The sequence below is a fragment of the Schaedlerella sp. genome, from assembly GCF_056796775.1.
This window is the reverse complement of record NZ_JBQIKP010000032.1, coordinates 1-56781: the sequence shown is the minus strand read 5'-3', so window position 1 is coordinate 56781 and position 56781 is coordinate 1. Positions and strand designations below refer to the sequence as shown.

61 protein-coding genes, 1 tRNA gene, 1 other RNA gene and 3 pseudogenes are annotated in these 56781 nt (G+C 46.6%); 52 read left to right on the top strand and 14 right to left on the bottom strand.

What is annotated here, in order from left to right; all coding sequences use genetic code 11:
- Positions 1–318, bottom strand: a 318-nt coding sequence (locus tag ACTOY7_RS14455) for a helix-turn-helix domain-containing protein (protein WP_482672704.1), incomplete at its 3' end; no start/stop codon positions are given.
- A 507-nt stretch (positions 319–825) separates the two neighbouring features.
- On the opposite strand from ACTOY7_RS14455, the gene ACTOY7_RS14450 reads away from it, so the two are divergent.
- From ACTOY7_RS14450 to ACTOY7_RS14395, 12 genes and pseudogenes are all read left to right on the top strand, one after another.
- Positions 826–1581: a DUF6070 family protein gene (locus tag ACTOY7_RS14450; RefSeq protein WP_482672705.1), complete on the top strand. Its 756-nt coding sequence runs from the start codon at positions 826–828 to the stop codon at positions 1579–1581.
- A gap of 257 nt (positions 1582–1838) precedes the next feature.
- Positions 1839–2117 (top strand): hypothetical protein, encoded by a 279-nt coding sequence (locus tag ACTOY7_RS14445; protein WP_482672703.1) that lies wholly within the window; start codon positions 1839–1841, stop codon positions 2115–2117.
- 22 nt (positions 2118–2139) lie between these two features.
- A complete protein-coding gene (locus ACTOY7_RS14440) occupies positions 2140–3042 on the top strand; it encodes a LysR family transcriptional regulator (RefSeq protein WP_160284887.1) in 903 nt (300 codons plus the stop codon).
- Positions 3043–3136: 94 nt separating this feature from the next.
- Positions 3137–3361 (top strand): LysE family translocator, encoded by a 225-nt coding sequence (locus ACTOY7_RS14435; RefSeq protein WP_482672702.1) that lies wholly within the window; start codon positions 3137–3139, stop codon positions 3359–3361.
- Entirely contained in the window at positions 3361–3723 is a 363-nt protein-coding gene (locus ACTOY7_RS14430; protein ID WP_482672701.1) for a LysE family translocator, read from the top strand. The genes ACTOY7_RS14435 and ACTOY7_RS14430 overlap by 1 nt, the downstream gene beginning before the upstream one ends.
- A 58-nt stretch (positions 3724–3781) precedes the next feature.
- Positions 3782–5050: an O-acetylhomoserine aminocarboxypropyltransferase/cysteine synthase family protein gene (locus tag ACTOY7_RS14425; RefSeq protein WP_482672471.1), complete on the top strand. Its 1269-nt coding sequence runs from the start codon at positions 3782–3784 to the stop codon at positions 5048–5050.
- Between the two features lie 17 nt (positions 5051–5067).
- A complete protein-coding gene (locus ACTOY7_RS14420; RefSeq protein ID WP_160284884.1) occupies positions 5068–5754 on the top strand; it encodes a B3/B4 domain-containing protein in 687 nt (228 codons plus the stop codon).
- The gene (locus tag ACTOY7_RS14415) at positions 5727–6302 is read left to right on the top strand and encodes a GNAT family N-acetyltransferase (protein ID WP_482672470.1); all 576 of its coding nucleotides are present in this window, start codon (positions 5727–5729) and stop codon (positions 6300–6302) included. Before ACTOY7_RS14420 ends, ACTOY7_RS14415 begins: the two co-directional genes overlap by 28 nt.
- A 92-nt stretch (positions 6303–6394) precedes the next feature.
- Positions 6395–6535 (top strand): annotated as a pseudogene (locus ACTOY7_RS14410) (aminotransferase DegT); the annotation flags it as partial.
- Positions 6536–6564: 29 nt separating this feature from the next.
- Positions 6565–7656: a 3-phosphoserine/phosphohydroxythreonine transaminase gene (serC, locus tag ACTOY7_RS14405; RefSeq protein WP_482672227.1), complete on the top strand. Its 1092-nt coding sequence runs from the start codon at positions 6565–6567 to the stop codon at positions 7654–7656.
- Positions 7657–7745: 89 nt separating this feature from the next.
- A complete protein-coding gene (locus ACTOY7_RS14400) occupies positions 7746–8048 on the top strand; it encodes a hypothetical protein (protein ID WP_482672700.1) in 303 nt (100 codons plus the stop codon).
- Positions 8045–8764 (top strand): ABC transporter permease, encoded by a 720-nt coding sequence (locus ACTOY7_RS14395; protein WP_482672225.1) that lies wholly within the window; start codon positions 8045–8047, stop codon positions 8762–8764. Before ACTOY7_RS14400 ends, ACTOY7_RS14395 begins: the two co-directional genes overlap by 4 nt.
- A gap of 20 nt (positions 8765–8784) precedes the next feature.
- On the opposite strand, the gene ACTOY7_RS14390 is transcribed toward ACTOY7_RS14395, so the two are convergent.
- On the bottom strand, positions 8785–9102 hold the full coding sequence (locus tag ACTOY7_RS14390; RefSeq protein WP_482672224.1) for a hypothetical protein: 318 nt from the start codon (positions 9100–9102) through the stop codon (positions 8785–8787).
- A 123-nt stretch (positions 9103–9225) separates the two neighbouring features.
- Between ACTOY7_RS14390 and ACTOY7_RS14385 the strand changes: the two are divergent.
- Positions 9226–9324 (top strand): annotated as a pseudogene (locus ACTOY7_RS14385) (DUF3795 domain-containing protein); the annotation flags it as partial.
- A gap of 66 nt (positions 9325–9390) precedes the next feature.
- On the top strand, positions 9391–9687 hold the full coding sequence (locus ACTOY7_RS14380) for a DUF3795 domain-containing protein (protein ID WP_482672223.1): 297 nt from the start codon (positions 9391–9393) through the stop codon (positions 9685–9687).
- Positions 9688–9775: 88 nt separating this feature from the next.
- Here the strand turns inward: ACTOY7_RS14380 and ACTOY7_RS14375 are convergent, their stop codons facing one another.
- The 4 genes from ACTOY7_RS14375 to ACTOY7_RS14360 form a co-directional block, all read right to left on the bottom strand.
- A complete protein-coding gene (locus tag ACTOY7_RS14375) occupies positions 9776–9997 on the bottom strand; it encodes a VOC family protein (RefSeq protein ID WP_482672472.1) in 222 nt (73 codons plus the stop codon).
- A gap of 332 nt (positions 9998–10329) precedes the next feature.
- Positions 10330–11316 carry an alpha/beta fold hydrolase gene (locus ACTOY7_RS14370; RefSeq protein WP_482672221.1) on the bottom strand — a complete coding sequence of 329 codons (987 nt, stop codon included), beginning with the start codon at positions 11314–11316 and terminating at the stop codon, positions 10330–10332.
- Positions 11317–11398: 82 nt separating this feature from the next.
- Positions 11399–12748: an MFS transporter gene (locus ACTOY7_RS14365; protein WP_160283322.1), complete on the bottom strand. Its 1350-nt coding sequence runs from the start codon at positions 12746–12748 to the stop codon at positions 11399–11401.
- A gap of 28 nt (positions 12749–12776) precedes the next feature.
- A complete protein-coding gene (locus ACTOY7_RS14360; protein WP_482671920.1) occupies positions 12777–13442 on the bottom strand; it encodes a TetR/AcrR family transcriptional regulator in 666 nt (221 codons plus the stop codon).
- Between the two features lie 371 nt (positions 13443–13813).
- Here ACTOY7_RS14360 and ACTOY7_RS14355 point away from each other — a divergent pair, with 371 nt between their 5' ends.
- The 4 genes from ACTOY7_RS14355 to ACTOY7_RS14340 are packed head-to-tail and all read left to right on the top strand — an operon-like array spanning position 13814 to position 17589.
- Positions 13814–14929, top strand: coding sequence for a helix-turn-helix domain-containing protein (locus tag ACTOY7_RS14355; RefSeq protein WP_482671919.1), 1116 nt, complete (start codon positions 13814–13816; stop codon positions 14927–14929).
- 13 nt (positions 14930–14942) lie between these two features.
- The gene (locus tag ACTOY7_RS14350) at positions 14943–15263 is read left to right on the top strand and encodes a hypothetical protein (RefSeq protein ID WP_482671918.1); all 321 of its coding nucleotides are present in this window, start codon (positions 14943–14945) and stop codon (positions 15261–15263) included.
- Between the two features lie 15 nt (positions 15264–15278).
- The gene (locus ACTOY7_RS14345) at positions 15279–16004 is read left to right on the top strand and encodes an ABC transporter ATP-binding protein (protein ID WP_482671917.1); all 726 of its coding nucleotides are present in this window, start codon (positions 15279–15281) and stop codon (positions 16002–16004) included.
- Complete coding sequence (locus ACTOY7_RS14340; protein ID WP_482672220.1) at positions 15985–17589, top strand: hypothetical protein; 1605 nt, start codon at positions 15985–15987, stop codon at positions 17587–17589. Before ACTOY7_RS14345 ends, ACTOY7_RS14340 begins: the two co-directional genes overlap by 20 nt.
- Positions 17590–18440: 851 nt before the next feature.
- Here ACTOY7_RS14340 and ACTOY7_RS14335 read toward each other — a convergent pair.
- The 4 genes from ACTOY7_RS14335 to ACTOY7_RS14320 all read right to left on the bottom strand — a co-directional run bounded on the left by ACTOY7_RS14335 (position 18441) and on the right by ACTOY7_RS14320 (position 23577).
- Positions 18441–21008 carry an ABC transporter permease gene (locus ACTOY7_RS14335; protein WP_482672219.1) on the bottom strand — a complete coding sequence of 856 codons (2568 nt, stop codon included), beginning with the start codon at positions 21006–21008 and terminating at the stop codon, positions 18441–18443.
- Between the two features lie 14 nt (positions 21009–21022).
- Positions 21023–21688, bottom strand: a complete 666-nt coding sequence (locus ACTOY7_RS14330) for an ABC transporter ATP-binding protein (protein ID WP_482671273.1) — start codon at positions 21686–21688, stop codon at positions 21023–21025.
- A gap of 168 nt (positions 21689–21856) precedes the next feature.
- Complete coding sequence (locus tag ACTOY7_RS14325) at positions 21857–22897, bottom strand: sensor histidine kinase (RefSeq protein ID WP_482671272.1); 1041 nt, start codon at positions 22895–22897, stop codon at positions 21857–21859.
- A complete protein-coding gene (locus tag ACTOY7_RS14320) occupies positions 22894–23577 on the bottom strand; it encodes a response regulator transcription factor (protein WP_394684350.1) in 684 nt (227 codons plus the stop codon). The genes ACTOY7_RS14325 and ACTOY7_RS14320 overlap by 4 nt, the downstream gene beginning before the upstream one ends.
- 236 nt (positions 23578–23813) lie before the next feature.
- On the opposite strand from ACTOY7_RS14320, the gene ACTOY7_RS14315 reads away from it, so the two are divergent.
- The 13 genes from ACTOY7_RS14315 to ACTOY7_RS14255 all read left to right on the top strand — a co-directional run bounded on the left by ACTOY7_RS14315 (position 23814) and on the right by ACTOY7_RS14255 (position 36270).
- Positions 23814–23987: a hypothetical protein gene (locus ACTOY7_RS14315; protein ID WP_394684349.1), complete on the top strand. Its 174-nt coding sequence runs from the start codon at positions 23814–23816 to the stop codon at positions 23985–23987.
- A 144-nt stretch (positions 23988–24131) separates the two neighbouring features.
- Complete coding sequence (locus ACTOY7_RS14310; RefSeq protein WP_394684348.1) at positions 24132–24938, top strand: glucosaminidase domain-containing protein; 807 nt, start codon at positions 24132–24134, stop codon at positions 24936–24938.
- A 600-nt stretch (positions 24939–25538) separates the two neighbouring features.
- Positions 25539–28190 carry a valine--tRNA ligase gene (locus tag ACTOY7_RS14305; RefSeq protein WP_160283334.1) on the top strand — a complete coding sequence of 884 codons (2652 nt, stop codon included), beginning with the start codon at positions 25539–25541 and terminating at the stop codon, positions 28188–28190.
- Between the two features lie 158 nt (positions 28191–28348).
- Positions 28349–30562 (top strand): LTA synthase family protein, encoded by a 2214-nt coding sequence (locus ACTOY7_RS14300; protein WP_482671271.1) that lies wholly within the window; start codon positions 28349–28351, stop codon positions 30560–30562.
- A gap of 5 nt (positions 30563–30567) precedes the next feature.
- Complete coding sequence (locus tag ACTOY7_RS14295) at positions 30568–31860, top strand: bifunctional folylpolyglutamate synthase/dihydrofolate synthase (protein ID WP_160283336.1); 1293 nt, start codon at positions 30568–30570, stop codon at positions 31858–31860.
- Positions 31854–31988: a hypothetical protein gene (locus ACTOY7_RS14290; RefSeq protein ID WP_016296429.1), complete on the top strand. Its 135-nt coding sequence runs from the start codon at positions 31854–31856 to the stop codon at positions 31986–31988. Before ACTOY7_RS14295 ends, ACTOY7_RS14290 begins: the two co-directional genes overlap by 7 nt.
- A 30-nt stretch (positions 31989–32018) precedes the next feature.
- Positions 32019–33383 (top strand): tetratricopeptide repeat protein, encoded by a 1365-nt coding sequence (locus tag ACTOY7_RS14285; protein ID WP_160283337.1) that lies wholly within the window; start codon positions 32019–32021, stop codon positions 33381–33383.
- 134 nt (positions 33384–33517) lie between these two features.
- Positions 33518–33832 carry an STAS domain-containing protein gene (locus tag ACTOY7_RS14280; RefSeq protein WP_160283338.1) on the top strand — a complete coding sequence of 105 codons (315 nt, stop codon included), beginning with the start codon at positions 33518–33520 and terminating at the stop codon, positions 33830–33832.
- Positions 33829–34284, top strand: a complete 456-nt coding sequence (gene spoIIAB / locus ACTOY7_RS14275) for an anti-sigma F factor (protein ID WP_160283339.1) — start codon at positions 33829–33831, stop codon at positions 34282–34284. The genes ACTOY7_RS14280 and spoIIAB overlap by 4 nt, the downstream gene beginning before the upstream one ends.
- Complete coding sequence (sigF, locus tag ACTOY7_RS14270; protein WP_160283340.1) at positions 34263–34982, top strand: RNA polymerase sporulation sigma factor SigF; 720 nt, start codon at positions 34263–34265, stop codon at positions 34980–34982. Before spoIIAB ends, sigF begins: the two co-directional genes overlap by 22 nt.
- A gap of 95 nt (positions 34983–35077) precedes the next feature.
- Positions 35078–35239 carry a hypothetical protein gene (locus tag ACTOY7_RS14265; RefSeq protein WP_300884985.1) on the top strand — a complete coding sequence of 54 codons (162 nt, stop codon included), beginning with the start codon at positions 35078–35080 and terminating at the stop codon, positions 35237–35239.
- Positions 35229–35894, top strand: coding sequence for a stage V sporulation protein AA (locus ACTOY7_RS14260; RefSeq protein WP_160283341.1), 666 nt, complete (start codon positions 35229–35231; stop codon positions 35892–35894). The genes ACTOY7_RS14265 and ACTOY7_RS14260 overlap by 11 nt, the downstream gene beginning before the upstream one ends.
- A complete protein-coding gene (locus ACTOY7_RS14255) occupies positions 35854–36270 on the top strand; it encodes a stage V sporulation protein AB (RefSeq protein ID WP_160283342.1) in 417 nt (138 codons plus the stop codon). Before ACTOY7_RS14260 ends, ACTOY7_RS14255 begins: the two co-directional genes overlap by 41 nt.
- Before the next feature lie 238 nt (positions 36271–36508).
- Here the strand turns inward: ACTOY7_RS14255 and ACTOY7_RS14250 are convergent, their stop codons facing one another.
- A complete protein-coding gene (locus ACTOY7_RS14250) occupies positions 36509–36967 on the bottom strand; it encodes a SpoVA/SpoVAEb family sporulation membrane protein (protein WP_160283343.1) in 459 nt (152 codons plus the stop codon).
- A gap of 321 nt (positions 36968–37288) precedes the next feature.
- On the opposite strand from ACTOY7_RS14250, the gene ACTOY7_RS14245 reads away from it, so the two are divergent.
- From ACTOY7_RS14245 to ACTOY7_RS14205, 9 genes are all read left to right on the top strand, one after another.
- On the top strand, positions 37289–38302 hold the full coding sequence (locus tag ACTOY7_RS14245; RefSeq protein ID WP_160283344.1) for a stage V sporulation protein AD: 1014 nt from the start codon (positions 37289–37291) through the stop codon (positions 38300–38302).
- Positions 38303–38408: 106 nt separating this feature from the next.
- Complete coding sequence (locus ACTOY7_RS14240) at positions 38409–38765, top strand: SpoVA/SpoVAEb family sporulation membrane protein (RefSeq protein ID WP_160283345.1); 357 nt, start codon at positions 38409–38411, stop codon at positions 38763–38765.
- Positions 38766–39006: 241 nt separating this feature from the next.
- Positions 39007–40641: a Na/Pi cotransporter family protein gene (locus tag ACTOY7_RS14235; protein WP_160283346.1), complete on the top strand. Its 1635-nt coding sequence runs from the start codon at positions 39007–39009 to the stop codon at positions 40639–40641.
- Positions 40642–40658: 17 nt separating this feature from the next.
- Positions 40659–41333 (top strand): response regulator transcription factor, encoded by a 675-nt coding sequence (locus tag ACTOY7_RS14230; RefSeq protein ID WP_160283347.1) that lies wholly within the window; start codon positions 40659–40661, stop codon positions 41331–41333.
- An 8-nt stretch (positions 41334–41341) separates the two neighbouring features.
- Entirely contained in the window at positions 41342–42601 is a 1260-nt protein-coding gene (locus ACTOY7_RS14225; protein ID WP_300884987.1) for a sensor histidine kinase, read from the top strand.
- The gene (locus ACTOY7_RS14220; protein ID WP_300884988.1) at positions 42579–42761 is read left to right on the top strand and encodes a hypothetical protein; all 183 of its coding nucleotides are present in this window, start codon (positions 42579–42581) and stop codon (positions 42759–42761) included. Before ACTOY7_RS14225 ends, ACTOY7_RS14220 begins: the two co-directional genes overlap by 23 nt.
- Before the next feature lie 472 nt (positions 42762–43233).
- On the top strand, positions 43234–43905 hold the full coding sequence (locus ACTOY7_RS14215) for a polyphosphate polymerase domain-containing protein (protein ID WP_160283350.1): 672 nt from the start codon (positions 43234–43236) through the stop codon (positions 43903–43905).
- Between the two features lie 25 nt (positions 43906–43930).
- Positions 43931–44602, top strand: a complete 672-nt coding sequence (locus ACTOY7_RS14210; protein ID WP_482671270.1) for a DUF4956 domain-containing protein — start codon at positions 43931–43933, stop codon at positions 44600–44602.
- 91 nt (positions 44603–44693) lie between these two features.
- The gene (locus ACTOY7_RS14205; RefSeq protein WP_482671269.1) at positions 44694–46550 is read left to right on the top strand and encodes a CotH kinase family protein; all 1857 of its coding nucleotides are present in this window, start codon (positions 44694–44696) and stop codon (positions 46548–46550) included.
- 158 nt (positions 46551–46708) lie between these two features.
- On the opposite strand, the gene ACTOY7_RS14200 is transcribed toward ACTOY7_RS14205, so the two are convergent.
- Together ACTOY7_RS14200 and ACTOY7_RS14195 are read right to left on the bottom strand one after the other, a co-directional pair.
- Entirely contained in the window at positions 46709–47953 is a 1245-nt protein-coding gene (locus tag ACTOY7_RS14200; RefSeq protein WP_482671268.1) for an MFS transporter, read from the bottom strand.
- Positions 47954–47981: 28 nt separating this feature from the next.
- Positions 47982–48803 carry a zinc dependent phospholipase C family protein gene (locus tag ACTOY7_RS14195; RefSeq protein WP_482672218.1) on the bottom strand — a complete coding sequence of 274 codons (822 nt, stop codon included), beginning with the start codon at positions 48801–48803 and terminating at the stop codon, positions 47982–47984.
- Positions 48804–49327: 524 nt separating this feature from the next.
- Here ACTOY7_RS14195 and ssrA point away from each other — a divergent pair.
- The 9 genes and pseudogenes from ssrA (at position 49328) to ACTOY7_RS14150 (ending at position 53586) form a co-directional block, all read left to right on the top strand.
- Positions 49328–49672, top strand: a transfer-messenger RNA (tmRNA) gene (gene ssrA / locus ACTOY7_RS14190).
- A 101-nt stretch (positions 49673–49773) separates the two neighbouring features.
- Positions 49774–49847: transfer RNA gene (locus tag ACTOY7_RS14185), tRNA-Val, on the top strand.
- 272 nt (positions 49848–50119) lie between these two features.
- Positions 50120–50662 (top strand): Uma2 family endonuclease, encoded by a 543-nt coding sequence (locus ACTOY7_RS14180; protein ID WP_160284792.1) that lies wholly within the window; start codon positions 50120–50122, stop codon positions 50660–50662.
- A gap of 208 nt (positions 50663–50870) precedes the next feature.
- Entirely contained in the window at positions 50871–51092 is a 222-nt protein-coding gene (locus tag ACTOY7_RS14175) for a hypothetical protein (protein WP_044990136.1), read from the top strand.
- Positions 51093–51094: 2 nt separating this feature from the next.
- Positions 51095–51368: pseudogene (locus ACTOY7_RS14170) on the top strand (type II toxin-antitoxin system YafQ family toxin).
- Positions 51369–51391: 23 nt separating this feature from the next.
- Positions 51392–51592: a hypothetical protein gene (locus ACTOY7_RS14165; protein ID WP_482672217.1), complete on the top strand. Its 201-nt coding sequence runs from the start codon at positions 51392–51394 to the stop codon at positions 51590–51592.
- A gap of 225 nt (positions 51593–51817) precedes the next feature.
- Positions 51818–52435, top strand: coding sequence for a hypothetical protein (locus ACTOY7_RS14160; RefSeq protein WP_482672216.1), 618 nt, complete (start codon positions 51818–51820; stop codon positions 52433–52435).
- Positions 52436–52573: 138 nt separating this feature from the next.
- Positions 52574–53377, top strand: coding sequence for a PD-(D/E)XK nuclease family transposase (locus ACTOY7_RS14155; RefSeq protein ID WP_482672215.1), 804 nt, complete (start codon positions 52574–52576; stop codon positions 53375–53377).
- A gap of 26 nt (positions 53378–53403) precedes the next feature.
- Positions 53404–53586 carry a hypothetical protein gene (locus ACTOY7_RS14150; RefSeq protein WP_482672214.1) on the top strand — a complete coding sequence of 61 codons (183 nt, stop codon included), beginning with the start codon at positions 53404–53406 and terminating at the stop codon, positions 53584–53586.
- 190 nt (positions 53587–53776) lie between these two features.
- Here ACTOY7_RS14150 and ACTOY7_RS14145 read toward each other — a convergent pair whose 3' ends face one another.
- Positions 53777–54028, bottom strand: a complete 252-nt coding sequence (locus ACTOY7_RS14145; protein ID WP_482672213.1) for a helix-turn-helix domain-containing protein — start codon at positions 54026–54028, stop codon at positions 53777–53779.
- Positions 54029–54217: 189 nt separating this feature from the next.
- On the opposite strand from ACTOY7_RS14145, the gene ACTOY7_RS14140 reads away from it, so the two are divergent.
- From ACTOY7_RS14140 to ACTOY7_RS14130, 3 genes are all read left to right on the top strand, one after another.
- Complete coding sequence (locus tag ACTOY7_RS14140) at positions 54218–54985, top strand: DUF5688 family protein (RefSeq protein WP_482672212.1); 768 nt, start codon at positions 54218–54220, stop codon at positions 54983–54985.
- Positions 54986–55119: 134 nt separating this feature from the next.
- Positions 55120–55533, top strand: coding sequence for an IS200/IS605 family transposase (tnpA, locus tag ACTOY7_RS14135; RefSeq protein ID WP_482672211.1), 414 nt, complete (start codon positions 55120–55122; stop codon positions 55531–55533).
- A 288-nt stretch (positions 55534–55821) separates the two neighbouring features.
- The gene (locus tag ACTOY7_RS14130) at positions 55822–56718 is read left to right on the top strand and encodes a tyrosine-type recombinase/integrase (RefSeq protein WP_482672699.1); all 897 of its coding nucleotides are present in this window, start codon (positions 55822–55824) and stop codon (positions 56716–56718) included.
- Positions 56719–56781 lie beyond the last annotated feature (63 nt).

The following is a 56781-nucleotide window of genomic DNA, read 5'->3' as shown; positions in this document are numbered from 1 at the left end:
CATATAAAACCCTTTTCCAAAATCGCAGTATTTCCGGCTTATAGGGGCAATGGAACCACAAATTCCTGATTTTGATCCATGATAAAGAGTTATAATTTCGTTAGTTCTAATAATACGGTTTCCTTCAAATTGAGAAAAATCAATATTGTTATCAGCACACAAATTTTTAATTGCATTTACTGCGATCTTTGATGGCTCACAACGTCCTTTTTCCCAACGGTTGACGGTTGCAAAACTTACACCTAACACATCAGCTAATTCACTTTGGTTTAAATTTAGATAGGAGCGAATTTCCTTTATGATTTCGGAGCTTTTCATAGTGGCCTCCTTGAATTGCGATATAACATTTGAATGATTTGATTATAACATATGATATACTGAGATACAATATAGAGTTTCCGATGAAACAAAGAAAAACCGCTACATATTATTTTCTGATAGATGCACAATAATGCTTGTGCCGGCTGTTTCCAGTACGGTTTCGGGCGGAAATGAAGCCGTATGATTTCTGCCGGCAAAAAACTCTTTATCAGATTGGTTCCGTTAAAAAGGCGTTTACTACACTCGGCATGCGGATTCTTGAGAATGATGGCCAGATATCCCTTTAAGATTTAAAATTTACAAAAACCGCCCTTCATTTTGCAAAATAAGGGCGGTTTGTTATAGTCAGGCATAAAACTTCATATGTTCTACCAGACAGATAGGAAATGAAAAGCATATTGTAGGAAAGGAGAGCGATGGAGGAAATGAAATGGACTATAAAGAAATATGGTATATGCTTTCTACTGGCGCTATCCCTGACGGTTATTGGATGCATAGGTCACAATATACGAGCCCTTTACGGATGGAACATTTTCTTCCAGAACGTTTGTCTGTCGGCAGGGGATACTGCAAACCTACTATATTGGGATTGGATGGAAGAAAAACGGGATACCGGTTATAGAATCAGCCAGAACTAATGATATTGCAGAGATCCGATTGACAGAAAAGGGATATTTGATTTATACAAATGCAGTAATCGTTGCACATGGCAATTTGAAGGAGTATTACAGGGTCAAACCGCTGCCGGAAACATGCAGAGAATTTACCCGAAAATATGTATCAGGCCTTAGCTATGTAAGTTATAATGTGTTGATTACTGACTGGGACAGCAGAAATGTGGAAGAAATTATAAGACCATGCATGTTTGAGGATATTTATCGAATCCATACAGGGGAGATATTTGTTCCGGACGGTGAGGGAATTTCGTCAGAACTTTATGAATCCATTATGATGACGTATTTCCCGGTAACAGCAGAGCAATTAAGGGAACAATGCAAATATGATGCTGATACGGATACATATAAATATGAAATGAGTATTTCGCAGCCATTGCCGCCGTTTCCCGAAGTAGTGGACTATATAGAAAATGGGGATGGAACGCTTACATTGTTTGTGGATGGCGTATGGCCGGATTATAATTCAGATTATGCCTTTACAAATCAGATTGTGGTCAGACCGTTAGGGAATGGGGCTTTTCGTTATTTATCCAATACCATTCAAAAGCAGGAGATGGATATTCCAGTTGTGGGAAATCGGTGAGAAGGAGAGAAGGGCTGCAAGTTTATCGTGTATATAAATTTTGCTTGACTTGAAATCTTACAAATGTAATACTATAAGTCATACAACAAGAAAAGGTGAGAAATATTATGGAAAATAGTACACAGAGAAAAAGAAGGTGCCGAAAGGGTGTCATTGTAAAAAACATTCTTTTTGCAGCTGTAAGTATTCCTCTTATCCTGTTGCTTTACTTCAGTTGTGAAAAGGAATTTTTAAATGAGAAGAAATTTTCAGAGGAGATGCAAAGAGAGCAGGAAGAAGAAAGCCAGGAAAAGATGAATGAGATCTCTTACGAGGAAGAAATAGAAGAGGTGGTAAGTGTTCTGAAAAGCGATGAACAGGAACAGCTTCAACAGACTGCAAAATTAGCCGCAGAAGAATGTGCAGATTTATATAAGGATATCAAAGTATTGGATACAACTTTTTATCAATTAGAGCAGAGGACGAAAGAACAAAGACGGGAGGTGGTCAGCCGGATCGGCGGACTTGTATTTGTTCTGTTTCCTTTATATAATTAAGAGCATGATTGGAGGAATGGATATGACATTACAGCAATTAAAATATATGATAACAGTAGCGGAAAAAGGTTCTATCACAGAGGCGGCAAAAGAATTGTTCATTTCACAGCCAAGTCTTTCCGGGGCGATCAAAGAGGTGGAGAATGAAGCCGGAATCACCATTTTTAACCGCTGCCGGGCGGGCGTTGCATTGACTACGGAAGGTATGGAGTTTTTGGGATATGCACGTCAGGTAGTGCAGCAGATGGAGCTTCTGGAATCCCGGTACATAGATAATCAGCCGGAAAAGCAGAGGTTTTGTATCTCCACACAGCATTATACATTTGCTGCCAATGCTTTTGTGGAACTGGTGCAGCAGTTCGGCCAGGAAAGATATGAGTTTATTTTGAATGAGACACAGACCTATCAGATCATTATGGATGTCAGGAACCGCTTTAGTGACCTTGGGGTACTCTATCTTAGTAAGGCAAATGAAAATGTATTGATGAAAGTTTTTGAAGAGTACAATCTGAATTTTCATGAACTGTTTACGGCGACTCCGCATGTGTTTCTGCGGAAAGGCCATCCGCTGGCGGATCGGGAGAAGGTCAGCCTGGAAGATCTGAAACCATATCCAAGGCTGAACTTTGTGCAGGGGGCTTATGAATCTTCTAATTTTGCAGAGGAATTATTCAGTAATGAGATCGCGGAAAAGAGCATCCGAATCAGCGACCGTGCCGCTATCGTGAATTTTATGATCGGACTGGATGGCTATACCATTTCAAGCGGTATTTTCCCCAGATATCTCCATGGGGATTCCATCATTTCTATTCCTTTGGAGGGGGATGAGACCATGCGGATCGGATATATCCTGAATAAAGATAGGGAATTATCCCGGCTGGGTGAGATCTATGTAGAAGCACTGAAACAGTATCAAAAAGATTGAAACATAGGTTCAGCCTATGTTTTAGCATAAGTAATCAGTATTACCTATCATATGGCATTCCGCTGTACAATCGTAAGTGGAAGGAGGCGTTATCATGCCAGGCTATGTGATAGGTAATTTTTTTGTTTATTCTGTGATCAATGCGTTCACGCCGGGGCCGGGTAATATCCTGGCTTTAAATACCGTGACGAATTATGGATGGAAGAAAGGGGCTCCCCTCTTTTTCGGTATATTCTCCGGGTATTATGTGGTGCAGATGATCTGTGCGGTATTTGTCTATGGGGTGAGTACGCTGTTGCCGGAGGTGCTGGGGGGGTAATGAAGTATGTGGGAGCTGCTTATATCCTCTGGCTGGCAGTCCATATAGCTGTCAGCCGGCCGGATGGAGATGGCGGAGAGAGATCGGCCTCTTTTTTAAAAGGGTTTATGCTGCAGTTTGTGAATGTGAAGATCTATCTTTTTGGGATCACGGCATTGACCGGATATGTGACGAACTACAGTACGGCTCTGCCGGTATTGGTTTTCTTTGAATTTGTGATAGCGACGATCGGAACGGTTGCTACATCTGCGTGGATCGGTACAGGGCTGGCAATCCAGAAGGTTTACCTGCGGCATTACCGCCTGATCAACATCATTCTTGCTGTCACTTTATTGGAATGTGTATACAGCATATTGAAATAAAGGCTTGTGGATATGGAGATGCCTTTCAGAAATTTAGATAGATATGGAGGAGATTTTTATGAGAGATGAAACAAAATGCCTGCACGCCGGTTATACACCCAAGAATACGGAGCCAAGGGTGGTGCCGATTGTGCAGAGTACGACTTATGTTTATGATTCCACGGAGGATGTGGCGGCGGTTTTTGATGACCCGATGAAGTCGCTGATCTATTCCCGGTTTGGAAATCCTACGGTGATGGCGGTTGAGGACAAGATTGCGGAACTGGAGGGTGGAGTTGGGGCTATGTGTACCACATCTGGTCAGGCGGCTGTGCTGCTGTCGCTGCTTAATATCTGTGATGCGGGCGACAGCTTTATTAGCCTGACTGAAATATACGGCGGTTCCGTGAACCTGTTTTCTTATACGCTGAAAAGGCTGGGGATTGAGTGCATCTATATTGACAAGAACGCATCGGATGAGGAGATCGATCAGGCATTTAAGCCAAACACAAAGGCGGTATTTGGGGAAACACTTGCAAATCCTGCGCTGACGGTTTTAGATATTGAGCGTTTTGCAAATATTGCACACCGCCATACAGTTCCGCTGATTGTGGACAATACGTTTGCTACTCCGGTGCTGTGTAAGCCTTTTGAATATGGGGCGGACATTATTGTCCATTCCACGTCAAAATATATGGACGGTCATGCAGTGCAGATTGGCGGGGCGATTGTGGACAGCGGAAAGTTTGACTGGACGTGTGAGAAATTTCCGGGGCTGACGGAGCCGGATGAATCTTATCATGGCATTTCTTATAAGGATACCTATGGAAAGAGAGCGTATATCGTTAAGGCGAGGATGCAGCTTATGAGGGATTTTGGTGTTTATCCGGCGGCACATTCCGCATTCCTTCTGAACCTTGGGCTGGAGACACTGGCAGTGCGGATGAAGCAGTATTGTGAAAATGCGCTGGCTGTTGCCAGGTATCTTGAAAAGTCAGGATATGTGGAACATGTGAATTATCCGGGACTGGAAAGCGATGAGGATTACAGTCTGGCAAAGAAGTATCTGAAAGGGTGCAGCGGTGTTATTTCTTTTGTGATCAAGGGTGGGAAAGAGAATGCAATGAGGTTTATGAATACCCTGCAGCTTGCGTCCAATGAGGTTCATGTTGCGGATATCCGTACTTGTGTACTGCATCCGGCCAGTGAGACGCACCGGCAGCTTACCGAGGAACAGCTGGAGGCGGCAGGGATTGACGGCGGGATGGTGCGGCTGTCTGTTGGTCTGGAACATGTAGAGGATATTATTGAGGATTTGGAAAGGGCGTTTTCCGGTCTGGAGATATGAGGGAAGTGAATGCGACTATGAAATATCAGATAGAAAAGGCGGTTGCCGACATTGGCGTAAAAGTGGTTTTTGGGTCTGTTGAAGGTGTGGATAATACCGGGAGGAATCCTGAATGGGAGGCAGAACGTAAGGTAAGGCTGGAAAATTTACAGAAGCGCTTTGATGGATTGGATATTCATGGGGATGAAGTTTTTGAAGGATATCATATCCTGCATGACAAATCCGGCGTTAAGCGAAGAAAAAATATCCCATCCAGTGAAAATCTGATAAAAATGCTGTTGAAGCATGGGGATATGCCGTTTATCAATCAGGTAGTGGATATTTATAATGTGATTTCTATGGAGAGCGGGCTTTGTGTGGCGGCGCATAATCTGGATAAGGTTGACGGAAATCTGACGGTTCGGTTTTCTGACGGTACGGAAAAGTATATTCCGCTGGGACAGAAACAGCCGGTTCCGATGAACCCGCATGAATACTGTTATTGTGATGATTCCAATGAGGTTTTATGTCGGCTGGAGATCCGGCAGGACAATAAAACAAAGGTGGATGAAAATGTGAGGGATATTCTATATATCATTGAAGGGAATGAGGCGACAGAGGAAGAGTTTCTATTAGAAGTTATGCGGGAGATTATAGATACCACAATGAAATATTGTGGAGGGGACGGGAAGGTTTTTTGTCCGGATATATTATCTTCAATTTAAGGAAAGATGACTTAAACAAAAGTATGAAAATTAGAGAAGCAGAATTGAGAGATTTGGATGAACTGATGAAGTTTTACAAAAAGATGTGTGAATTTTTAGGAAGGAAAAGTTTTTTGCCGAATGGAAACAAAGGTGGATTTCCTTCCAGGAAAATGGTGGAGGATGCGATCCAACAGCATGACCAGTTTATCGGTGAGGAAGATGGCCGGATCATGGCGGCTTATATAATGGATCATGAATGCGATCAGATATATGATACAGTACAATGGCAGATAAAAGCGGACAGAAATGAAATAATGATACTTCATGCCCTGCGTGTCCTTCCGGAATATGCAGGGAGAGGTTACTCAAAAAAACTGGTAGAGCATGCAATCCAGAGAGCAAAAGCGCAGAGGCAAAGGGCGATCCGCCTGGATTGTATCGAAGGAAATGATGTTCCCCAGAAAATGTATATGTCTTTTGGGTTTCATTATATAGACACTGTTGAGATCACCTATGCTGATGTAGGTGTTCCCAGGAAGTTTCTTGTTTTTGAATTATTGCTTTAAACGCTGCCTAAGAAATAGAGATATTAAAATTATTATCAGAAGTTATATAGGGGATTATAGTTATCTTAGAAAAGTGTTATGGAGAAAAATATGATTTTATCCAGGTTGAAAAAGGGTTGAGCGTAAGTGAGGATATTTTTAACCGGGGACTTTGTCTGCCGAGCGATATCAAAAATACAGAGGAAGATATGCAGCGCATCATACAGATTGTGCGGCGACAATTTGGAGTATAAAAGTAAAATGTTTACAGGAGGTAATTTCAATGCGGGATATTTATAATTTTTCTGCTGGCCCGGCGGTTTTGCCGGAGCCGGTTTTGCAGGAAGCAGCTGATGAAATGATGGATTATAAGGGAAGCGGTATGTCTGTTATGGAAATTAGCCACCGTTCTTCTCTGTTCCAGTCCATTATAGATGAAACGGAATATGACCTGCGGGCATTGATGAATATTCCGGACGATTATGAGGTATTGTTCCTGCAGGGCGGAACTTCCCTGCAGTTTGCTATGATACCGATGAATTTTATGAGAAATAAAAAAGCAGATTACATTCTGACGGGGTACTGGGCAAAAAAGGCTTATGAGGAAGCTAAATTGTATGGAAAGATCAATGTGGCGGCTTCTTCGGAAGGGGATAACTTTTCTTATATTCCGGATTGCGGGGATTTGGATATTCTGCCTGATTCTGACTATGTTTATATGTGCGAGAATAATACCATTTATGGCACAAAGTTTAAAACGTGTCCTGATAGTAAAGGGAAGGTACTGGTCAATGATGTGTCCTCTTGTTTTTTGTCTGAACCGATGAATGTGTCGGACTATGGGATGGTATTTGGAGGTATTCAGAAAAATCTGGGGCCTGCGGGGCTGGTGATTGCAATTATCCGCAAAGACCTGATCACGGAAAATGTCCTGCCATGGACTCCGACCATGCTTCGCTATAAGACCCATGCAGATAAGCGTTCACTGTATAATACGCCGCCAACCTATAATATCTACATTGTAGGAAAGGTAATCAAATGGATTCAGGCATTAGGCGGCCTGGAAAAAATGGAAGAAATCAATGAGAAAAAGGCTTACGTTCTATATGATTATCTTGATAAGAGTAAGTTATTTGAGGGGTTGGCAAGGAGGGGCAGCCGTTCTCTGATGAATGTGACATTTCGTGCAAAGTCAAATGAAATGAATGCAGAATTTATCAAGGCGGCAGGACAAAATGGGATTGTCAGCATCGGAGGACACCGTGCGATTGGTGGTATGCGGGCGAGTCTGTATAATGCGATGCCGATTGAAGGGGTAAAATATTTGGTGGACTTTATGGGGGATTTTGAGGAGAAGAAATTGTCGGGCTATTGATGGTCGTTTAAAAGCAAAAGTCAGTGGAAGGCAGGCTGTCACTGCATGATCAGATCCGAAAACTTAAGTCACAAGGGAAAACCATTGTTTTGGCAAGCCATGATATGGCAGAGGTAGAAGCTTTAAGCGACCGTATTGCGATTCTGAATGATGGAAATATTGTGTTTTGCGGTACAGCTTTGGAACTGACCGAGAAAGTCGGAAAAAAATATATTGTCCATATCAAAACACAGCAGGGAAATAATACGTTTGAAACGGACAATATAGAAGATACCTTGCTTTCGCAGCTCGGAGAGTTAAAGCACAAGGGAATCGGAGTATTAGATATTAAAGTTGACAGAGGCACGCTGGAACAGCATTTTATTGAAATGGCAAGGAGGACAGAAGAATGAGTGGTTTTTTATATGGTGTGGCGTTGCAGTGGAAATTGGATATAAGAAGCAAATCTTTGTTAGTTACCTGCTATATCGTTCCGCTTATTTTCTTTCTTCTCTTGGGAGGTATCTTTACCTCTGTTATACCTGAAATGAGAAGCGCCTTGATACAATCCATGATTGTGATGGGCGTATCAATGGGGGCGTTTATCGGATTGCCGTCGTCGCTGGTTGAAACTTATGGAAGTAATATCAAAAAGGTTTATCAAGCAAATGGGGTGCCTTTATACTTAGGACTTATCACAATGTTTCTTTCAGCCTTTGTCCATTTGATGATGGCCTGTATCATTATACTGCTGCTTGCCCCGATACTGTTTGAAGCAGCTTTACCGGTACATTTTCCAGAGTTTTTTCTTGCTCTTGCCATATATATTATTGTATCGCTGAGTATTGGAATCATATTAGGGCTGATTGTAAAAAATCAGGCGAAACTGACGATGATAGCACAGCTTGTGTTTTTACCCTCTATCATGCTTTCCGGGATTATGTTTCCCGCTCATATGCTGCCGGATTTTCTTAAAACCATAGGACGCCTTTTCCCTGCTTCCTGGGGATACCGACTGATGTTGGATCATGGATTTCAACTTGAAAATATATGGTATTTGATCCTTGTATTTTGTGCGGCAGTAATCGTTTGCGGCGTACTTTTAAAGAACAAAAATCTAAATAGTTAAAGAATAGGCAATCGGACATCTTATTCGCCAAATAGAACAGGCGGCAGGAAAAACCTCCTTATCACGCCGCCTGTAATAGCTAATTTGTTATGCCCCGTAATAATGCTGAATGGCATGAGCAACATATGCAGAACAGCCTGCGCCAAACTGGCTATCAGTTGTTTCAGCAAGTCCGCAACAGCCTGTTCGTTTGTAAAACCTGATGATAAATGCTCTTTGTATTTTTCTATGCTCCCCCAATTTTTCACTTGTTCATCAATATGCTCTTTCGACATAGATTCCAAAGTATGGTTTACGATTCTCTGTACATCTTCGTTAGTAAATGCTTCAAAACTCATAGTATTAACTCCTTCCTGGATGGAAAAGGAGATCCTATATGATATGAAATTCTTATATTGTGGGAGTTGAGATTGGTGAAAGAATAGGAAGGATTTAACCGAGAAAAGAATAAATACTGCCCTGGCTACGGCGGTGGTGAAGGAAATCAGTCATGTAAAATCGCAAAGTGCAGTATGGAGCATGACGGTGTTCAATATTGTTTCCAATGCAGTGAATACCCTTGTGAAAAATACGATTATATTGATGAGTTTGATTCTTTCATAACACACCGGAGCCGAAGAGCCGATATGGAAAAGGCAAGGCGATTCGGGATAGAAGCTTATAATGTGGAGCAGACGGAAAAGGCTAAAATACTGGACATTCTTCTGTCCGGTTTTAATGACGGCCGAAAAAAGACGCTCTTTTGTGCAGCCGTCAACCGTTTGGAACTGCAAGAGCTGCAAACAGTACTCAGTGAAATTGAGCGTCAATCTGATATGGAAACACTGACGCTCAAAGAAAAAAGTGCTTTTGTTGCTGGACTACTACAGGATACAGCGGCAACGAAAAATATCGACTTAAAGCTCCGTAAGAAAAAGAGATAATTGCTTTTTCTTTGCAATCGGACAATAAATTAAAAAATCTATAAGAATGATGTATAAAACGGAAACAAATAAGCGTATAGAAGCAAAATCAGTGCTCTGTCTGTTCTGTCATAATGACCCATCGAAAGCCGAATTTATCTATAAAACTGACACTGCAGGAACTGTATGTAGTGCTGTGTACCGGATAAATGATCTCGCTTCCGTCCTGCATAATTTCAAAGACTCGCATAACATCCTCTTTTGTTTCCAGTGTGATAGTCAGTGAAAGGGCAGTGCTTGGTTTAAAAGGGATATCCAGATTATCCGCCATCATGATCCGTTGATTTCCGATAAGGAGTTCCGCATGATAGATATATTCTTTCTGTTCTTCTGACAGTTCTCTATGAAAATCTTCCCATTTTGCATCGCTGTACCGAAGCAGACAGTTGATTTCTGCGTCGAATGCTTTTGGTAAAGGTATACTGCTTCTTCACATTTCCCATCAAAATTGAAATTCGGTGTAATAATTGCCATATTCGTATTCCTCCAATATGATTTTGCTGACAGATTCTATTTACAGCTATTTTATCAAAGAGAAATTAGAAATGCCATGTAAAAACCGCCCCTCATTCTGCAAAAACGGGACGGCTTGTTTGCTTTGTTCTATGATAAGATCTTTTGCCAATAGGATTCTAATATTTTATTATCGGAATTGAAGATTTCGTGTTTACTCCCTTTTACCCGGATAAGCTTTGCGTCTATATTTTTCCTCCTGCATAATTTCTTCACAAATCGTTCCTGTTCCCTTTTGGAAACATATGTTTCGTATTCTGCCTGGAAAATACGGGTAGGACAGGAAATCTGGCGCCATGCTTTCTTTTGGAGAGTATGGTTTAACCGATGCGTCTGCCAAAGCCATCCATAGGAGGCTGCGTTCATCTGGAATAAGGGCTCTTTGCTGCGTTTATCCTGATAATATAGGAACCGGCATTCGGAAGCGGACGCGCTGTCGGCATATTGCTCCTTTCCATCATAGGGATGGTTTCCCGGCAGATAGTGTTCTTCCCTGCCTGCTATGCAGAAAGTCTTTGCGGCGAGATATGCCAGCGGCCAGGGAATGGGGGCGCTGTTTGGGCGTATCATTGGGGAAGAGAGGATCAGCCTGGAATAGATCCGGGGCTCTTGTGCCGCTGCGCAGGCCGCAATCCCGCCGCCCATAGAATGGCCGTACAGGCGTATGGGAAGCTCCGGGAATTCCTGTGCCGCAAGGCGGCTTACAAACAGCAGGTCATCTACATATCTTTGATAATCATCAATATGTACCAGAGAGAGGTCCCCGGTATCCCTGCACAGCCTGTAGCTGCGGCCGTGTCCGCAATGTTCCGGCATGAAGACATGGTATCCCCCGCGAAGAAAATAATAGATATTTTCCAGATGCTTGTCGGCTGTTTCCGTATAGCCGTGGGACAGGATGACAATGCCCTGAGGCTGGTCTGCAAGGCAGCGCAGATAGAAGATCTTTTTCCCTTGTTCCCGCTCACAGTATCTTTCCGTTTTCCTCTCTGCAAGATAAGGCAGAACGGCCGACTCCATTATTTCCGCATATCCTTCTGCGGGTATGATTAGATTGTGAATGGTTCTTCTGTCCATGTAAGGGTTCTCCTTTCATTTCCATGGCGGGTCATGGCGGCCCATACAGGTTACAGCAGTCATGACCATGTATAGCAAGCTCCTACCGTAAATCCCGGCTGATTTTGTGTTCGTCATAAAACAGGAAGATAATCCCGCCTAAAAAGCAGAAACATGCCGCCGAAAACGCTGCAATGCGGTAACCCGTTCCCAAGGAATCCCCAACTGTGGAAACCGCTGTAAACAGGAGCATGGAGAGGCTCTGGCCCAGCTTAAATGCAAAAGTCCTTGCGGCATAGAACATCCCCTCACGGTTGCTCCCAGTGCGCTTCGCGTCACTCTGGGCAATATCGGCAACCACTGCCTGAGGAAGGATCCCAAAGACCGCCATAGGTAAAGAAGCCGTAACCATAAGGATCAGACCCTGTACATTTGCAGAGATTACAGAGATCTTTCCAAGAAAGCCGGTATAGAGATAAGAGAACGAAAAAATCACGAAAGCTGTTAATATCAGCTTTTTCTTGCCAAGTTTCGGCGCCAGCTTATTGATCGGAATATAAAATACCAGTGACAGAGCGGTCATACCGACAAAATAAAATGTAGTCATCGTTTCCGGAAGTTTCAGCAGGCTGGTGACGAAGAACGGAAGACCTGTCTGGAACATGGTAATGGCAATCCAGTACAGGATGTCCGACCCGACGAATTTCAGGAATTCCCGATTCCGGAATGTGGAAGCGAGGGAGGAAAACGCGGTATCCTGAGAGGGGACAGTATCCACATATTCTTTTTCACGGATCGACCATACCGGAACCTGCATACAGAAAAATGCGACGACAGCCATAACTGTGAACGTCGCGCGGATTGCGCCTACACGTCCCAATATCGGAATTAAGGCTCCCCAAATTACCGGCGCCAGATAGGCAACTGCGGTTCCGGCAATAAAAGTAAAGGAAATGACTGTGGAAATATTCAAGCGTTCCCGCTGGTTGTGCCCTAATTCCGGAATCAGGGCATTATAGGGCGTGCAGTAAGCCGTGATTGAAAGATAGTATACCATTACCATCACGAACAGGAAAACGGCATTGATCCAGCTGTTCTGATTGACCGGAGACCAGAATATAAGCACGGTAGACAGAGAAAGGGGCAGGGCGGCCCATTTTAAAAACGGGATACGCCGGCCATTTTCAGAGTTACAGCGGTCCGACAGGGATGCGATCAAGGGATCTGTGAACGCGTCAAAAAGCCGTCCGAAGGCGGTAATGCCGCCGATGACCGTAAAGATTCCGAGAATAACCAGTCCTTGAGGGATAAACAGTGTCTGCCCCTGTGCGACAGAGGCTTCATCCGGCTGATAAAAGTATACGAGCCAGTTAGAAATCAGACCTGACAATAAGGACCATCCGAACTGCCCGGCCGCGAATAGCCATATTTTACCTGTAGATAGTGATTTCACATGCATCCTCCTTGCTGTTTCTTTTCTGCTATGACCTTTTTGATTCTTTGCTGCTAAGCCCGTTAAGGAGGAGATCGCCTGCAATCTCTACCTGTAAGGCCAGGTCGACTCGTTCGTCTGATGAAAGGATGTGCCCATTGCAGGCCAGTTTCTGCATCAGACTCAGAAGTGTGTGTGTTACGGAAAAGTATACTTCATCTATGGTATATGAAAAGGACAGGCTTTTGTCCTTAAGGCCTTTTTCCAGAGCATTTGTCATATAAGGTTTCAGATTCAGGATGTATTCTTCATATTCTTCCAGCCGTTCCTTTGAAATATGATATCTTTGGACAAAGATATCGAATTCCTGGAGAAATTTTAGAAACAAGAATTCTTCCTGAAAAATCTTTGTAAAGATCTGGAAAATACATTTTATCTGCCGGATGCCGTTCAGCTTCTGATATGCTTCCTGGGACAGGGAATCCAGATACTTTCCGGCGATCATCTGCCAGTAGGCAATTCCTGCCGAGATCGCAAGCTCTGCTTTGGTTTCAAAATAACGGTAGATTGTGGCAGGGCCGACACCGGCTGTTTTGGCAATCTCCTCCACGGATGTATCTTCAATCCCTTTTTGGCAGAATAGCTTCAGGGCAGTATGGAGTATCTGCTGTGTACGCTGTTCCATCTGCTGTTTCCGAATCTTGGACTCGCCCATAAGGAACATCTCCTGTCTTTTTATTTTGTGATAGTAATACTATCACTTTTTGGGAATGATGTCAATATTTACGTCATTTATGGCGCGCATTTAGAATAGGGGAAGCTTTCAGGTTGTTCGTGCAGCGTTTATTATTTCCTTCTTAGATTTTACTATCCAGAGGCCCCTTCTTCAACAGGACGCAATTCATGGAATCGTATATCTTATGTTCCTATATTTATGGATCCATCCTGAGATTCATCGCTTACAGAAGTTTCTCTACGGTTGACTTTTTGGCGAAAAAGTGGAATGCTGCTCGATTGATAGGAAATCCTTTATTTGGTACAATGAAGAAAAGATGTAATACAAGAGATGATAAGGAGAACAATAACATGGACAGACTAAAATTATCGGACAATATTATCCGGCTCAGGCATGAGCGGAAGATCACGCAGGAGGAACTGGCGGATTTCCTGGGAGTGACCAAGGCGTCCATATCCAAGTGGGAGAATGCCCAGAGTACGCCGGATCTGATGCTTCTGCTCCAGCTTTCCGCTTTTTTTGATATGACGATAGACGAGTTAATCGGGTATAAAGCCCAGCTCTCCAGAGAACAGATCCGCCGTTTCTATGCGGAACTCGTAGGAGATTTTGAAAAACGGCCCTTCCGCGAAACGATAGAAAAAACCCGTAACCTGGCCCGACGGTACTATTCCTGCCATCCTTTCCTTCTCCAGCTTATCGTATTGTACTGGAACCATTACATGCTGGCAGAGCCAAAAGAGGAACAGGAGAGGCTTTTGGAGGAGGCGGTCTCGTGGTGCGACCATATCTTAGAGAACTGCAGCGACGTAGGCGTGTGCAGTGATGCCATGGTTTTGAAAGCGGGCTTAAGCCTCCAACTGGGGAAAGCAAAAGAAACGATTGCTATGCTGGAGCCGGTGTCAGATCCTACACGCCTTGCAGGGCAGGATGGGGGACTGTTGGTTCAGGCTTACCAGATGGCAGGGGAACCTGAGAAAGCCAGAGGTTATATCCAGGCGAGAGAATATCTGGATTTGCTGAATCTGGTGAGTGATGCCATGATATCCCTGGCTTTATATCAGGATGATTTCAAGAGATGCCAGGAGACCATATACAGGATTGGAAATGTAATAGAACAATACCGATTGGAACAGCTTCATCCGAATGTGGCGGCGCAGTTCCATTACCAGACAGCGGTAGTGTATGCTTTGAACGGAGCGGAGGAGGGGGCGCTTAAGTCTCTTTGCTCTTTTCAAAAATGTGTTGACAGACTTTTATGTGCAGAAAAGATGACGCTCCATGGGGATGAATACTTTGACCGGTTAGACGCATGGATTGAAACCCTTCCGTTGGGAGATATGGCTCCCCGGAGCAGGGAATTCATTTTCCAGAATCTGCAGGCGGCATTCGGCCATCCGGCCTTTGAGGGAATCAAAGATAACCCCGATTTTCAAAGGATACTACAGCATTTTACGAGTAAGTAAGGAGGAGAAAGTGATGCCTGATAGAAATGAAATGTTACCTTTTTTAATTCCGCTGGCGATTGTGGAGGCTGTGCTGCTGCTTTTCTTTTCCGCAGTGTCAAAAAGCAGTTCCCAGGTACTTCTAGGAACCGGCGGGGCGGCGCTGGGCGTTTATCTTATTTCTATGTTCCCGAAGCTTGACGCCTTCCTTCCGGCAAGGCTGCTGAGAGGAATGGAGCTTTTACAAAGGGCCAAAAGCCCGGAAGATTATTATGCCGGCATAACGGCGGCAGGGCTGATGGTTTTGCTGTGTATGGTACTGTCTGTCGGTTGTTTTGATTGGAAACAGTTGTAGAATGGGAGGAGAGTTATGCTTATTATCAATCATTTGACGAAACATTATAAGGGAAGCAGTAAGGGGATCTCGGATCTAAGCCTTCATGTGAGACCGGGGGATATCTATGCGTTTATTGGACACAACGGAGCCGGAAAGACAACTACGTTAAAATGTATTGCCGGTATTCACGATTATGAAACCGGTGAGATCCGGATCGGTGGGAGGAACCTTCGGGAGAATCCCCTTGCCTGCAAACAGGTGACGGCTTATATTCCGGATAATCCGGATCTGTATGAGTATCTGACAGGTATCCAGTATCTGAACTTTATTGCCGATATTTTCAAAGTTTCAGCAGAAGACAGGAAGGAAAGGATTCAAAGATACGGGGATGAATTCGAGATAACGGCGTCCCTTGGAGATCTGATTTCCTCTTATTCCCATGGCATGAAGCAGAAGCTTGCAATCATATCTGCGATGCTGCATGAACCAAAGCTGCTGATTCTGGACGAACCTTTTGTCGGGCTTGACCCGAAAGCAGCCGTTGCCCTGAAAGGTATGATGAGGAAGCTTTGTGACAGCGGGGGCGCCATATTCTTCTCCACCCACGTGCTGGAGGTGGCCGAAAAGCTCTGCAACAAGGTAGCGATGGTCAAAGACGGGCGTCTGGTTGCCTCCGGCAGTATGGAGGAGGTTGTGGAGCAGGGCAGAACCCTGGAGTCTATTTTTATGGAGGTGGTAAATGATGCCGGCACAGATTAGTTTGGAACAGATTAAGATCATGACAGGGCTGGAGCTCTGTAATCTCTTTGGCATCAATGTTTTACGGTTTTCTAAGGATACGCGTGCGAAAAAGAGGGCTGTGATGCTGTCCGTTCTCTGGGCGTTCCTGATTATGATGATGCTTTTTTACGTGGGCGGTCTTTCCTATGGCTTGGTTCGGCTTGGGGCGGAAGGTGAGGTCATTTCATGCTTGATCGCGGTTTCCAGTATCCTGATTTTTATTTTTGGAATCTTAAAGGCGGGAAGCCACATGTTCCGGATACAGGGATTTGATATGATATCCGCCCTGCCTGTAACAAAAGGCGTGATAGTAATCAGCCGGTTTCTGCGCATGTATACGGAAAATATGCTGCTGGCAGGTCTGGTACTGATTCCGGGGATCGCGGTATATGCCTGGTCGGTGAGGCCGGGGACAACATTTTATATGAATGCGTTTCTTGGAATCTGGTCCGTGCCGTTATTGCCAATGACAGGGGCGATCCTTGCGGGGGCGCTGGTTTCAGGTATTTCCGCCAGGATGAGGCATAAAAGCCTGGCGGCGTCAGCGCTGACGCTTCTGTTAGCTTTTGCGGTTATGTTTGGTTCTTCACGGCTTACGGCTATGGAAGGGATGGAAAGCATGGAGATTATAGCGGAACTGTCAGGGATGGTTTCGGCCGTGCTGGAGGACTGCTATCCGCCTGCCGTCTGGCTTGGAACGGCGATTGTAAAGGGGGAATTCGGCCGGTGCCTGATGTATACGGGAATGTTTCTGGCTGTATTTGCTGCAGCGGCGGCTATCGTATCCGCCTGTTTTCAGTCCATCTGTCGGAACCTGCATACAACGGCGGCAAAGCATGATTATCAGGTTGGAGAGCTGAAAGCGGATTCGTCGCTGGTGTCTCTGTGCAGAAAGGAATTCCGACGGTATTTTGCATCCAGTATCTATGTGTCCAATACGCTGATCGGGCCGATCCTGGGATGCGTCATATCAGGGGCGCTTCTTTTTACAGGGCCGGAGAGGATTAAGGAAATACTGCCGGTTCCGGTTGATCTGGCGGGGATCGCGCCATTCCTGCTGACAGGTACTTTTTGTATGATGACCACTGCGGCGACTTCTGTTTCTATGGAAGGGAAGAACTGGTGGCTCGTCAAAAGCCTGCCGCTGCCGACGAAAACAATCCTTGACGCGAAGATTCTGATGAATTTGATACTGGTTCTGCCTTTTTATCTTCTGTCAGAGGTTTTCCTGATCTTAGCATTAAGGCCAGGGATACAGGAAGGCTTCTGGCTGGCAGTGATTCCGGTGGTTATCCTTTTGTTTGCCTGTATATACGGGATTACCATAAACCTGCATTTCCCGGTTATGGATTGGGAGAATGAAGTAAGCGTGGTCAAGCAGAGCGCTTCAGCCATACTTGGCGGTATGGGCGGGGCTGTCCTTGCGGTTCTTGGCGGCGCGGGCGCCTGTGTGGTTCCGGGAGGATATCTTGAGGGATATGAGGCGGTTCTGTGTGCGTTGATTTTGGGGGTTGCATGGTTGTTATATCGAAAGAATAACCGCATAGATCTGCGGGGAATTTGAGGAAAACAGGATTGATATATATTTCGTCTTTGGATGTCTGTGGTCAGAAAAGGGCATAGAGTGAAAAGCCTGATAAAAAACAATGTGGTATGATTTGAGCATCAAATTAAGGAGGTTGCCGCAATGCGCGCATGGGAAACAATAAACCGAATTTTAAGGATTTAGTAACAGTGAATTTGGACCGGGCAAACAAGTATCTTTTCGGCACATGGCTGCCTCAGCGCAACTTAACAACGGAGCCATTCTCGATAGAAAAGTATTTCCAGAATGCAGAAGATATGGTATGGTATATATGGAAATATGGGTGAAACTGTTGGTGTCTGAGAATGACGGAGGTAATCAAAAATGAAAAACAAATACTTATCTTATCTTTTTACTTCCCTTGCCATTTTACTGTCAAATGTTATGTGTGCCACAGTCGCGTACAATTATTGCTGTATGCAATACGAGATTTTGTATGCGGGTTATAGTGCTCCGGCAAGCGTTGCTTTTTTATTTGGCATCCCTTATGCCATTGGAATTATAATATGCGCGATCCTGGCCTGTTTTTTTCATAAACGATATCGTAATTCTGGAAAATAGAAGATGAGGCTGGAGTATATCATTCGTTCTATAGTGTAGATAAATGAGAATAAAGGTGTTTGACTAACCGTAATGACCAATCACAGATATGTGGTTCGTAATTACGGTTTTATCCATTCTCCCTTCTGTTAAAATATATCTGTTTTATCAGCAGATTTATAATACGGATGCCTTGCGGCAGAGCGCAAGGCACCGTGAACAGTAACCTGATGTTTTCATTATCATCGGATTATTGTTCCTAAATAGTATCATTCATATTCTGCCTCCTGTCAATTAAGGCGCAGCCGCTCAATAATGCTCGCCCTGACCATCCTCCTGTATACAACGACCGGTATGGTCACCGTCAGAATGAAAAGGAACGGATATAAAACCAACATCGGCCACGCCACAAAGTGGTATGTGAAAAACCAGACACTGGCGGATATCCCCCTTACAATCACAAGGGAAAGGAATCCTCCGAAGACTACAGACGCGGCAACTGTCCCTGCCGCATAATAAAGCCCTTCATAAGAAAGCATACTTTTTAACTGTTTCCCCGTCATACCGATACTCTGTAACATGGCAAATTCCTTCCTGCGTGTAAGAATACTTGTCAGTACGGAATTTATAAAATTTGCTATTCCGATAAATCCGATCAAGACACTCAACGCACCGCCAATTGTAACGATTAAGGAAGTCAGACTGTCAAAGGACGCTTTATAGGTTCCTCTGGAATCAAAATCCATATTCGGTTCTGTATTTTCCACGTAACTGCCCAGAAACTCTTCCATCTCCGTTTCCCTGCCGTCTTTCACATTGAATGGGAAACCGACCAGATGAGGGGTATCGCAGAGCTTCCGAAAACGTTCTGTCGGCAGGTAGAATCTCGACGCGCCCGTGTGACGGGTAGTAGCCGTATTCTCATTTGTGCGGACCTTCGCCATAACCGTAAGGTCAAAACTTCTGTCTCTGGAAATATGTGTGCCATCCACATTCAGATGGTTGAAACGTATCTTGTCCCCGACATTCACCTCCGGATTGTCGATCACGTTTCCATTATCGTCACACTCAACATTAAACAGAACATAATCTCCCGACGCAAACGCCTGCCAGTCTATTGTTCCCTCTATGACCTCCATAGAATCCAACAGAAACTCATCCGCCCCGTACAAATCAACATACGGGTTCCCGTCAGTATCCTTATTATAGTTGGCAAACGCCTGACTGGAGGCGGAGAATGCTTCCTCCAGAATCCGCGAAGTGTAAAGCCGGCCGCCGTCTTCAAAACTGTCTTGCCGCCGCGCCGCTTCTATAAATGACTCCGACAGCTCATACTCGCTTCTTTCAAACCGATACTGGAAATAATCTGCAGAAGAAATCAAAAAATCCACATCCATAAATTTTGAAATATATTTGTCAATATCAAATCCTGCCGCTAATGTAAATACGGTATTGAATAGCACCAGGCTCAGCGTCATGGATACCAGAACAAGCACGGTACGTCTGCGGTTCCTGCCCAGGTTCGCCAAAGCCATTCGATGAATTTTCGCCCCTTTTGTTGACTTCTTATCCGTACTCTTCTTCCCAAAAGCTCCAGGGTCATTTTCCGTATACCGGATTGCCTCAATCGGAGACACCATTCCCGCGATTCTGGCAGGCCTGCGTACACTGATGAAAACTGTAATCAGGGCAAATACTGCCGAGCCGATAAAAATATAAGGATTGGCCGTCACCTTGATTCCCGCCTCTGATGTATAGCTGGTTCCATTCATCAGGAAAGGCACCAGCGCACGTCCGATCAAAAATCCAAACAAAAGCCCGATCGGTATACCAATCAGCGAAAGCCGCAGTACCTGGCCGGAAATCAGCCTCTTAATCTGACGTTTTGTAATCCCCAGCGTTTTAAGCTGCCCGTAAGATTGGATATCCTGTATCACAGATATTTGAAAAATATTATATATAATCAGGTACCCCGCCACAATGATGAGAAGAATCCCTGCAATTCCGGAAATAAGCATGGCAGGATTTTCAAGCAGGTTTCCTCCTGTATATGCCGGACTGATCCTCGCAATAATATAATTCGGATCTTCTGCGCTTCCTCCCATTGTGTCGCATGTATATCCTGTTTCAGAAAGGAGCTGCTGCAATTTTGCCTCTGGGTCCCCGTTTCCTTTAAACATGATATAAGCCGCGACAGAACCGGTATAATCACCGCCTACCGTATGGGTATAGCCGTCAAGTTCTGCATGACTGTTCATAAAAGCCTTTGATACAAGCAGCCTCCCTACATTGCTCAGGCTGTCTGTTTCCCAAAAACCGCACAATGTGAAATCGGTCTGGTATTCTTTCCCCTTCATCTCATAGGACAGAGAAACTGTCTCACCAATTCTGGCCGGTATCCCCAGCGCCTCCAGCGTTTTCGTATCTGCCATGATCTCCCGGTCCGCTGTTGGCTTCTGACCTTCTGTCGGTTCATATCGCGCAAAATCAAGCATCGTATCGTCCATATACCAGACTTCTGCCCGCCATTTTTCAAGTCCCGGGTTCTTGAGCTTATAGGAAATACATTTCATATAGGCAATCCTGTCAATGAGAGGGCTCCCTTTCACATCCTCATAGATACTGTCATTAATATAGCTTAATACAGCCTGACCATCGCCACCCGCTTTCCGGATATTCTGATCGTGGATGGTGTCCATCATGCCAAAGCCCAGAGTAAAAATTGCGGCAAAGAGAGTCGTCGTCAGAACAATCGCAACCACGGCAATCATATTTCTGCTCTTGTTCGCCTTAAAATACCGCCCCGATAGCCGTTTTAACACAGCCTGATTATTATTTCCGAATAGAATATCATTCATCCTCTGTCCCCTCCTTACTCCGTGATCCTGCCGTCCTCGATACGGACAATACGGTCAGCCAGCTGGGCAATCTCATTATTATGCGTAATCATCACAAGGGTCTGGTCAAACTTATAGCTTGTGGTTTTCAGAAGCCCTAAGACATCGCTGCTGGTCCGGCTGTCCAGATTTCCGGTCGGTTCATCCGCCAAGATGATTGCGGGTTTTGACACAAGCGCCCTGGCAATCGCCACCCGCTGCTGCTGTCCTCCCGAAAGATTATTCGGCATACTGTTCAGCTTGTCACCAAGCGCAAGCAGCTCCACCACATCCTCCATGAATTTCTGGTCTACAGTGTCGCCGTCCAGTTCTACCGGCAGCACAATATTCTCGTATACATTAAGAATCGGAACCAGGTTATAATTCTGAAAGACAAAACCGATATTGCGCCTGCGGAAAATCGTAAGCTGCTCGTCGTTCATTTGGGATAATTCCTTGCCTTTTACTTTGATACTGCCGGAGGTCGGATTATCCAGACCTCCCATCATATTTAACAGGGTAGACTTCCCGCTTCCGGAGGTTCCGACAATGGCCACAAATTCTCCCTGTCCGATGTTAAGGGTAATCCCGTCCAATGCTTTGGTTATATTGGGCTCTTCGCCATAATATTTTTTTAAATCTGTCGTCTGCAAAATGCTCATAGGTCCACGTCCTTTCTGATAATTAAGAAACTTCTTTCCACGTTTCTGACCATATCATAACAGTCAAACCTCTCAGAAATCTCACCGGGAACAAAGACTTTTCAACAATTTGGCTCCGAAATCTCACAATTCAGTGACATTTCGGCAGTAATGAAGAGAACAGAACGGCTAAGCATTCCTCTCTTTCAAAAGAAAAACAGAAAAGACAGAACCTTTTCCCACTTCCGATGCAACTTTCATGTAACCGCCCTGCATCGTAATAATCTCCCGCGCCAGATACAAACCGATACCAACCCCCGGGGTATCATGCACGTCATTTTCCCTGTAAAAACGTTTGAAAATCGCACCATGCAGATTTTCCGGTATTCCCTTTCCGGTATCTGCAATATTAATTTTCAGATATAATTCCTGACTTTCAACATGGATATCTATCTTTCCTCCCTCCGGCGAATATTTCACAGCATTATCCAGAATATTAAACAATGCCTCTCCTGTCCACTTCCGGTCATGATATGCCTTTAAATTGGCGGGACAATCCACAGAGACTTCCATCTGCTTTTTTTCCGCATGAAACAGGATGCTCCCAAGAGCCGACGCCAGCGTATCATAAACAGGCTGCACGTTCTTCTCCAGAGAGATGATACCTGTCTCTAATCGGGAAGTCTTTATCATTGCCTGCATCAGGAAATCCAGTTTGTCAAGCTCAGTCCCACAGTCCATCAGGAATCTGGCGCGTCTTTCCTCTGACATAGGCTCTTCAAGCATTGTTATATTTACCATCTTAAGATTTGTGATGGGCGTCTTAACTTGATGAGAGATGTCAGAAATCAATTCCTTAAGCTTAGACCTTTCCTTTGCAATGCTGTCGCAGTTTTTCAGCATTATTTCATAAAGCCTTACCAACCTGTGGTTAATCTTATAGAACAGGTTTTCCTCCAGCGCGCTCTCAGGTAGCGCTGTCTCTCCCTCTGCCATCCGGTCTAACTGCTGGCAAAGGGTATCTGAGAATAAAAGAAGCTTTTGGCGGATCAGCGCGATAAACAAAGCCACGCAGACAAGCACAAGAAAAACGTAAAGAAGGCCCAATAGAAGCACTGCGGCCTGCCCTGTCAGCAGATAAAAGCCTGTAAGCACACCGGCAGAAAGTGTACAGAAGATACCCAGGAGCGCCGCGCAGGCTTTATTTACAGAAACGTTTATTGCGTTCATTTCATCCGGCCCCCAATCCACATATATCCCATGCCATAAACAGTTTTAATATATTGAGATCCATCGCGCTCGATCTTGCTGCGGATACGGCTTATGGCAACCGTAAGGGCATGCTCATCTACAAAATTACGCTCGCAGTCCCACAGCTTTTCCAGAAGTATCTGACGGGTCAGGACAGTCTGCGGGTTCTGTATCAGCACCTTCAAAAGGCGGTATTCCATGGAAGTGAAGTTAATCGGTTCTCCTGAGAAGGCGGCCGTCATCTCTGAGAAATGAACAGACAGATTTCCGTCATCATAAGTATCCCCGCCGGTCTGCTTCTGTATCCGCGCAAGCAGAGCGGAAACCTTTTTGCGGAATACACTGATATGAAATGGTTTTGTCACATAATCATCTGCCCCTAACTCATATCCTTTTAACATATCGCTTTCCATATCATTTGCAGTCAGGAAGATTACGGCAGTATCCGGATGCTTTTCTTTCAGCTCCTGGCATAATGCAAACCCGTTTCCATCCGGGAGATTGATATCCAAAACGGCCAGTTCATAGGTCTGTTCTTCACAGCATTGCTCTGCTTCTGCTTTTGTCTTCGCCGAATCTACCTTATAACCGCCCGCAGACAAATTATAGCAAAGCGTACTATTTAAAAGATGGTCATCTTCCACTACTAAAATCCTCATATGTTCACCTTCCCTTACTATATTTTTCTCTTGATTATATCGGATTATATAATATTATCACCCAAATGTCACAGAAATCTCACATGTGCCAGTTTATTTGAAAGGGATTTCTGCAGCGCTGATTTTTCATGACTTTGAGTGTGTTTCATGCTATAATATCTGCAAGGCCTTTAGAGACGCTATCCGTTTTTTCTTGCGGCTTTTGTGTAAAATACGATGTTGAGGAGTAAAAAAACATGTACAAGCCAGTCGATAAGTCACAGCATTCCTTTCTCGATTTTAATCAGCCGATGGGGCTCCATATGAACCCGGATAACCGCTGGATCAAACATGCGGATCTCATCCCATGGCAGGCGCGCCGGAACCGGCAGCCGCTAATTAGCAAAAAAAGAGCTTTGAGTTATTTATAACCGACGCATTGAAAGCAAAACCGACACAATTAACATTTTGGAAAAAGAAGCGTCGTTTACACCTCTGTGGTTTCATAGATGGTATAATCTTGACAGAAGGATCATAAAAATGTAGAAGCAAATATTCGGGGAGAACGTTAGCATATGGATCAGAAAATAAAGACAATATGTCTCGAAGTGGGACTTGCTATTGCCCTTGTCGTAAGCTTGAGTCTTCTGGGGGCGAAGATGGGCTCTGAGCATCAGAAGAAAGAAGCAAAGCTGGAACTGGCGGAAGCCGAGAACAAAGCGGCTGCGGGAAAGCGGGACGGCGGCGTGACTGGAGGGGAGGCCGCCGAAAATGCGGAGGGCGGATCAGGAGCATCCGATCCGGATGCGGCTCCTGCGCCTGAAACGGAGGAAGTGATCGCGGACGGACAGTATCCGATCATGGGAAAAAGTCCGGTGACCGTAGAACAGATGGTTTCCTATTTTAACTCTGCTAATTTCCCCTATCCTGCTGAACAGTTGTCCAGGGGCGGCGCGGATTCTATTGAAACGTTCTGCCAGATGTATTATGAGGAAGCATCGGCGGAAGGGGTGCGGCCGGAGGTTGCCTTTGTCCAGACCATGAAGGAGACCGGATGGCTGCAGTATGCGGGAGATACCTCCATTGAACAGTTTAATTTTGCGGGACTTGGAGCCACAGGAGGCGGAGCGGCTGGCAATTCCTACCCGGATGTGCGTACCGGGATTCGGGCACAGATTCAGCATCTGAAGGCATATGCTACGGCGGACGCGCTGGTGCAGGAGTGCGTGGATGACCGGTATGAATATGTCACGAAAGGATCCGCTCCCTATGTGGAATGGCTGGGCCAGAAGGAAAATCCGGGCGGCTTGGGCTGGGCGACAGACGAAAATTACGGGTATTTTATCGTAGAGATGATTCATAGTATGAATCAGATGAAGTGATAAATATTATATCTGTTACTATCTTGATTTTATTACGCAACGCTTTTCAAAAAAGCAATATGATTATATTCTTAAGATTTTGAAAACTCCTTGACAAATAGACTTTTGCCCGCTATGATATAGTTTAGTTCATTTGGAGTTAACAATTTTGTAAAATTTCAAAGGTATTGAGAAAGAGGAGTACATAATTACTTCCCACAGAGAGGACGGCCCATCGGCTGGAAGGCGGTCCGGGTATCAGGATTATGGAACGTGACTTTTGAACCGGATATCTGAAGCGCAGGAGTGACCCGCTGTCTGCTGTGAACGCCGCCATATGCGGATGATTCGTGGCTGTCAGACTGTCGGTGATTTGCTCAGGATTTTGTGGGTAGGGTATCCCGTGGCGGTTTACGTTACAGAACCATAAGTTATGTTATGGGGCGGCATAAAAAGCGGTGCGACCGTATTTTCTTCTATGCCACATCATAAGTATAGGAATTAAGGTGGTACCGCGGAGAACAATTCGCCCTTTACATTGTAAAGGGCTTTTTTAATACCAAAAATGTGAAAAATCCGTGAAGTACCAGCTTACTGTTCATGAGTAAAAGGAGGAGAAACATGGGTAAGGAACTGGCAAAGACGTATAATCCGAAGGAGATTGAGGAAAAACTGTATGAGAAGTGGTGTGAAAACAAGTATTTCCACGCAGAGGTGGACCGGGACAAAAAACCGTTTACCACGGTCATGCCGCCTCCGAATATCACGGGAAAGCTGCATATGGGACATGCGCTGGACAATACGCTGCAGGACATCCTGATCCGGTATAAGCGGATGGAGGGCTTCAATGCCCTGTGGGTGCCGGGAACCGACCATGCGGCCATCTCTACAGAAGTAAAAGTAACGAACCAGTTAAAATCCGAGGGCATCGACAAAAAGGAATTGGGACGGGAAGGCTTTCTGGAGCGCACCTGGCAGTGGAAAGAGGAATATGCGGGAACCATCGAGAACCAGCTGAAAAAGATGGGCATCTCCTGCGACTGGGACCGGGAGCGGTTCACCATGGACGAGGGCTGTTCCAAGGCTGTCGAGGAAGTATTCATTAACCTATACGAAAAGGGATATATCTACAAGGGATCCAGGATCATCAATTGGTGTCCGGTCTGCAAGACCTCCCTGTCCGATGCCGAGGTGGAGCATGAGGAGCAGGGCGGACATTTCTGGCATATCAAGTACCCTATTGTAGGAACGGAGGATTTTCTGGAGATTGCCACGACCCGTCCGGAGACCATGCTGGGCGATACGGCTATTGCGGTACACCCGGAGGATGAGCGGTACAAGGATATCATCGGCAAGCATGTGATGCTTCCCTTGGTGAACCGGGAAATCCCCATTGTGGCAGACTACTATGTAGACAAGGAATTCGGGACCGGAGCGGTGAAGATCACGCCGGCTCATGACCCCAACGACTTTGAGGTAGGGAAGCGCCATAACCTGGAAGAGATCAACATCATGAATGACGATGCCACCATCAATGAGCGGGGCGGCAGATATGCGGGCATGGAGCGATATGAGGCGAGGAAAGCGATTGTAAAGGATCTGGAAGAGCAGGGCTTCCTGGTGAAGATCGAGCCCCACTCTCATAATGTAGGAACCCATGACCGATGCGGTACGACAGTAGAGCCGCTGATCAAGCAGCAGTGGTTCGTGAAGATGGAAGAGTTGGCGAAGCCTGCCATCGAAGCGCTGCATACAGGAGAATTGAAGTTTGTGCCGGAGAGGTTCAACAAGATCTATCTGCACTGGCTGGAAAATATCAAGGACTGGTGTATTTCACGGCAGATCTGGTGGGGACATCGGATTCCGGCGTACTACTGCGACGAATGCGGAGAATTCGTGGTGGCAAAGGAGATTCCGGAGAAATGTCCGCACTGCGGATGCGCCCATTTTACACAGGATGAAGATACACTGGATACCTGGTTTAGCTCAGCGCTGTGGCCGTTTTCTACCCTTGGCTGGCCGGAAAAGACGGAGGATCTGGATTACTTCTATCCCACGGATGTACTGGTGACAGGCTACGATATCATTTTCTTCTGGGTGATCCGGATGGTATTCTCCGGATTGGAGCATACCGGAAAATCCCCCTTCCACACCGTGCTGATCCACGGACTGGTGCGGGATTCCCAGGGGCGCAAGATGAGTAAGTCCCTGGGAAATGGAATCGATCCGCTGGAGATCATCGACCAGTACGGCGCGGATGCGCTGCGTCTTACTCTGGTAACCGGAAACGCGCCAGGCAACGATATGCGTTTTTCCAATGAAAGGGTGGAGGCAAGCCGGAACTTTGCGAATAAGGTGTGGAACGCATCCCGCTTTATTCTGATGAATATGAAAGAAAATATCGTGGACGAGCCCGGGGAGAGCCTGCTGAAACCGGCTGACAGATGGATCCTGGCAAAGGTCAACCGTCTGACGAAGGACGTGACGGAGAACATGGACAAGTTTGAGCTGGGGATCGCGGTCCAGAAGGTGTATGACTTTATCTGGGACGAATTCTGCGACTGGTATGTGGAGCTGGCAAAATACCGGATCTATCATGCCGAAGAGGATCCCGATTCTGCGAAATGTGTTCTGTGGATCTTAAAGACCGTATTGGGGCAGGCATTGAAGCTCCTGCATCCGTTCATGCCGTTTATTACGGAGGAGATCTACAGTGCGCTGGTGCCGGAGGAGGAATCCCTGATGATCTCTTCATGGCCGGAATATCGGAGGGAGTGGGAATTCCCAACGGATGAGGAAGTGATGAGCCATGTGAAGGAGATCACCCGAGGGATCCGGAACATGCGCGCGGAGATGAATGTGCCGAACAACCGCAGAACCAAGGTATTTATTGTCAGCACAGACCAGAATCTGCTGAGCGGGATTGAGGCAATCCGGGAATCTGTAAAGCCGCTGATGCTGGCAAACGATATCCTCCTTCATTCTGAGAAGAAGGATATTGCGGAAGACGCGGTGTCCATCGTAGTTCCGGGGGCAGCGGTGTATCTGCCGCTGGAAGACCTGGTGGACTTCGAGCAGGAGAAAGAACGCCTTGCGAAAGAAGAAGAAAAGCTGACAAAAGAGATCGCGAGGGCGAAGGGCATGCTGTCCAATGAGAAGTTCCTGAGTAAAGCGCCGGAGAAGAAGGTGCAGGAGGAAAAAGAAAAGCTGGAGAAGTATACCCAGATGCTTGCGCAGGTACAGGAGCGTATGGCGGGGCTGAAGAAGGCATAGAAGGACAGCGCGGCTGATCGGCCCGCGAATCAGGACAAGGGCTGCATATATATGGGAAAAGCGGACCAAAAAGACGGGATACGATAGGGCATTTATGTGAATTTGGGGTCGGATGGCTGTGTAAACGGCCATCTGACCTAAAAGGGAGAGAAGTTAGGATGAAGAAGGTTCAGATCAGGAAGCCGGATTTCAGGGGCTTCTTTCATAAGATAAAAAATTTGAAGATAGAAGACCTTAAAGCACACTGGATCGCAAGACGCAATCGCCGGGCGAGGATCCTGGAGGAACGACGCAACAGCAAATTTTCAAGGCGTATGGCGCCGGTCTATCGTTTTATGAACCGGATCTCCCTGGTATTCCATTATTTACTGGCATGCATATTAAACTTTTTTATAGAAGCGATCTCCAGGCTTTCGCTGTTCCAGGCATGGGATTATATGACGGAGACGCCGAAGGTGTTTTTGTTCAACGCCTTCTTGATTTTCGCCACCTTTTCCATCGTATACCTGGTCAGGCGGCGGGTATTTGCAAGGATCCTTCTCAGTGTATTCTGGCTGTTTTTAGGCGCCTGCAACGGGTATCTGCTGACGAAGCGGGTGACGCCCTTCAATGCCCAGGACTTAAAGGTGCTCTCGGACGCCCTCTCGCTGACCGGCAATTACTTTTCCACATTTGAACTGATCCTGCTGATCGTGGGGATCGGCGCGGTGATCCTGTGGGTTGTCTCCATGTGGAGGCGGGGCGGACAGTTTACCGGAAAAATGCACCGGATCATTGCGCTGTTCGGCGTGGGCTTCTCGGTCATTGCTTATATGGTTCTGACAGACGTGGCCATTGACCGCAGAGTGATCTCGAACTATTTTGGAAATATTGCCTTTGCATATGAAGATTATGGATTCCCTTACTGCTTTACGTCCAGTATTTTTAAGACCGGGATCTCCGAGCCGTCGGGGTACGGGGAGGAAACCATGGATGCCATCAGCAGCGGCGGGAAGATCACGAAAAGCACCACCGGACGGAAGGAAGAAGAACTGCCCAACATCATCTTTGTGCAGTTGGAATCGTATTTTGATCCCACGGAGGTGGAGTGGCTGCAGTTTTCCGAGGATCCGATCCCGAATCTGCGGAAGATGTATGAAGAGTATTCCAGCGGATATTTTAAGGTGCCGTCCGTAGGCGCGGGTACGGCCAATACGGAATTTGAAGTGCTGACCGGTATGAGCATGCGTTTCTTCGGACCGGGGGAATATCCCTATAAGACCTATGCCAAGACGAAGCCTTTGGAAAGCGCGGCTACGGCCCTGACCAGCCTTGGCTACGGAGCTGAGGCGCTGCATAACAACGGAGGAAACTTTTACAGCAGGGCGCAGGTATTCAACCACATGGGATTTGATCATTATACCAGCAAGGAATTTATGAATATCCTGCAGACGACTCCGAAGGGATGGGCTACGGATGATATCCTGATCCCGAATATCATGGATTCCATGGATACGACCAAAGGACAGGATTTTGTATTTGCCATCAGTGTACAGGGGCATGGAGACTATCCCGTAGAGAAAATGATCGAGAATCCCACCATCCAGGTCAGCGGCGTGGAGGACGAGGGCAGGAGAAATGCCTGGGAATATTATGTGAATGAAGTATACGAGATGGATGAATTTGCCGGAGACCTGGTGAAGGCCGTAGAGGAACGGGGAGAACCTTCCGTAATTGTTTTCTACGGAGACCATCTGCCCACAATGGACCTGCAGGCAAAGGATCTGAAAAGCCGGTATCTGTACAATACCAATTATGTGATCTGGGACAATATCGGTCTGAAAAAGAAGGACGGAAACTATGCGGCATACCAGATCATGGCCGAAGTGCTGGACCGTCTGGATATCCATTCGGGGACGGTGTTCAATTACCATCAGGAGCGCCGCCAGACGAAGAACTACCTGGCCGACCTGGAACTGCTGCAGTATGATATCCTGTACGGAAAGCAGTATGTCTATCAGGAGAGCGGAAAGCCGATCACATCCGGTCATATGGCGATGGGGGTTAAGGATACCACGATTACCTCTCTGGTGGAGCAGCTGGACGGCACATACAGCGTGTACGGAGAGAATTTTACCAAGCAGAGCAAGATCTATATCAACGGTGAGAAGCAGAGCAGTACGTTTTTGAATAATACAAGGATTGATCTGAAGGAATCCGTCCTGGGGGAAGAGGATGTTGTTATGGTGGCGCAGGTAGGCTCCAGCAATACCATTTTCCGGACCTCCAAGGAATACAAATACCGGGACGGACGCTTCGTGCCCCTTCCCTGCAATACCAGTACGGTGAAGGCAGGGCGGAACGCGTTTATCGGAAATGACGAGGGAGAGTAGGTATTTTGACATATGATGAGGCAGTGGATTATATTTTAAAGATCCCGAAATTTACAAAGAAAAACCCGCTGGAACATACGAAGGAATTTCTGCGTTTTTTGGGAAATCCGGAGAGGGACTTGAAGGTCATCCACGTGGCGGGGACCAACGGAAAAGGCTCGGTCTGCGTGTATCTGGATGCCATGCTGAGGTCTGAGGGGAAATCCGCAGGCCTCTTCGTCTCTCCACATCTGATCCGGATGAATGAGCGGATCCGGATCCGGGGAGAGCAGATCTCGGACGGGGAATTTGTGAGAGTATTTGAAAAGGTGATGGAGAAGGTCAGGGAAATGGAACACCAGGGTCTCTCTCATCCTACTTTTTTTGAACTGCTGTTCGGCATGGCAATGACCGCGTTTGCGGAAGCGGGAGTGGAATTTGCGGTGCTGGAGACCGGATTGGGCGGGCGGCTGGATGCCACCAACGCCGTAGAGCATCCGGCAGTCACGGCCATTGCGTCGATCGGGATGGATCACCAGGAGATTCTGGGGGATACCCTGGAACAGATCGCGGCGGAGAAGGCGGGGATCTTGAAAAAAGGAGTGCCGGTGTTTTACTCCGAAGGGGAGGAAGCTGCCGGTCAGGTGATCGAAAGCCAGGCGGCCCGGCTTGGAATTTCCTGTAAGAAAATCGGGAAAAATGCGTTCGAAAATCTGAGAATCGAACATAAAAATATTGCATTTTCCTGTACAAATGCTTATTATGGAACTACGGCATGGAAACTCCGCAATACAGGACTGTATCAGGCAGAGAACGCGATGCTTGCCCTGGAAGTGATGAAAAGCCTGTTTGGAGAGACGGGACGCCCGCGGTTATGGCGGGAAGCGCTCGCTCAGGTCGTCTGGGAGGGCCGCATGGAGGAGGTCCTGCCGGGGATCTATATCGATGGAGCACATAATCTCAATGCCGTGGTCCGGTTCGTTCAGAGCGTCAAGGCACGCGGCCCACACAGGACGGCGGTTCTGTTTTCGGCGGTTCAGGAGAAGGACTATGAAGAGATGACGGCATATCTCTGCCGGAATCTGGAGACGGACTATTACGTGGTGACCCGGATCGAAGACAGCCGGGCGGCGGATACGGAGAAGCTTCTGGCAGCATTTGCGCGGTATACGGATCGTTCGGTGGCGGTGATCGAATCCCCCCGGGAGGCGCTGCATTATGTGAGGAAGCACCAGGACGGCCGGACGGTGTACTGTCTTGGCTCCCTTTATCTGGCCGGTATGCTCAAAGAACTGGCACAGGAGGAAAGCTTATGTTAAACTACGAAGAGGAACTGAAAAAATTCAAACCAAGCCTGGAAGTAGAGGATATAGAGGATGCCGTATACCAGGAGGATCTTACGGACATGTCTGATCTGCTCAAACAGGTCATGGATCAGAAAAAATAAATTATCGGGGAAAGAATACGGTGAGGTTTGATGGACTATACGAAGAAAATCATCCGCCAGTCGAACTACTGGTATAATGACGGTCTGAAAAAGGCCCGGATACGGGATATGTCTGGCGCGATTGTCTCACTTCGGCGGAGTTTGCAATATAATAAAGGAAATATTACGGCGCGGAATCTCCTGGGGCTGGTCTACTACGGCCGGGGAGAGGTTGTGGAGGCGCTGGTCGAATGGATCATCAGCAAGAATCTGCGGCCGAAGAACAACTTGGCCAATTCCTATCTGCAGAATATCCAGCATTCGGCCAGAGGACTGGAGACGATCAACCAGTCCATAAAGAGGTTTAACCAGTGCCTCGTCTACTGCCGGCAAAATGGGGAGGACATGGCGATCATACAGTTGAAAAAGATCACCGTGTCGCATCCTTCCTTCTTGAAGGCGTATCAGCTCCTGGCGCTTTTATATCTGCATACCAGGCAGTATGCCCAGGCACAGCAGGCCCTGACCAAGGCGCGGAAGCTGGATACGACCAACGAGATCACGCTGCGCTATATGCAGGAGCTGACGCAGATCCGGGGAAAAAAAGCGAAAAAGCCGGAGAATAAGGCGACAAAAAAGAAGAAAAAAAGAAAAAAAGAAACGGTAGAATATAATCTGGGAAATGAGACCATCATTCAGCCGGCGCACCGGATGGTGAAGGAACTGGCAGGAAGATTTACCCTGATGAACATCGTACTGGGCGCTGCTATCGGCGCGGCGATCGTATGGTTTCTGATCGTGCCTGCTGTAGACGAGAGTAAGTCCGACAAGCGGAACAAGGAGGTACTGGAATACAGTGAACGGATCAATTCTCTGGAAGCACAGCTCAGTGCGGTGACCAGGACCCTGGATTCCTACCGCGCGGACAGTGCGGATTCCGAGGAAGCGGTTCAGACGGCAGCTGCCACGGCGGAGAGCTATGAGAATCTGATGACGGCATCGGAACAGTACAATTCGGGAAGCTATTCGGAGGATTCCATTGCGGATGTGCTCCTGGCCGTGAACCGGAACGCGCTCGGGGAGAGCGGACAGGAACGGTATGACGACCTGACATCAAGCATCTATCCGACAGCCTGCAGCATTCTTTATGAATCCGGTACCGCTTCTTACAATGTTGCCAATTATGATACGGCGATTGAGGTACTGGCCAAGGTTGTGAGAATGGATGAAAGCTATGATGACGGCGGGGCGCTTCTGACGCTGGGACTTGCCTGTCTGGACAACGGGGATCCCGAGACTGCTACGACCTATTTAAGCCGGGTCAATGAGCTCTTTCCGGACACGGACAATGCACAGGAGGCAAAGACCAGTCTGGAGGAGATCGCGTCGGCAGCGAACCAGGACACAGAAGAATAAAAACGGCGATTCAAGGCGCCCGACACCTTGCCGTCAGGCAAAAAAGGCAGCGGGGTCTGCCGTTATACGAAAGAAAAGGATGTGTAGAGGATACATGTCCTTTTTTTAAATGTTGCGAGGAGGAGTATGAATCAATGAAGTATCAGGTAGAAGAGAATTGCCTTACGATCTTTCTTCCGAAGGAGGTGGACCACCACCAGGCGGAGGAAATCCGGAAGGATGCGGACGCGATGATTGAGCGCAACCACATCAAATATGTGATTTTTGACTTTGGGGAGACAGAATTTATGGACAGCTCAGGGATCGGGGCAGTCATGGGAAGATACCGTCTGGTCCATCTGATCGGCGGCGAGGTGTGGGGCGTCCATGCCAATGCCAGGATCAAGAAGATTCTGACGATGTCAGGAGTCACAAAAATTATGCAGATTTATGAGGAGGATCAGAGATGAGAGACACAAATGAAATGGAAGTCATATTTGACAGCTGTTCTTCAAATGAAAGGTTTGCCCGGGTAGCCGTGGCGTCGTTTCTGACTCAGCTAAACCCCACGGTGGAGGAGGTGTCTGATGTGAAAACAGCCGTCTCCGAGGCAGTGACCAATTCCATCATCCATGGGTATGACCAGGAGATACATAAAATTACGGTCAAGTGCCGCATTGAACAGAACCGGTTTGCAGTGACTGTGAAGGACACGGGGAAAGGGATCAAGGACGTTGCCCAGGCGATGATGCCAATGTATACGACCCGTCCGGAGCTGGATCGGTCGGGAATGGGATTTTCATTTATGGAGGCATTTATGGATAAGGTGGAGGTGGAATCCGCGCCGGGAGAGGGAACTACGGTCAGGATGGAGAAAACAATCGGAAAAGGAAGGAATCTATGGACCACACAATCGCTTTAATTCAAAAGGCTCACGAAGGAGACAAGGAGGCAAGAGAGCAGCTTGTGAAGGAAAATGTGGGACTGGTCTGGAGCGTGGTAAAGCGGTTCTACGGCCGGGGCACGGACCCGGAGGACCTGTTTCAGATCGGCAGCATCGGGCTTCTCAAGGCGATTGACAAATTTGACCTGTCCTATGACGTCCGGTTTTCCACCTATGCGGTGCCCATGATATCCGGCGAGATCAAAAGATTTCTGCGGGACGACGGCATGATCAAGGTAAGCCGTTCCCTGAAAGAACTGTCCTATAAGCTTTTTCAGGCCAGGGAGGATATGACTGCGAAGCTGGGCCGGGAGCCGACTCTGGAAGAGCTTTCCCGGGTCCTTAAGGTGGAAAAGGAAGAAATTGTCCAGGCAATGGAGGCCGGAGGGGAGGTGGAATCCATCTACAAGCCCATCCATCAGAAGGAGGGGAGCGAGATCCGGCTGATGGACAAGCTGGAGGAGAAGGAACATCAGGAGGAGAAGATTCTGAACTGCATGTTGCTGCAGCAGCTTTTGGAAACGCTGGACAAGGAAGAGCGCCGCCTGATCTATCTCCGGTATTTTCAAAATCAGACTCAGTCGGCAGTGGGAAAGAAGCTGGGAATCTCACAGGTCCAGGTATCCCGGATGGAAAAAAAGATCATGGAGGCGCTGCGGCGGGAAGGAACCTGCTGAGGTATATTTTCGGGATTTTTTCAGATACTACTGCTTATAGGCGCAAAGGATTTGGCCTGCGGTCTATAGATCAAGAGAAAGGACAGGTGGCTGTAATGGAAGAAGGAAGAAGAAAAATACGGATATGCTTGATGAGCATTGTCCTGGCGGCAGTAGTGATCGGAATTTTTTACTATTACTATAGTGACGCGGAGGCGGTTTCCAACGGCGCGGGGACGCTGATCAGAAGGCCGGGTGCAGAATATCATGCCTGCTAATCAGGAAACGGTCTATATCAAAGGAGAGCGGGATGTGGAGATCACGAAGACGGATGTCACGCTGGGAGACATCCTGACTCTGGAATGCAGCAACAAAGCTATGATCCCGAAGCTGAAGGTGCTCAAGATCCTGAAAATTCCGGATCAGGGGAAGCGCAGGTATGTGATATCCATATTGAAGATCATTGCCTGTATCCATGAAAAATATCCGGGTGTGGATATTCAGAATATGGGGGAGACAGACATTATTGTGACCTACGAGGATCAGAAAACCCCGGGTATGGCGGTGCACCTCATTAAGACGATATTTGTGGCGATGCTGACCTTTGCGGGCTCCGCGTTTGCGATCATGGCATTTAACAACGACGCGTCGGTTTCCGATCTGTTTTCCCAGATGTATGAATTTATCATGGGTTCCGGATCGGATGGGTTTTCCATCATGGAGGTCAGCTATTCCGTGGGCATCACCATCGGGATCCTGGTATTTTTTAACCATTTCGGTAAGAAAAGATTTACTGTGGATCCTACGCCTTTGGAGGTGCAGATGCGGGTCTATGAAAATGATATCCAGACCACTCTGATCGAAAACGCGTCAAGAAAGGGGGCGGAGCTGGATGTGGGTACGGCAGACCCTTCTGGGAATCATCGGTCTTAGCTCGGGAGTTGTTATTGCAGGGGGTCTGTTTGCCCTGATCGTGGAGCTGGGCGTGATCGCGGACTTTGCGGACCGGACTCATACGGCGGACAAGATCCTTCTCTATGAGGACTGCGCCGCTTTGGGAGGTGTGGCCGGAAACCTGATCTCGGTCTTCCGCCCCCAGATGGGCTACCTTGGGTTTCTGCTTCCGGTATTCGGGCTGCTGGCCGGAATCTTTGTAGGGTGCTGGGCTATGGCTCTTGCGGAGGTGCTGAATGTATTTCCCATCTTTATCCGAAGGCTGAAGATTGTGCGCTACAGCGTGGCTTTTATCCTCAGCATGGCCCTTGGGCGCGGGCTGGGGGCGTTTATTTATTTGCTGAAACGCTGGTAGCCGCCGGCCGGGACAATTACGGACTGTATGCGTCATATGTCAATGCGCGGCAGACTTTATCGGCTGTGAGTCTATCCGGCGTTCAGCACAAACATTTCAAAAAGGGCAGGTATCCGGTCGGTTACCTGCTCTTTGAATACCATCGTATGCAGAAAGGCTGCCAATGACAGGCTTTCTGTATACCGCTGTATATGGAAAGTCTTCCGATGCCGGGCTCTCCATATACCTGTAAATATATTTACATGATCCCCCAAAGCCAGTACAGGAAGCCCAGGACCCAGGTAGTAAAGATTCCGTACAGTATGACCGGGCCCGCAATGGTAAAGATCTTACATCCGATCCCGAATACCTGCCCTTCCTTTTTGTATTCGATGGCCGGGGCGGCAACGGAATTGGCGAATCCGGTAATGGGCACCAGCGCGCCGGCTCCTCCCCATTTCGCGATCTTCGGGTAGACATTCATTCCGGTCAGGATGATGCTGAGAAGGATCAGCAGCAGAGACGTCCATCCGCTGCAGGCATCCTTGGAGAGCTCCCGGACCTTGCAGTAATTGTAGATGAGCTGCCCCGCAGTGCAGATGATCCCTCCGGTGACAAATGCCTTTCCCATATTCAGCCAGATATTATGGACCGGAGTCTTTTGCTTTACATAAGCTTCGTATTGCTTTTCCTGCTTCATTTTTTGTGTTTTATCCATATTCTTACCTCACAGATCATATGATTTTGCCTGCCAAAAGGGTTTCCGACTGAATGAGCAGGTCGAAAGCTCCCTGGAGCATCCAACCGTACAGTTGGAAAGTGTTCCTCTCTCTTGCCGGCTGATTTATAGTATCTGGAAAATATAAGATCTTATTCAGAACCGTGAATAAAATCCCTCCGATCATCTTATACTATTTTTCAAAAATGAATCCGGTGAAAAGATTCGGGCAGTGCTGTGAGGCGGCAGACATTTATGCAGAAATGAAAACAGCCGGATCGGAAATGGGGAATTGGTTTGGGACAGGAATTGAAAACGAAAATGAATCAGATCAAAGGAGCTCAGAGCATCAGCTTTGAAGTTTCTCCTTATATCATGAGCAGCGGTTCGGTTGTGGGAAGCAAGGAGTCAGAAGGACCTCTGGGAAAACTATTTGATGTGTCGAACCAGGACGACCTGTTCGGAGCAAAGACCTGGGAAGAGGCAGAAAGCAATATGCAGAAGGAGGCCTGTGTGCTTGCCCTTGGAAAGGCACACGTGAAGCCGGAGTCCGTCCGATTTTTATTCGGCGGGGATCTGCTCCGGCAGGGGATCGCCACATCCATGGGGGTCGAGTCTCTGCAGATTCCGCTGTTCGGGCTCTATGGCGCCTGCTCCACCTCCGGGGAAGCGCTGGCACTGAGTGCTATGAGTGTGGCTGCGGGCTATGGGGACTGTATGCTTGCCGTGACCTCCAGCCATTTCGGGAGTGCGGAAAAGGAATTTCGTTTTCCGTTGGGATACGCGAACCAGCGCCCGCTGTCGGCACACTGGACGGTGACAGGGAGCGGCGCGTTCCTGGTGGGGACGGAGAAGAGCCATGTGCGTATCTCCGGTGTGACCGTGGGTAAGATCGTGGATTATGGCCTGAAGGATTCTCAGAATATGGGCGCCTGCATGGCTCCGGCCGCCATGGACACGATCGTCCAAAACCTGCAGGATTTTGGAAGGACCGTGGAGGATTATGACAGGATCGTCACAGGGGATCTGGGGTATGTGGGACAGGATATCCTGTTCGACCTGGTACAGGAAAAAGGCTATGACATCCGGGTCAAGCATATGGACTGCGGAATGGAGATCTTTGACCAGAAGACCCAGGACACCCACGCGGGAGGAAGCGGCTGCGGCTGCGCGGCTGTGACACTGGCCTCTTATATTCTGCCCAAGATCCGAAAGGGCGAATGGAAGCGGGTGCTTTTTGTGCCCACAGGCGCTCTGCTGTCAACAGTCAGCTTCAATGAAGGAGCCAGCGTTCCGGGGATTGCCCATGGGATCGTGCTGGAGCATGTGAACTGATCCGGACGCTGCTCCACAGTGGATAGAATGCAGAGAATGTGTTTCGCTTCGGAGAATGACGGAGTGATCGATTCTCCGATATATGACATCGAAGGAGGAAAAGAATGTGGATTATGTAAAAGCATTTTTGATCGGAGGACTGATCTGCGCGCTGGTGCAGATCTTACTGGACCGAACCAAGCTGATGCCGGGGCGGGTCATGGTGTTGCTGGTATGCAGCGGCGCGGTTCTTGGCTTCTGCAATATTTACAAGCCGTTTCAGGATTTTGCCGGGGCCGGGGCGAGCGTCCCTCTGCTGGGCTTTGGCAACGTACTGTGGCAGGGAGTGAAGGAGGCTGTGGATAAAAGCGGCTTTCTGGGAATCTTCCAGGGGGGCTTCAAGGCAAGCGCGGTAGGGATATCCGCGGCGCTGGTATTTGGATATCTGGCATCCGTGACCTTTGAGCCCAGGATGAAAAAATAAAAGGAATCCGTTTTATTATGGGTGAAAATGGAAGTTCCTGTTGCTTTTTACCGGGGATAATGTTATGTTGTTCGTGTAGCGTTTTTTATTCAATAGGAAACTTCTCCCAATTTTCCTTTCGAATAAAAACCCTTCGGGGGATGCGCACTACGCGCATAAGGAAAATGGCTGCTGCCGCAGCCGCGCTTCAGCGCGTGTGTGCGTCAAGACGCACACTTTTTTACTAGGGAGGAAAAAGCATATGGATTATGTAAACATTATCATTCCCTTTATCGGGGGACTTGGCATGTTCATTTACGGCATGCAGATCATGGCGCAGGGACTGGAAAATGCTGCCGGCAATAAAATGAAAACGATGCTGGAGGCTTTGACGAGAAATAAATTTTTCGGCGTGCTTTTAGGCGCGTTGATCACGGCGGTGATCCAGAGCTCTTCCGCAACCACGGTCATGGTGGTAGGCTTTGTCAACGCGGGGATTATGAGCCTGAATCAGGCGATGGGCGTTATCATGGGCGCCAATATCGGTACAACGGTAACTGGATGGCTGGTATCCAGTGTGGAGTGGGCCAAGTTCTTAAGTCCCGGCAACCTGGCTCCGGTGGCGATCATGCTGGGCGTGATCGTGATGCTGACGGGAACAAGGCGTTCCACCAAGGACATTTCCAGTATTATTATTGGCTTCGGACTTCTTTTCGTAGGAATCACGACCATGTCGGCCTCCGTCGCGCCGCTGCAGGATTCGGAAGGCTTCCGCAATCTGTTCATTACCCTGGGGCACAATCCGTTCCTTGGTATTATCGCCGGCGCGGTGGTGACTGCGGTGATCCAGAGCTCCTCCGCGTCCGTGGGTATTCTGCAGAGCCTTTCCGCCGCAGGGCTGGTTCCCTTTAACGCGGCGGTGTATATCATCATGGGCCAGAACATCGGTACCTGCGTGACCGCCATCATGTCCAGTATCGGTGCAAAGAAGACGGCGAAGACGGCGGCTGTGATGCATCTTCTGTTCAATATCATCGGTACGGTGCTGTTCAGTATCGTAGCCATTGTGCTGTTCAAAGTGGTATTCCCGGCAGCGGGTACCGGCATGATCACGCAGACAGAGATCAGTACGGTGCATACGATCTTCAATATCGGTACGACAGTCCTCCTGTTCCCGGTATCCGACCTGATCATCAAGCTGGCGAAGAAGCTGGAAAGAGAGGATGACAAGGACAACGATGAGAGCAAGGTACTTCTCGACGAACGTATGCTGGAGACGCCGGGGATCGCTCTGCAGTCTGTAGTCAGCGAGATCGCCAGAATGGGAAATATTGTGGCAAGAACCGCGGACCGGGCGGAAGAGGTCATGTTCTCGAAGGACGAGAGGCAGATCCGCAAGATCCGGGAGGAAGAAGAGACGGTGGACGGCCTGTGCAGCGGGATTACGGGGTATGTGGTCCGGTTAAGCTCCCTGTCGCTGAATGAGAAGGAGCACCAGCATGTGGCAAGCCTTCTGCAGATCTTATCGGATATGGAACGGATCAGTGACTACTGTGAAAATATTTCCGAATTTGCCGAGACATTGTCTGACCGGAAGGCAGAATTTTCCGAAAAAGGCACTGCGGAATTGCGGGAGATGACTCGCGTCTGCCTGGACAGCTATCGGTACGCGGCGGAGGCATTTGCGGAAAACGATAAGGAAAAGGCATTGAAGGTCATTGAGAAGGAGAGCCAGGCGGATGACCTGGAGATCCAGCTCCGTTCGGCGCATATGAAGCGGCTGGCAAACAATCAGTGCAACACGGACGCGGGCATTGTGTATCTGGATGCGCTGGTGTGTATGGAACGTATCTCCGACCACTCCAGGAATATTGCGGAGGAGATCCTGATGCGGTAAAAAAGCAGGGTGAATTTATGAGATTACTGTTTGCGGAAGATGAGGTGAGTATGTCCGAGGCTGTCTCGGATATCCTCACCTATCATCATTATATGGTAGATGCGGTATATGACGGGGAAGCGGCTCTGGATTATGCCAGAATGGAAGCGTATGACGGCATCATCCTGGATATCATGATGCCGAAGAAGAGCGGGTTCGAGGTGCTGGAACAGCTGCGGAAGGAGGGATGTCGGACGCCGATCCTCCTTCTCACCGCCAGAGGGGAGGTGGAGGACCGGATCCGGGGACTGGATCTGGGGGCGGATGATTACCTGCCCAAGCCCTTTTCTATGGATGAGCTGCTGGCGCGGGTGCGTGCCATGCTTCGGCGAAGGGAAACTTTTGTGCCGGATATTCTGACCTGCGGGGACATCTCTCTGAACCTGCAGAGCTATGAATTGAGCGGAAATGGCAGATCTTTCGTGCTGCCCAAGCTGGAATACCGCATGATGGAAGTGCTGATGCAGAATCAGAAGCGTTATCTTTCATCGGAAGATCTCCTTGTGAAGGTGTGGGGCTACGATACGGAAGCGGAGGTAGGGACAGTGTGGGTGTACATATCCTATTTGCGGAAACGGCTGGCGGCTCTGAGCGACCAGGTGGAGATCAAGGTGAAGCGGAATATCGGGTATATGCTGGAAACAGTGGATTGAGGTGAGCGATGCAGAAAACACTTCAGAAAAAGTTTGTGATCACGGCAATGGCAGCAATATCGGTATTGCTGCTGATTTTGCTCGGCGCTATCAACGGATTGAATTTTTGGCAGACGGACCGGCAGACGGACCGCTTGCTGGAGACGCTGACCCGGCAGGCGGCAGCGGCTCCCAGGTCGGAGCCGGGAATGCTTCCGTTTCCGGACATGTCGGGGAAAAGAGAGCCGGGAGACTTTTTCAGCCCGCCAGTTACGGAAGACCACGCCATGTCAGCCAGGTATTTTTGTGTGTGGTTTGACCGGGAAGGGAGCGTTGCCCGAACCGATATCGGACGGATTTCGTCTGTATCCGGAGAGGAAGCAAAGGAGTACGCAGAGAAGATCTATGAGCAGGGAAAAGAATCCGGCAGACTGAACCGTTTTGAATACAGACGGATGCCTGCCCGGGACGGACAGGGAGAGCTCCTGCTGTTTTTGGATACGTCCGCGCAGCGGTATGCTCTGCTTCTGGTGCTGGCTCTTTCGGCGGGAATCGGTATATTGTGCTGGTTTGGTATGCTTCTGCTGGTGATCCTGCTGTCAAATAAGGCCATCCTGCCGATTGCGAGGAACCTGGAAAAGCAGAAGCAGTTTGTCACGGATGCGGGCCATGAAATCAAAACACCGCTGGCAATCATTATGGCCAATACGGAGGCTATGGAGCTTTGCGGCGGGGAAACCAAATGGAGCCGGAACATCAAGGCGCAGACCGCGCGTCTTGGTGGTCTGATGCAGAATCTGCTGGTGCTTGCCAGGCTGGATGAAGGTGTGTGGGAGCTTCCGGCATCTGATTTTTCCATGAGCCGCCTTCTGGAGGAGGCGCTTCCAACCTTTTGTGAGTCGGCAGCCTTGAAGAATGTGATGATCGAAGCGAAGATCGGCCAGGGCATAGAGCTTCACAGCAACAGGGAGAATCTGCTGAGGCTGGTGTCTATCCTGCTGGACAATGCGGTAAAATATGTACCGAAGGGCGGGGAGATTGCCGTCACATTAAAAAGGCAGGGAAGAGAAACGCTGCTGCAGGTGGAGAATGACTGTGAGGAGCTGCCGGTGGATGAACCGGAGAAGCTGTTTGACCGGTTTTACCGGGGGGACAGCGCCCGGACACAGAAAAGCGGGGGATACGGGATCGGGCTTTCCGCGGCGCAGGCGATCGTGGAGAATTGTAAAGGAGAGATCCGCGCGGAATACCGGGGAGATTCCAGAATTGTATTTACGGTCCGGATCTAATGCGGAAAAAGATGTGGAGATGGAGCCTTTTGTCAATATGGGCGGCCAGGTTAAGGTATGGCGTCCGCTGTGCGGCGAGATCACGGAAGAGCGGCTGGATCAGGATGCAGAGGATGCGGTACGTTTTCAGAGATATATACTGGACGGAAGGATGGATTGACGGGGAATATTTTGAAAATATGCAGAAAAAACAGGAATAGGTGGGATGTCCCCTGGTACGATGTGGTATCAGGGGATATTTTATTCAATAGAAAATTTCCAGCTGTGCGGTTGGAGATGCTCCAAGGAGCATCCAACCCACTTATCCATTCGCAAAAATCGTGCTGACGCACTCTTACGTCTGCTAACGCAGCCGCTTTTTGCTCATTAATAAGTGGGTTGCTGATTCGATAGAGCATTTTCATTGCAATAAATTGCATGAAAATGCTCTATCGAATCGCAACCGCACAGCTGGAAAAATTTTGACATCCAAGTCTGCGGAAAAGCAGCTGACATCAGATCATGCTATATCTGCAGTCACATTTTTTTCACATCTGTCTAAGTTTCATTTAAGGTTTCATGTATAATATTTTAGTGAAAATAGTGAACCAAAAAAGAAGTGCTATGTTTGATTAGAAAGGGGGCAGTGAATTATGACATGGCGTCATGAATGGAAGCATGAGATCAATATATCGGATCTGATTCAGCTCAGGCACCGTCTGCAGACGGTCATGGAGACGGACTCCCATGCGGTGGATGGAAAATACGAAATCCGCAGTCTGTATTTTGATACACCCGGAGACAAGGCGCTTCGGGAAAAAATGGATGGAGTGAACCAAAGGGAGAAGTTCCGGCTGCGGTATTATAATAGAGACACTTCCGGAATCCGGTTGGAAAAGAAAAGCAAACGCAATGGACTTGGAAAGAAACAAAGCATAGGCCTGACGGAGGATGAAGCGCGGGCCATTCTGGAAAATCAATGCAGGTGGATGGTGGACAGCGGGAGGCCTCTGGTAGAGGAATTGTACTGCAAAATGCGGTTCCAGGGGCTGCGTCCGAAAACGATCGTGGACTATACGCGGGAGCCGTTTACCTATGCTCCGGGAAATGTGCGTGTGACTCTGGACTATCAGATCCGGACCGGGCTGAATGGAATTGATTTTCTGAATCAGGACTGCGTTACGGTTCCGGCGGGGGACGCGCCTGCGATCCTGGAAGTAAAATGGGATGCGTTTCTGCCGTCTGTGATCCGGGATATTGTCCAGCTGGAAGGCAGGCATACATCGGCATTTTCAAAATATGCGGCATGCAGAAAATATGGGTGAAAACGAGAAAGGATTGGTATCAAATATGACATTTCAAGACATTTTTAAATCCAGTTTTTTGGAGAACGTGGACAGCGTCAGCATTGTGGATATGGCACTGGCAATGATCCTGGCATTTGGGATCGGCCTGTTTATCTTTTTGATCTATAAGAAAACATTTTCCGGGGTGATGTATTCCTCCAGCTTTGGTGTGACTCTGGTTGCCTTGACCATGATCACGACACTTGTCATCCTTGCAGTGACATCCAATATTGTGCTGTCCCTTGGTATGGTCGGCGCCCTGTCTATTGTCCGCTTTAGGACCGCGATCAAGGAGCCTCTGGATATCGCGTTTTTGTTCTGGGCGATCGCGGAAGGGATCGTACTTGCGGCTGGCATGATACCGCTGGCGGTATTTGGCGGCGTGTTTATCGGGCTGATTTTGCTCGTGTTCGTCAATAAAAAATCTCATATAACCCCGTATATTGTCGTACTCAGCTGCACGGGACAGGAGAGTGAAGGAAAGGCGCTGGATTTCCTGAAAAAGCAGGTGAGCCGCTGCATCGTAAAAAGTAAGACTGTCCAGCGGAGTATGGTGGAAGTGACTGCTGAGATCCGGTTGAAGAGTGAGGATACGGAGTTTATCAATGCGCTCTCCGCAATGGACGGCGTGCATAGCGCTGTTCTGGTCAGCTATAATGGGGACTATATGGGGTAGCTTTACGAATGTACGGAACGTATGATATCCGGAAAAACTCCGCAGGAATATCATGCCATTCGTACATGGAAATGAACAGGGAGGATAGCGAATGTCAACACATAAACGGATTGACAGGATCTGCTGCGGCGTACTTTTGCTGGTGCTGCTTTTAATCATTGTATTTATGAATGCCGGAATGCTTGGCGTACAGGCTGTATCCAGTGTCCTGGGATATGAGACGAGGCTGTTTGATACATCCATGGTGCATACCATTGAGATTGAGATGGAGGACTGGGATTCATTTCTGGAAGGATGCACGGATGAAGAATATGTATCCTGTTCCCTGGTGATTGACCAGGAGGCCTGTAAAAATGTTGCAATCCGGGCAAAGGGAAATACGTCGCTTACATCTGTGGCGTCCTATGGAAATAACCGCTACAGTTTTAAGGTGGAATTTGACCATTATGACAAGTCGAATACCTATTATGGTTTGGATAAGCTGTGCCTGAACAACATTATTCAGGATAATACCTATATGAAGGACTATGTGACTTATCAGATGATGTCCGGTTTCGGCGTGGACTCGCCTCTTTGCAGCTATGTGTATCTTACGGTAAATGGAGAGGATTTTGGACTGTACTTTGCTGTGGAAGGGGTGGAAGAGAGCTTCCTGGAACGGAATTATGGAAGGGATTACGGAGAACTGTATAAGCCGGACAGCATGGGTATGGGCGGTGGCAGAGGTAATGGAGCCGGGTTTGATCCGGGAATTCTGGAGGATGCGGGAACTTGGCCGGAAAATCCGGGCAATGGTGAAGAAGGAATGGGAATGCCCGGAGAAGGGGCGCTGCCGGAAGGAATGGAGACTGGAAAAGGCCCTGACGGTCCGGGCGGGATGTCCATGGGCAGTGACGATGTTTCCCTGATTTATACGGATGATGAGTACGATAGCTACAGTAATATTTTTGACAATGCAAAAACGGAGATTTCGGACAGCGACAAGGATCGTCTGATTGATGCTTTAAGGAGATTGAATGAAGGGAAAAATATTGACACAGTGGTTGATATTGAGGAAGTGATCCGCTATTTTACAGTGCATAATTTTGTATGCAATTTCGACAGTTATACGGGGACTATGATCCACAATTATTATTTGTACGAAAAGGATGGGCAGCTTTCCATGATTCCATGGGACTATAATCTGGCTTTCGGCGGATTTGAATCCGGAACAGATGCCGAAGGACTGGTGAATTACCCGATTGATTCCCCGGTATCCGGCGGTACTGTGGAATCCCGGCCCATGCTTGCCTGGATCTTTGCGGATGAGGAATACACAGAGTTGTATCATCAATATTTTGCGGAATTTATAGGGCAGTATTTTACAAACGGAGAATTTGAACGGATGATCGATACGGTATCCGAAATGATTGCGCCGTATGTAGAAAAGGATCCGACAAAATTCTGTACTTATGAGGAATATCAGGAGGGCATTTCCACACTGAAAAGCTTTTGCGTGCTGCGTGCGGAAAGCATCGAAGGGCAGCTGGACGGGACGACCTCTTCCACGGAAGCGGCAAGCTTATCCATTGAAGCTATGGGAACCATGGGGAATACATTTGGCCCGGGAAATGGTTCGGGAAGTGATGCGGGAAAAGTGATACGGGAAGATTTTCTGAGTAAGGCTGAATCAGAGACAGAAGGAAGCGGCAGGGGAAATAAATTCAGGACGGAAGATATTCAGGGAGGAACGGAACCGCCGGAAATGGATTTTGATGAAGATGCCATGCCGGGAGGAGCAGTACCGAATATGGAAAAACCGCAGGATATGGACACAATGGCCAAGGCAGGATACCAGACAGATATTACGGGGAGGGCAATCGGAAATATGTGGATTTTAACAGCGGCTTCAGCAGTTTTGCTTCTTGCGGGAATCCTCTGTGCATGCAGATATAAAAGATATTCATGATTTATACCCAAGGGCACCCCGTTATGGCTATAACGGGGTGCCCTTGGGTATAAAAAAAGAAGTCTGCTATATTACGAAAATGTGATATGGCAAACTTCTTTTATCCCGTACAATTTCCATGTGAAATACTCAGCATATTTAGCGGGGGTTCGAAACGATCATGAATGCTCTTCGTTGAGCTTCACCGCTTTCCGAAACAGTAGCAGTCCGATTACAAACAGCACGGAGATGGCAGCCACGCCGACGTTCATCCTGCCGGTAAGCTGGCTCATGATGGAAACTAGAGTGGTGCCAAGGATGGCGGCGCCTTTTCCGCAGATATCATAGAGCCCGAAGTATTCTCCCGACTTTTCCACAGGAATAATCTTCCCGAAATAAGAACGTGACAGGGCCTGTACCGTACCCTGGAACAGACCTACCATGACCGCGAGGATCCAGAAATCCCGCTGAGTATCCAGGCCATATGCATATAAAGCAATAAACAGGTATGCCAGAATACAGATGGTCAGGATCTTCGTGGAACCGATTTTCTTTGCGAGGCAGTTCAAAAGCAAGACCGAAGGAAACGCGACAATCTGTGTCAGCAAAAGCGCCAGGAGCAGTCCCGTACTGTCAAGTCCCAGAGCCTGCCCGTAGGCAGTTGCCATATCAATGATCGTATAGACACCATCAATATAGAAGAAAAACGCAAGCAGGAAAAGGAAGATATGCTTTTCCTGTTTGATGTCCGCAAAGGTCTTTCCAAGCCTGCAAAAGCTGTTGAGGATTACATGCTCCGTAGATTCAATATAGTATTTCTGTTTAAATGAAATAAGAAGCGGAACTGCGGAGGCCAGCCACCAGGCCGCTGTGATGAAAAAGGCAATGGACATGGAGGACTGCATGCTAAGCCCCAGGGAACCTCCCCCTAATACAACTCCGAGGCTTGCCACAAAGGGAATGCAGCTCCCAATATAGCCCCACGCGAAGCCTTGGGAGGATACGGTATCCATCCGTTCCGGCTCGGTCACGTCCGTGAGCATGGCATCATAGAAAACAAGGCTGGCAGAGTAGCCGGTCTTTGCCAGGATAAACACGCCAAGGAACCAGATCCAGGAAGACAAAAATCCCAGGATGACACAGCCTGCTACACCAATGAAGAGAACGACCTTGAAGATCCGCTTTTTAAAATCCTTCGTATCGGCTACGGCTCCCAGGGTCGGCCCCATCAGTGCCACCAGCAGGGTGCAGATGGAGGATGCGTATCCCCAGTAGGCAAGATAATTTACATCAGAGATACCGGCATTTTCAGCAAGATAGTTAAAATAAATCGGAAAAATGGTAGATACCAGCATTGTAAATGCGGAGTTGCCTACATCATACAATACCCATTTCTTTTCCAGGCGGGTCATTTTAAAATTCATGATGTTCATCCTTTACTGTTTTTGGAATTCATAGGGGCAGGTCCTGCCAGTGGTCGCCAGGACCAAAGGTTTCATGAAATCTGGATGGAAGCTCTGTTCCATCGGAAAGCAGCTTCTGATATTTTATGATCAGGCCGACTGCCAGCGGTACGGCGCCTTTATAAAGCTTTTTCAGAAGCCGGCAGTAATCCTCGCAGGCCGAATTTGGCGTTTCGCTCATGACCATGTCGTGTTTGGACTCATATTGTCCGGCCAACTTCATAGCTCCGAACAAAAACCGGCGTTTTCTGGGATTCGGCGCAAGGAGTAGCTTATGAACCAGAATCATGGAGGACAGAGATTTTTTCACTTCCTTTGCCGAAACCTCTTCAAAAAACGGCGCGATCACCTCTGCGTTTTTCATTGTAGGATGGATATGATTCGTTCCGAGATAGGAAACAGGATCAATGTGATCCTCCGTCAGGAGCATCCTGTCAAATTCCATCTCAATCTCGGAATGACTGACCCCGCTGACCTGTATCATTTTTTCTACATATTTATGACATTCGCTGTCAAGCGCAAAATGACAGATGAATCCGTAGATATAAGCGCGTGCGGCTTCCTGGTCCAGAGAACGCTTGATGACCTGGGCTGCCTGAAAAAAGAAAGCATCCGCCGGCTGATCGTGCAGCTCATATCCGGTAGTATTTACATGGTTTGCCATAAACACTCTATAATAGAATAAAATGTCAGGGCCATGCAGCCCGATATCAAATAATTCCCGTTTGCTTTCGATGGCCTTTTGGAAATGCTTCGGGAGGGTGTTGATCACGTCCTTTCCAAATTTATAGTGTGCATATGTTGTCGGCATAATATACACTCCTTTCAGTTGGCAGTTTGCGTCTGTGTGAACACGGAACAGATGCGGTATATCGGATCTGACTCGCGGCACTCACAGATATAAGATTTCTATTTACTATCTTACCACAAACTGGAGAGAATATAAAACATTTCTTAAAAGAACATTTATAGGGAGTATATCCAATGTTTTTGTTCACATGGTGTCGTGCGCTTGTTGCGCGGCATCCGGCCAATTCAGTGATGGGGCGGGCATCCAGCCCGTCTACACTCCGTTCCGGTCCGTCCTAAACAAGCGTCGCTGGCGCTTAGGACCGCCGGCAGGCGACTTTTCAATGGGCTGGATGCCGTTACTGCGAGCGCCCAATCAGGGTGTGAACAGTAAGTATCCGATTTTTTAAGCGCTCTTTACTGAAAAGAGGGGAGAAAAGAAACTGCGGTTTTGTAAAAGTTTTATGAATTTCTCAGTTCTACTTGACTAAATCAGTATAATTTTTTAAAATAGCTATATGACATGAAGAAATGTCATTCATCTAAGGGCTTGTACTGGTTTCGACAGGGATCTTGAAGATGGAGAAGCTATCCGCAGGCAGATGCGTCAAATCGCACACTTAAAATTAAACGCTAACGATAATTTCGAATTAGCTGCAGCCTAATTGCTGCATGTCAGCCCCAGGGCACCCGCACCTTGGGAATCTGGCACCGACTATGCGGGAAACGATGCCGGCAAAGCTTTGAGCCAGCAGGCGTATCATGAAGCTACTGAAACCGTAAGGATGTTCGTTTTCGTACGGCAGAGGGAATGAAAAAGAACGGACTATGATAGTAGAAGTACATGGGATGGGTTTTTGGACGCGGGTTCGATTCCCGCCAGGTCCATCATTTGTAGTATGGAGAGGCTTGTAGAATGAGTGGGCTTCTCAATTACAACAGGCGTTCAGAATTGCGCCGGGATCATAATTTAAAAATTTCAATTCTGATATGGAAACATAGCTCAGCTGGGATGAGCGTTCGCCTCACACGCGAGAGGTCATGGGTTCGAGCCCCATTGTTTCCATCACCAAGGCTTGGTTCTGAAAACAGCAGAACCAAGCCGTTTTTTATTGGTTTGATGGGAAAAACGAGGAAGAAAGCGTTGGGAGCAATGAAGTGCATCTAAATACTTGCAGAGGGAAAGAGCGGCAAGTGGGAGGCGGTTCTGCGGCGATGGTTTGGAAATATTGAAAATATCAGAAGTATCCGATTCGGACTTTTTGGAAAGAGAGGAATTTAGGATTGTTTTAGAGGGCGACTGTGGGTATAATATTTATAAAGAAAAGGAGTGATATTATGGCACTGCCACAGGAAAAAACTTATACCATCGAGGATATCTATGCTCTGCCGGAAGGCCAGCGTGCTGAACTGATTAACGGCCAGATTTACGATATGGCACCGCCAAGCACCGTGCACCAACGTATCCTGATGAACCTGGCAGGTGAAATCAGGGAATATATAAAAAAACACAAAGGCAGCTGCGAAGTGTTTCCTGCTCCCTTTGCGGTTTTTTTGAATGCAGACGATGCAAACTATGTTGAACCGGATATCAGTATCATATGTGATAAAAGCAAGCTGGACGACCGTGGATACAATGGTGCTCCGGATTGGATTATAGAAGTTATTTCACCAAGCACTGCTCGGATGGATTATTCTGTCAAATTATTCAAATATCGTACTGCCGGTGTACGTGAATACTGGATCGTGAATCCTTTGAAGAAAATTGTGCAGACTTATTTCTTTGATGGGGAAGAAGACTCAAATGCTTTTTTATTTGAAGATGAAATATCGGCCCACATATTTACCGGCCTGTCTATCAAAATCAGTGATTTGCTGTGATAAATGAAAAATCCAGGTATTGTATAATTCATAGACTTGCAGTGAGATAAAAAACCATTCGAAAGCTAAAAAAATCAGGTAAGGCAAGTGATTGTGCCAGATGGTGATTCAGGGCATAATGGATGAAAAGGAACTATAATGAGTAACATCGAAAAAAGTATAGGTAGATATTGTCAAAATAAAGAAAAAGAAAGAGAGGAATAAACCCGTGAGTAATAGAGAAAGAGCAATGCAGCTATTAGAAGCTGTTCCAGATTATAAGATAGAATATGTAATTGCGTATCTGCAAGGAGTGACCGCTGGGAATGAGATTTCTGAAAAGATACCAAATGACGAAACAATAGAGGCTATGCAGGAATTGGAAAATGGAGGCGGTACAGTCTTTGAAGGCACTGCGCACGATTTTATTTCCGCTATGCTGGAGGGATAAGGATGTATATCTTGAAATATTCCGGGAAAATAAAGAAAGATATAAAGCTATGCCAAAAAGAGAGGATATGATTTCCAGCTTTTCGAATTTGTTCTTGAGAAATTGATGAAACCGGGACCTTTGGATATTAAGAACAAAGATCACGATTTAAGGGGGGAATACAAAGGATTCAGAGAATGTCATATCTCACCGGATTGGTTATTAATTTATCGTTATAATGGAGATTATTTGGAGCTTTCCAGAACCGGTACACATTCGGATTTGTTTAATATGTAGAAATGAAAGGAGTGGAATCGGTAATGGGCGGAAAAGTTTTGAAGCATGAAGCGAAAACAATAAGAAATGAAGGCATCCTTCTTGGACGAAAAGAAGGAAGAGAGGAAGGTATCAGAGGAACAGTTTCTGTATTAAAAGAATTAGGAGTTCCGCAACAGACTATTTTATCTCAAATTCAAAAGCAGTATAATCTAAGCCTGGAAACATCAAAAAAATATTTATAGAAATCAGTCATTATAGCATCAGAGGGATAATAGCCATTACGGTTTATTATCTTTTTTTATGCGGTATTCTTATATGTATCAAAACCATTAAATTAGCTTTTCTGAATCAAATAAATGATAGAGATTTGTCCGTGATTTATACACATTGAGACTGACTTTTATGTAGCAATGATACTGCTATATTAAAAAAAATAGAAAGGATGTGAAATAATTATTAAGAAAAACATGAAAAGATATATTTGTAAGAAGAATGAAAATAGGGATTGCTATACGGAGGCTGTTATAGAAATTCTGGATAAAATGAAGGATTTAGAAAATGATTCTTTGATTTTAAAATCGATAGATTTATGTGAAAATACTTTATATCAAAAGTTGCTGTTTAGGACTTTAGATAGTCTAAAAAGAAATAAAAGATATACGGCATTTGACATAAATAATAGAAAAATTTCAATGGAGGATTTGAACGATGATGATACAATAGAATCTCTGCTAGATGGCGTTAATGATAATCCTATAAAAATAGATCATGTTGAAGATATCTCATTATTTGAAGAAATACAGAATGAAATTAAGAAGCTATTATCCTCTGAAAAATGCAAGTATAATATCATTCAAGGTTGGCAGTTTTTAACGCTATATGATGATTTGGAGAATAATATATCTGTTTTCTTATGCGTATATGATGATGAATTGGGATTGGCATTAAATATGGAAAAAAAGGAATATGACACATTTATTAAAAAGAATAATATTGAGGAATTTTATGATGTAATGCTATATGGTCTGGCTTTAATTGACTATAATAAGCATTACAGAGAATTTTTCCTGGATATTTGGAATTGATTTTGGAACTGCGGAGATGATTTGAAAATGTTTGATATAGTGAAGTGGCTGATACGGGCTTTTGGAAAGAGGGAAATTCGGGATTGTTTTAAAGGGCGATTGAGGGTATAATATTTATAAAGAAAAGGAGAGCGGTTGATGAATGAGACAGAACAGCAGATAAGAGAGCATGAATATGAAGCAAATTTGCAGAAGCTGCAGGAACTGAGACCCATTGACGATGAGTTTATGCGATGCATGTTTAAAGACAATATTCCACTGGCGGAACTGGTATTAAGAATTATTACTGGGAAGAGGGACTTAATCATTACTGAATGTGAAACGCAGCGTGATATGAAAAGGCTTGCAGGGGCACGGTCCATTTGCCTGGATGCTTATGGGGCAGACTCTACCGGGAAAAAATATGATATAGAGATTCAGAAGGGAGAGGAAGGGGCATCCCCACACAGGGCAAGATACCATTCCAGTGTAATGAATATTGAAAATCTGAACGCAGGGCAGAAGTTCGAGGAATTGCCGGATACTTATGTAATCTTTATTGTGGATGAAGATTTCTATGGGAAAGGGGAACCATTCTACCCTGTCGAACGAATCAATCTGGTAACCGGGAAGCCATTTGAGGATGGAGAACATATTCTGTATGTGAACGGTGAATACCGGGGAGACTCTGAGATCGGAAAGCTGATGCATGATTTCAACTGTGCGGATGCAGAGGATATGTATTTTGAGTTGATGGCAGAACGAACTGAGTATTTAAAGAATAATTCGGAAGGGGTGAAGAAAATGAGTAAGATAGGAGAAGAAATTGCAATTATGGCTGCAATTAGAACTTATCGGGAATGTAATATTGATGATGCTACTATAATAGAAAGAATCAAGGAAAGATTCCAAGTTACTAATGAAGCGGCTGTAGAATACGTAAAAGATAAATGTTTAGTATAATCTGGCGCTTTAATGGGGTAAAGAAAATGAGTAAAATTATGGATGAATTTGCGAAGGATATTGCATTTAGAGCTTCGATTAGAACAGCGATTGCAACTTATCGTGAATGTAATATTGATGATCCAAATATTATAGAGAGAATCATGGAAAGATTTGAACTCTCTAAGGAAGTGGCTACCGGATATGTGAATGAAAAATATTCAGCATGATTAGCTTGAAAGTAGTTCAGTTCATTAGCCAGATAATATTTTAATTGCGGCCCGCAATATTCTAAGCACATTAAAAAACAGCAGTAATATAAAAAGGTATAAAATAATGATTCTAACAGCAGAAGGGATAGTGCCATGATGGTATTATCCCTTTTTTCATGCTCTATTGCTATATGCCTGTAGACTTGATTCAGTCTTTAAAATCAAATAGCCTGTCAACAGAGACATCCAAAACGTCCGCAATATCAAACAGCTTATCCAGGGAAACGGATACAGGCATATTCGGGGCCTCGATATTACTGATATGTGTGCGGCTGGCGTTTACCTTCTCTGCAAGCTCCATCTGAGTGATGCCCTTGAGCTTGCGATAATATGCGATATTAAGTCCAAGCCGGATATATCGATCTGAATGCTTATACTTCTTGTTCGTGTCCATATCCATATAAATCCACCTCCATACATTAATTGTAGATAAAATATAGAGTTGCATAAACAATGCAAAATATTATATTTGCAAATATATAATGTGCAATGAACGAGGCTTCGTGGTATAGTGTTCAGTAGGAATCAAAAAGAACCAGAAAAAATAAAGTGTCTTAAATCGGCTTATTGAGCCGGGATAGGAGAAAAGATGAATTATCAAGAATTTAAAAATATGCTGAAAGACAGAATGCAGAAGATTATGGGAGATACCATACAGGTAGGGTTTGAAACATATACTAAGAATAATCAGACCCCCATAGAGTCTCTTACGTTCCAAGAAAAAGATTCCTCTGCGGCAACTGTGATTACACCTGCGATTCATATGCAGGATTTATATAACCTGTATCAAAAAGAAGGTGATGGCGAAATGTTCCAGGGATGTCTTATGGAGATAAAGAAGCTATATATGGAGCAGGAGCCGAAAAGCCTGGATTTAATCAACAGAGATTGGGGAGAAATCAAGAAAAGTATATGTATGACTTTGCTGTGTGAAGGCTGGAATAAGGGATGGATTGAAGAGGAAAATATTACATACAGTAAATTTTTGGATTTTGTGATTGTGCTACGTAGTGTATTGGGCGTATCATCCCACGGAATGAGCAGTATGGTCGTTACACAAAATCTAATGTCCCATTGGAGGATTACAGAAGAGGAATTGTGGGAGACCGCTTGGAATAACCTGTATTGTGAAAGATTTTATATCCAGAATCTGAATGAGGTGCTTCGTTCAGAAATTAAGAAGCGTGAAATGGAGATAGACGCTAAGTTACTGGAAAATGACCTTCCGTTGTATGTCTTATCTAATAAAGAACGTGTATATGGGGCAAGGGGCATCCTACGAACGGATCTACTAGAGGCATTTGCCATGGGAGCGGACAGTAACTTATATATTTTACCCAGTTCAATTCATGAATGAAATGACCTAATCCCCCAGCTATGCTGGGGCGAATAGAATAAGCCGTAGTGTTGCCTATATACTTTTAAAGCCTCCTGATGTATATTTGAAGAGGTGTTGCAAGCCAAATCAAATAAATCAGGAGGCGGTACAAAATGTACAATCAGAGTCTATCACATACGAGATGGAAATGCCAGTACCATATAGTGTTCATTCCCAAATATCGAAGAAAGGTAATGTATGGAGCGGTAAAGAAAGATCTTGTGGAGATTATAAAAACATTATGCGAGTATAAACATGTAAAGATAACAGCAGGGGCGGTAGCAGAAGATTACGTGCATCTATGTGTAGAATTGCCGCCAAAGTATGCGGTGTCAGACTTTATGGGCTACGTAAAAGGAAAAAGTGCATTACAGGTATTTGACAGGCATCCCGAATTCAGGGCTCGAGGAGATAAAGAATTTTGGGCAAGAGGGTATTATGTGGAAACAATAGGCAATATAGATGAAGCAACAGTGAAGAGATATATTGAAAAGCAGAAGGAAGAGTCCGAAAAGGGAAATGACTAAAAAGTGCCCCTTATAGGGGAGCCAGTAGTAGGCAAGTAAAGCATTCCTTATAGGAGGGCAAGTAACAGGCTTGTAACATCCCCCTTTAAAGGGGAGCACGCAGTCGCCCTTACAGGGCTCTTCCAAACCACCACTTGAAGTGGTGGTTTGTGACTTGATATTGTACGGGATATAACCAGGGATGGCAGGCGTAGCCGGACTTACCATTCCCTTCCGGCAGGCACGACCAAGGACACAGCCAAAAAGATTTGCTGTGAAATGAATCTGAATGCAGAGTTTGGAGATTTTATGCAGAAGAAATCAATGCTGTTCAGAGAATATGTGGAGGATATATATTTTCCTAAATATACGCTCTACTTGTCTCCAACTACCAAGCAGGTGTACATCCAGATGTATAAGACCAAAGATGGGGTTCGGGATTCCCTTGGTCATTATACGTTAACAGAAATTACGGTAGAAGTGTTGCAGGATATGGTTAATCGGTATGTAAAGATGGGAAAATCCCCAAAAACAATCCGAAACTTCCTATATTTTATATCCGCAGTTTTGAAACAGGCAATGAGTGATAACTACATCAAAAGGCAGGAAAGTACAGCCTGTGCATTTGTCCGCCTGCCGAAACCATCGGGGGTGGAAGGGAATGCTTATACAATCGGCCAGGTGAAGGTGATGCTGGAACGGGCCTGCCAGACACAGAACAGGGCAATGGAACTTTTAGTTGCGATTTGCTGTCTTGCGGGAGGATTGAGAAGGTCCGAACTTGCAGGACTTCGCTGGGAGGACATTGTTTTGGACAAGGATGGAGCATATATTAAAGTACAGAGATCCATTGTGCAGGTGAATGACCAGTTGATTGAGAAGGAAACAAAGACCAAATCCGGGAAGCGCACGATTCCATTAGCAGTTGGAGGGACGGTTTACCACATTTTAGAACAGGCAAGAAAAGAGCATATGAAGCTACAGAGTAAGCCCGGCTTTAAAGGGGGCAACAGCGTATTTTTGATAAATCATGCGCCGTATTCTCCGTTAACACCGATGGCGCTGTATAAGAATTTCAAACGCTTCATTGAAAATGACTGTCCGGAATTGCCGAATTATCGCTTGCACGACTTACGCCACCCGTATGTCAAGCCCACGACAAAAAAATTTACAACTTTTTTTGAGGATTTCCGGGCAGCCGCATAGCTGCCCGTAGTTGCTTAATACGGTATTCATGGCTCACGCCTCCTTTCCCGGTTCGCTTATTCC

What these genes read in the sequence shown, in the direction of transcription:
- ACTOY7_RS14140 (WP_482672212.1), top strand. Translation starts at nt 54,218, where the DNA reads ATGAATTATCAAGAATTTAAAAATATGCTGAAAGACAGAATGCAGAAG.
- spoIIAB (WP_160283339.1), top strand. Translation starts at nt 33,829, where the DNA reads ATGAGAGACACAAATGAAATGGAAGTCATATTTGACAGCTGTTCTTCA.
- ACTOY7_RS14350 (WP_482671918.1), top strand. Translation starts at nt 14,943, where the DNA reads ATGCCTGATAGAAATGAAATGTTACCTTTTTTAATTCCGCTGGCGATT.
- ACTOY7_RS14265 (WP_300884985.1), top strand. Translation starts at nt 35,078, where the DNA reads ATGGAAGAAGGAAGAAGAAAAATACGGATATGCTTGATGAGCATTGTC.
- ACTOY7_RS14310 (WP_394684348.1), top strand. Translation starts at nt 24,132, where the DNA reads ATGGATCAGAAAATAAAGACAATATGTCTCGAAGTGGGACTTGCTATT.
- ACTOY7_RS14155 (WP_482672215.1), top strand. Translation starts at nt 52,574, where the DNA reads ATGAATGAGACAGAACAGCAGATAAGAGAGCATGAATATGAAGCAAAT.
- ACTOY7_RS14305 (WP_160283334.1), top strand. Translation starts at nt 25,539, where the DNA reads ATGGGTAAGGAACTGGCAAAGACGTATAATCCGAAGGAGATTGAGGAA.
- ACTOY7_RS14210 (WP_482671270.1), top strand. Translation starts at nt 43,931, where the DNA reads ATGACATTTCAAGACATTTTTAAATCCAGTTTTTTGGAGAACGTGGAC.
- ACTOY7_RS14150 (WP_482672214.1), top strand. Translation starts at nt 53,404, where the DNA reads ATGAGTAAAATTATGGATGAATTTGCGAAGGATATTGCATTTAGAGCT.
- ACTOY7_RS14280 (WP_160283338.1), top strand. Translation starts at nt 33,518, where the DNA reads ATGAAGTATCAGGTAGAAGAGAATTGCCTTACGATCTTTCTTCCGAAG.
- ACTOY7_RS14355 (WP_482671919.1), top strand. Translation starts at nt 13,814, where the DNA reads ATGGACAGACTAAAATTATCGGACAATATTATCCGGCTCAGGCATGAG.
- ACTOY7_RS14215 (WP_160283350.1), top strand. Translation starts at nt 43,234, where the DNA reads ATGACATGGCGTCATGAATGGAAGCATGAGATCAATATATCGGATCTG.
- ACTOY7_RS14255 (WP_160283342.1), top strand. Translation starts at nt 35,854, where the DNA reads ATGTGGGTACGGCAGACCCTTCTGGGAATCATCGGTCTTAGCTCGGGA.
- ACTOY7_RS14235 (WP_160283346.1), top strand. Translation starts at nt 39,007, where the DNA reads ATGGATTATGTAAACATTATCATTCCCTTTATCGGGGGACTTGGCATG.
- ACTOY7_RS14145 (WP_482672213.1), bottom strand. Translation starts at nt 54,028, where the DNA reads ATGGATATGGACACGAACAAGAAGTATAAGCATTCAGATCGATATATC.
- ACTOY7_RS14320 (WP_394684350.1), bottom strand. Translation starts at nt 23,577, where the DNA reads ATGAGGATTTTAGTAGTGGAAGATGACCATCTTTTAAATAGTACGCTT.
- ACTOY7_RS14225 (WP_300884987.1), top strand. Translation starts at nt 41,342, where the DNA reads ATGCAGAAAACACTTCAGAAAAAGTTTGTGATCACGGCAATGGCAGCA.
- ACTOY7_RS14375 (WP_482672472.1), bottom strand. Translation starts at nt 9,997, where the DNA reads ATGGCGGATAATCTGGATATCCCTTTTAAACCAAGCACTGCCCTTTCA.
- ACTOY7_RS14330 (WP_482671273.1), bottom strand. Translation starts at nt 21,688, where the DNA reads ATGAGCATTTTGCAGACGACAGATTTAAAAAAATATTATGGCGAAGAG.
- ACTOY7_RS14315 (WP_394684349.1), top strand. Translation starts at nt 23,814, where the DNA reads ATGTACAAGCCAGTCGATAAGTCACAGCATTCCTTTCTCGATTTTAAT.
- ACTOY7_RS14345 (WP_482671917.1), top strand. Translation starts at nt 15,279, where the DNA reads ATGCTTATTATCAATCATTTGACGAAACATTATAAGGGAAGCAGTAAG.
- ACTOY7_RS14360 (WP_482671920.1), bottom strand. Translation starts at nt 13,442, where the DNA reads ATGGGCGAGTCCAAGATTCGGAAACAGCAGATGGAACAGCGTACACAG.
- ACTOY7_RS14130 (WP_482672699.1), top strand. Translation starts at nt 55,822, where the DNA reads ATGCAGAAGAAATCAATGCTGTTCAGAGAATATGTGGAGGATATATAT.
- ACTOY7_RS14425 (WP_482672471.1), top strand. Translation starts at nt 3,782, where the DNA reads ATGAGAGATGAAACAAAATGCCTGCACGCCGGTTATACACCCAAGAAT.
- ACTOY7_RS14370 (WP_482672221.1), bottom strand. Translation starts at nt 11,316, where the DNA reads ATGGACAGAAGAACCATTCACAATCTAATCATACCCGCAGAAGGATAT.
- ACTOY7_RS14435 (WP_482672702.1), top strand. Translation starts at nt 3,137, where the DNA reads ATGCCAGGCTATGTGATAGGTAATTTTTTTGTTTATTCTGTGATCAAT.
- ACTOY7_RS14445 (WP_482672703.1), top strand. Translation starts at nt 1,839, where the DNA reads ATGCAAAGAGAGCAGGAAGAAGAAAGCCAGGAAAAGATGAATGAGATC.
- ACTOY7_RS14335 (WP_482672219.1), bottom strand. Translation starts at nt 21,008, where the DNA reads ATGAATGATATTCTATTCGGAAATAATAATCAGGCTGTGTTAAAACGG.
- ACTOY7_RS14325 (WP_482671272.1), bottom strand. Translation starts at nt 22,897, where the DNA reads ATGAACGCAATAAACGTTTCTGTAAATAAAGCCTGCGCGGCGCTCCTG.
- ACTOY7_RS14200 (WP_482671268.1), bottom strand. Translation starts at nt 47,953, where the DNA reads ATGAATTTTAAAATGACCCGCCTGGAAAAGAAATGGGTATTGTATGAT.
- ACTOY7_RS14205 (WP_482671269.1), top strand. Translation starts at nt 44,694, where the DNA reads ATGTCAACACATAAACGGATTGACAGGATCTGCTGCGGCGTACTTTTG.
- ACTOY7_RS14395 (WP_482672225.1), top strand. Translation starts at nt 8,045, where the DNA reads ATGAGTGGTTTTTTATATGGTGTGGCGTTGCAGTGGAAATTGGATATA.
- sigF (WP_160283340.1), top strand. Translation starts at nt 34,263, where the DNA reads ATGGACCACACAATCGCTTTAATTCAAAAGGCTCACGAAGGAGACAAG.
- ACTOY7_RS14230 (WP_160283347.1), top strand. Translation starts at nt 40,659, where the DNA reads ATGAGATTACTGTTTGCGGAAGATGAGGTGAGTATGTCCGAGGCTGTC.
- ACTOY7_RS14340 (WP_482672220.1), top strand. Translation starts at nt 15,985, where the DNA reads ATGATGCCGGCACAGATTAGTTTGGAACAGATTAAGATCATGACAGGG.
- ACTOY7_RS14245 (WP_160283344.1), top strand. Translation starts at nt 37,289, where the DNA reads ATGAATCAGATCAAAGGAGCTCAGAGCATCAGCTTTGAAGTTTCTCCT.
- ACTOY7_RS14440 (WP_160284887.1), top strand. Translation starts at nt 2,140, where the DNA reads ATGACATTACAGCAATTAAAATATATGATAACAGTAGCGGAAAAAGGT.
- tnpA (WP_482672211.1), top strand. Translation starts at nt 55,120, where the DNA reads ATGTACAATCAGAGTCTATCACATACGAGATGGAAATGCCAGTACCAT.
- ACTOY7_RS14290 (WP_016296429.1), top strand. Translation starts at nt 31,854, where the DNA reads ATGTTAAACTACGAAGAGGAACTGAAAAAATTCAAACCAAGCCTGGAA.
- ACTOY7_RS14260 (WP_160283341.1), top strand. Translation starts at nt 35,229, where the DNA reads ATGCCTGCTAATCAGGAAACGGTCTATATCAAAGGAGAGCGGGATGTG.
- ACTOY7_RS14300 (WP_482671271.1), top strand. Translation starts at nt 28,349, where the DNA reads ATGAAGAAGGTTCAGATCAGGAAGCCGGATTTCAGGGGCTTCTTTCAT.
- ACTOY7_RS14250 (WP_160283343.1), bottom strand. Translation starts at nt 36,967, where the DNA reads ATGGATAAAACACAAAAAATGAAGCAGGAAAAGCAATACGAAGCTTAT.
- serC (WP_482672227.1), top strand. Translation starts at nt 6,565, where the DNA reads ATGCGGGATATTTATAATTTTTCTGCTGGCCCGGCGGTTTTGCCGGAG.
- ACTOY7_RS14285 (WP_160283337.1), top strand. Translation starts at nt 32,019, where the DNA reads ATGGACTATACGAAGAAAATCATCCGCCAGTCGAACTACTGGTATAAT.
- ACTOY7_RS14160 (WP_482672216.1), top strand. Translation starts at nt 51,818, where the DNA reads ATGAAAAGATATATTTGTAAGAAGAATGAAAATAGGGATTGCTATACG.
- ACTOY7_RS14380 (WP_482672223.1), top strand. Translation starts at nt 9,391, where the DNA reads ATGGAAAAGGCAAGGCGATTCGGGATAGAAGCTTATAATGTGGAGCAG.
- ACTOY7_RS14165 (WP_482672217.1), top strand. Translation starts at nt 51,392, where the DNA reads ATGGGCGGAAAAGTTTTGAAGCATGAAGCGAAAACAATAAGAAATGAA.
- ACTOY7_RS14420 (WP_160284884.1), top strand. Translation starts at nt 5,068, where the DNA reads ATGAAATATCAGATAGAAAAGGCGGTTGCCGACATTGGCGTAAAAGTG.
- ACTOY7_RS14180 (WP_160284792.1), top strand. Translation starts at nt 50,120, where the DNA reads ATGGCACTGCCACAGGAAAAAACTTATACCATCGAGGATATCTATGCT.
- ACTOY7_RS14430 (WP_482672701.1), top strand. Translation starts at nt 3,361, where the DNA reads ATGAAGTATGTGGGAGCTGCTTATATCCTCTGGCTGGCAGTCCATATA.
- ACTOY7_RS14390 (WP_482672224.1), bottom strand. Translation starts at nt 9,102, where the DNA reads ATGAGTTTTGAAGCATTTACTAACGAAGATGTACAGAGAATCGTAAAC.
- ACTOY7_RS14195 (WP_482672218.1), bottom strand. Translation starts at nt 48,803, where the DNA reads ATGCCGACAACATATGCACACTATAAATTTGGAAAGGACGTGATCAAC.